Raw genomic sequence first — 56994 nt, forward strand, 5'->3', positions numbered from 1 at the left:
GCCGCAGAGCAGTCACCTGAAAATTCCAACCGCGCGAGATGAGCGTGATCCTTTACCTCACGCCTCGCCGGCTACGCTCGACCATCGTTGGCGCCGGCGTTGGCCGACCAAAGTCTTTCATCCCGGTTTTCGGGCCATGATCGGCCCGTGAGCACCCCAGGAAGGTGGTCGCGCGATCACGATGCTGCGAAATGAGTGTTGTGGTGACGCGGTTGGCAGCAGTTGAGGAGCCCATGGGGGCTGCATAACGGAAAGGCCCGCCACCGGAATGTGGCGGGCCTTTTGCGACAGGGCTCTCATTGATCTGCAACCGGGATACCGACCGCAGCAAGCGCAGCCTCGAGCACCGCACATTCCCAACCGATCATCCGGATCACTCCAGCGTTGGTCGTCGAACAATCAAGTTGGCGGTCCCGGCGAGGGCCAATAAGCTCGGCCATGCAGGTACCATCCAACTCCACGCGTACTCGGGCCTCCACCTCTTCGGCGAACCAGCCGACGAAGTAGAGAGAACTCCGGAGCTCCGCCTCCGTTTTTGGGAGGGGGATTCCGGTAAGATCGTCGAACTTGAGCATTTACTCTCCAATGTGCGGTCGACGGCCCGCCACTGGTTAGTAGTTTCCAGATTGCCAAGGTTGCCGTCGGCAACCGCCGCAATGTCGAGAATGACAAGGCGTGCAAGCTGAAACACCATCTCCAGCGAGAGTAAGCGCTATCAATGACAGTCCCCTGTCACGGATGAAACCGCTGTCGCACGTTTCGCAACCGTGTCCTAGCGCTGTCTCAATTTGCAACTAACAGCGAATAAACATTTGGATCGACTGGCTCATTTTGCGACATCTCGAACCCCGCTCTTTCGCCCTGTCGACCCGGCTCGCAGCGGCTGCAAGACGATCTCCGGTCCACGGCCAAGCGTATCATGCCCATAGTGAAGTTTAGTTTTCACTGATCTCGCGAATGGGAATTCGGTAAGTGGGGCAAAATCGGTGGGAGTGCCTAGGCGGAACCCTCGGTTCCTCCTACATTTACGATTATCCGCTCTGCGACTCATCTCCGCGTCAGTATTCGCTTTCGACGCCCATTTCCGCCAGAAGCAACCGCTCCTGTTCTGCCTCCAAGGCAGATCGAGCCACCTCTGTCGCCTTCATGTCCAGCGAATAGAGTGGCATCTGCCAACGCCCAAACAGGTCGCGAGCATTCTCCGGTGTCGCGCTCTCCGATGCCATTTTTCTTCCGACCAATTGCGTCAGCGTTGCTTCGATCAATCGGTCGTTTTCCTGCGCCGGCGTCTCATCTCGAAAATCGACCTCACTCCAAATGGACGAAATCAGTTCCAGGCCGCCGACTGTAAATGCACCAAACGAGCAAAGCGCTTCCGCGACAACAAGGGCATCGGGCTTGGGATTGTAAAAGCCGACGTAGGCAGACGGCGCAACCCATTGCAGGCTGCCATCACCCAAGGCTTCAATGTCGGCATAAAGCCTCGCTTCTCGACGATAAATGAGATCGTTTGGTACGATAAATTCTCTCATATTGCCTTCGACATAATGGGTCACACGACGCCGATCGATGATCCCGCGAAGTTCCTTTAAATCGACCGGGCGCCACTGGCAGGCCTCGGCATAAAGAAGACGTGCCAGATGATCGTAATACCACCCCATCAACACGCCGATGCGCCTCGAAACCTCTTTTTTTAGGCACCGTATGATGTCCATGAGGATGAGTATCTTGGCAGCTTCCTCTTCGGCGTGCCCTTTAAGCAGCATGGATTCTCGCGGCATTTGCGAAACCACTTCGGATGCCGCGTATAGTCCCTGCGCGCTCTGCAGGAGGATCGGCAATCCCTCCGCGATGAACGCCAGGCGCTCGGCAAAAGGCAGGTTAACGATCTTTCGAGCCTGCCGTAATCCGATATCAATTCTTGCCATCGATCACCCCTCACCTGCTCATCCGACAGTAACGGTGGAATAGTCTGCGCGCCGTTCTTTCGCGATAGGCCTCACGCTATTGAATAGATTATACAAGGTCGAGAATCGCGCGAAAGAGGAGCGTAGCTATTCCACCCATTCCGACGATTTCCGCGGGAGCTTTCTCGACTGCTTTCGCCTTGAGACCGAACCTGGTCGCATGGTTCTTGGGCGCTGGCGCATCGGCGGCTTCCGGAATTCCGACCGGTTACGCGATGATCCGCGATTTCAAAGCGCAGATTTTCTGCCGCGAGAACAAGCTTTCGAAGCGGGAAATCGACACCGGCGATCCGGTCTGGATCGACCGAATCGACGCTTTTTTCCGCCGTACGTCCCTACTCCCGCCGGACGGAGATCCGACGGAATATGCTGCAGCCTTCGAAGCGGTCTATCCGCAGGCGCGCCATCGCAGGCAGTATATTGACGACGCGATCTCGAAGGGTTCTCCAAGTTTCGGCCAGAAGGTCTTGGCGAGCCTCATTGCCGGCGGCAAGACAGATTGCGTGTTCACCACGAACTTCGATCCGCTGATCGAGGACGCGACCCTATCGGCAAACGCGCTGCGTCCAGTTGCGATGCAGCGTAGGCCAACGGTGACCGGGATCGATTCCGCCGAACGGGCGCTGCGCTGTCTCAATGAGTCGGACTGGCCGCTTGTTGCAAAACTCCACGGTGACTATCAGGAGATATCCATCAAGAACACCGGCTCGGAACTGGAGAAACAAGACGAGCGCATGCGGCACGTACTGGTGGAGGCCAGTAAAAGATTCGGCATGATATTCGTCGGATATAGCGGGCGCGATGCTTCCGTCATGGACGCGTTGTCGTCGGTGCTGACCGAGCGCTCGCCGTTTCCCAATGGGCTTTACTGGATGACATCATCCGCGTCCCGTCTGCTGCCGGCTGTGACGGAATTCTTGACGAAGGCGCACACAGCAGGTGTCGACGTCGCCATTGTCGAGTGCGCAACCTTCGACGAGCTTGCGGCGGACGTCATTAGGACGGTAGACCTCCCGAGCGAACTGCACGACCATATCATGAAGGCACGGCCCAACTCACAGCTGATTCCGGTCACCATACCCACATCCGAGGCCCGGGCTTTTCCTGTCTTGCGATACTCCGGCCCATCGAGGCGATGATGCCGAAAAGTGTAGACGGCTTTCGGACGGCATCGCCCCTAAACATTTTAACAGGATTCATATCCAAGGCCGGGATGGCCTAAAATCATCCTGTTCTAGAGTTCGCCGGTCAGGAACTGCGCGCGGCCGTAGCCGAACGACCAGTCCTCATCACTGTTCTCGGTGAAACTGATCATCAGGTCGGAGGCCGGCACGTCACATTTTTCCTCCAATACCGAACATAAGTTTTCGTAGAAGGCGAGCTTCGCCTCCCTGCCACGTGGCCGGGAGATGACCTCCACGAGAACGAATTTCTCGCTTCGCTCTATGTGCAGCCCAGTATCGAGAGCTTGCATGCAGGGATGGTGATATTCCGAGACGAGCTGGTAACGATCGTCTTGCGGCACGCCAAATGACCGGACCATGGCTTCATGCGCCACGTCGAGCAGCAATTTTACCTCTTCCGGCGACCGGGTCTTGTAGAGATGAAACTTCAGAAGTGGCATGACATTCTCCGTGTAGCGACTGCCGGCCATAGGCGAAACAGCCCGTGACCGGTCATTTCGCGTCGCGCTCGATGATCCATTCGACCTCCGGTGCGGGTATGAAGCGCCACCTGCGCAGCGGCCCCGCCATTACATTGAGGTAGTACATTTCGAAGCCATAAGGGGCGCCGCAGGGATGATGGCCGCGCGGCACGAGCACGACGTCGTGGTCTTTCACCGCCATGGTTTCGTCGAGGAGCCCATCATCCGTATAGACGCGTTGAATTCCGAATCCGGAGGCCGGGTTAAGGCGATGATAATAGGTCTCCTCGAGATAGGTGATCCTGGGAAAATCATCCTCGTCATGCCTGTGGCTCGGATAGGAAGACCAGTGGCCTGCCGGCGTGAATACCTCAGTTACCAGAAGGCTGTCGCAATAATCGTCAGCCTCCATGGCGATGTTGTTTATATGCCGGGTATTCGTCCCCTGCCCGCGCGCCGTCAGGCAAATTCCGTCCGGACCGATCCGCCGCATCGCGTGGCCATCCGTGCCCGGCGCGGAGCAAACGGCGATTATGCACTCGGTTTCGGCGACGGCGCCCCAGTCCGTGCCATTCGGCACATAGAGGCAATGCGGCGGCGTCTTTTCGAAGACGTTCATGCGTTCGCCGAGGACACCCCAGTCCTGGCCGCCGGCCTGGAATGTGGCCTTGCCCTCGACCACGACGAGGATGACTTCGCGGTCACCTGTCGCCTCGCCCGCGGCTTCGCCCGGCCGCAGCCGGTAAAGCGAAAAGCCGACATAGCGCCAGCCCGCCGATTGCGGGGTGATTTCGTGAACCTTCCCATGCGTGCCGAAAGGCTTACGTTGCAAATCGGGCATTCCCCGTCCTCCCATTGGCCGATGCCGATCAGTCGAACACACGCTGATCGGCTGCGTTTCGGTTATACCGTTCGCGCGCCTGTTCGAGACGCTCCGGCCCGCCGGTCTGCGGCACGGCGACATCCCACCAGTGGCCGCCGGCATCGACGCCCGGAACGGCGTCGGTATCGATGACGAGGACTGTGGGAATATTCCGGCCGCGCGCTTCGACGATCTTCTTCTCGAGATCGGCTATGCCGGCGACCTTTTCCGCGTGTGCTCCCATAGAGCGGGCGTGCCCGACAAAATCGATCTCAGGCTGAACCTCGACGTTGGAATCCTTGTACATGTTGTTGAACTCGGCGCCGCCGCACTCGATCTGCAGACGGTTGATGCAGCCATAGCCGCGATTGTCGGTGAGAACGACGGTGAACGGCACCCGCCGCATGACGGCCGTCGCCAATTCCGAGTTCGCCATCATGTAGGAGCCATCGCCGACGAAGCAGATGACCTCCTTTGCCGGTGCCGCGAGCTTGATGCCCATGGCGCCGGCGACTTCGTAGCCCATGCATGAAAAACCATATTCCATGTGATATCCGCCCTTGGCGGATTGCCATAGGATCTGGAGGGCGCCGGGCATGGTGCCGGCGGCGCACATGACGACCGTCTTCTCCGTCGCGACCCGCTGGACTGCACCGATTACCTCGGAATCCGTGGGAAGATGATTGCCGAGTTCCGGCAGCGGCGCCGCTGTGACCGATTTCACCCGCTGATGCCAATCGCTGCGGGATCTGGCATCGAATGCCGGCGCCTTGTGATCTCCGAGCAGCGAAGAAAGCTTTTCAAGCGTCGCCTTCGCGTCGCCGACAACCGGGGCGGCGCCGTGTTTGGCGGCATCGTAACCATGGAGATTGATGGAAACGAGTTTTCGCTTCTCATTCTTGAACAGCGCCCAGGATCCGGTCGTGAAATCCTGAAACCGCGTGCCGACGCCGATGATGAGGTCGGCTTGTGCGCAGAGCCGGTTAGCGCATTCGGAGCCGGTCACCCCGGGCGACCCGAAATTGAACGCATTCTCCCATGCATTCGCGCCCTTACCGGCTTGGGTCTCGACGAAGGGAATATTGTGCCGTTCCGCGAAGGCGGCCAGCGTATCCTCAGCATCGGAATAGATCACACCGCCACCCGATATGATAACCGGCTGTATCGCTGCGCGGATCATGACGACTACGTCTTCGATCTCGCGGGGATCGGGTTCCGGGCGGCGGATGCGCCATACCTTGGGCTCGAAGAAGCTCTCCGGATAGTCATGGGTGTCGGCTTGCACATCCTGGCAGAAGGCGAGGCAGACCGGTCCGCAATTGGCCGGATCGGTCATGACCGAGAGCGCCCGCGGCAGTGCGCTCAGGAGATGTTCCGGTCGGGAGATCCGATCGAAATAGCGCACCACGGGACGGAAGGCGTCGTTGGCGCTGACCGTGCCATCATCAAAGTCTTCGATTTGCTGCAAAACTGGTTCGGGGCGGCGGTTGGCGAAGACGTCTCCTGGAATGAAGAGAACCGGCAAGCGGTTCACATGTGCAAGCGCTGCCGCCGTCACCATGTTCGTCGCGCCCGGGCCGATGGAAGACGTCACCGCATGGGCTCGCTTGCGCCGCTTCGTCTTGGCATAGGCGATCGCCGCATGCGCCATGGTCTGCTCATTCTGGCCGCGCCAGGTCGGCAATGCCTCGCCGATCCCGTGCAACGCTTCGCCCATGCCGGCGACGTTGCCGTGGCCGAAGATCGCCCAGACGCCTTCGATGAAGCGCTCTCCGTCTTCCGTCATTTGAACGGAAAGCCATTTTACCAGTGCCTGTGCGGCGGTAAGCTTGATTGTCTTTGTCATGCTGCCTTCTCCCGCGCGGTTGACCGCGACTTGTCCCAGATCGACGCCAGGCGCTCATAGCGCTTCGCCATTTCTTCAACCGCCGCTGCGTCGTCCAATTCGCCCTTCATCCAGGCGCGCGCGGCGTCGCCAAAGATGGTTCTGCCGACGGCAAAGCCACGGACCAGATCAAAGCTTGCGGCAACCTCAAAACTCGCGGCGAGTTCCGCCTCTGGCGCATCGAGGCCGAGAACGACGATTCCGCGAGTGTGGCGGTCATTCCTTTCGATTGCGGCGATCGTCTTCGACCACGCCGTCGCCGTCGTCATCGGTTCAAGCTTCCACCAGTCGGGGAATACGCCAATATCGTAAAACTGCTGGATCAGGATTGCCGAGGTGTCATCATTGACCGCGCCGACCTTTGACGGGATGATTTCCAGCAGAAATTCCAAATTGCTGCGACGCGACGCTTCGAAGAGGCGCTTGACGGTCGTCTCCTGATCCGCTCGGATTTCGGCATTATCGTCCGGATGGCAGAAGCACAGGACCTTGACGACGTTTTCGCGTGCCCATTCGCCAAGGCCGCCGTAGTCGCTGCCGAGCTCCGGTTCTAGCGTCAGCGGCCGGGAGCCCGGCCACTCACAAGGCCGTCCGATCCATAGGCCGGTCCCCGAGGCGGCATGCAGTGCTTTCCTACCGATCCTGTTGTCGCAGAGTATCCCGTAGCCTGGCCGACCGGCCTGGACTTGCACGGCCGCCTCGAGGCAAAGCTCCTTGAAAGCACCGCCCTTTTCGAGAGTGTAGCCCGGCATCTGTTCGAGTTGGATGCGGTGATCGAAGGCGAAGATGCGGTAATCCCCCTGATCGTCACCGTGAATACGATGACGATTGGTCGACCAATGCATCTGTTCGAGGGCGAGGTCGTTTCTGAGGTCAGCGCGTTCGATACCGCGCTTGAGGAAGAATTCCAGTTCTTCAAGCGAAGGATAAGCGGGTGTGCAGCCGTGACGCGACACGGCGAAAGCGCCGCAGGCATTGGCGTATTTCAATGAGGTCGGCCAGTCCTTGCCATCGAGCCAACCCTTGAGAAGGCCTGCGAAGAAACCGTCTCCGGCACCGAGGACATTAAAGACTTCGATCGGGAAACCCTCTCCGGAAACGCCGTCATCAAGATTGTCAGGTATGTCGCGCTCAAAGGCCACCGCACCTTTGGCTCCGCGCTTGCAGATCAAAGTCGCTGCCGAGGCGGCACGAACAGCCCTTAGAGCCGCTACCGTGTCCGTCGTGCCGCCGGCGATTTGGAATTCCTCCTCAGTCCCAACGATGAGGTCGAAGGAATGCAGCGTCGACTGGAGCTTTCCGGTCACCTCGCGGCTTGCGACAAAACGGCTTTCGCCATCACCATGGCCCGCTACGCCCCAAAGGTTGGGGCGATAGTCGATATCAAGCGCTACTTTGACCCCGCTAGCACGGGCAAATCCGAGCGCCTTCTTGACGGCTGCCTCCGTACGGGGGTTCGACAAATGCGTGCCGGTTACGACAACTGCACGCGCCGAGGCGATGTATTCCTGGCGGATATCGTCTTCGCAGAGCGCCATGTCGGCGCAGTTCTCGCGATAGAAGATCAGCGGGAACGTGTCCTCGTCGCGAATTCCGAGCAGCACGAGCGCCGTCAGCCGCTTGGGATCGGTGACGACACCGCCGACATCGACGCCCTCGCGGACCAGCTGTTCGCGAATGAAGCGGCCCATGTGCTCATCGCCGACCCGCGTGATCAGGCCGGATTTCAGGCCGAGGCGAGCTGCGCCACAGGCGATATTGGTCGGTGAGCCGCCGATATACTTATTGAACGAGCCCATGTCTTCGAGCCGGCCGCCGACCTGAAGGCCGTAGAGATCGACCGATGAGCGGCCGATAGTGATGACGTCAAGAGCTTTCATAGCCAACCTCCAGGTAGGGCGTTGAGAGCCGAAGCAGAGAGATGAGTTCTGCCGGCGATCGAGGGGGATGCCGATGGTCGCAAGACCGTGTTCCGGCCAAAAAACGGTGTGATCGACGTGGGTTCGATCGAGAGCGATGGGTGAGTTGTCATATCGCCACCGTGCGACTTTCCGCGGCGCTGATGCGTGCTGCATCCAGCACGGCGAGCGTGGCAATCGCCTCTTGGGTAGTCACAGGTGGCAGCGCGCCGTCGCGAACGGCCGCGGCAAAGGCTTCGTAATAAGCGTGATATCGGCCTTGTTCGGAGGCAATGCGTTCGATCTTATCGGTCGTTCGCAACGTTCCCCAGAGGTCCTCCCTCTCGTAACCCCAGGCGGCGAGATCGTCGGCGGGGCGACGTCCGGCAAAAATGGCTTGCGCCTGAACATCGGTGCCCGAAGAAACATAGCTGCCGCGTTCGCCGTAGGCTCGATATTCCTTGACGGCAATCCGATTGAGCTTGCTTGCTGAAAGGTGCGAATGCACGCCGCCTTCATGGATGATCGTGACCACGAAACCGACGTCGGTTTCGCCTTCCGGAAGATTGACCATGTCGAGTTGCGCGCTGACGGCGACGGCAGGACCGAGCAGCCACAGCGCCTGATCCACCATGTGGCTGCCGAGGTCCCGCAACAGGCCGCCGGCTGGTCCGGCCTCGAGAGTGCCGGGATCCTCCTGCTCCATGCGCGAATGCAACCGCCAGAGCCGGCCAATCGCCCCACTGCTCAGAACCTTTTTCAAGGTAAGGACGTCGGCGTCCCAGCGGCGGTTGTGAAAAACACCAAGAACTACGCCGCGTTTCCTCGCGGCTTCGTCGAGTTCGCGGCCGGCTTCCGCGCTCGGCGCAAACGGCTTGTCCGCTATGACGTGAACGCCGGCGTCGATTGCCTCGAGAACGAGGTGACGGCGGGTATGCGGGGGTGTGGTGATCGTAACGGCATCGACGCCGGCTGCGAGCATGGCCGTGAGGCTCGGATAAACGGGGATATCCGACAGATCCGCCTTGACGGCAGCGATGGTAGCAGGTGCACGGGCCACGACTCCGGCAAGCTCCACGCCTTTGGCCGCCTGGATAAAGGGCACGTGGAAATGTTGTCCGCCCGTGCCGTAACCGACAACTCCGATGCGCATTGCTCTCCTCCTAGTTTCCAGCGGTCCGGTCGGAAATGTTCGGTTCATCGACGCCTCCAAAACCCATTCGGTGGAGGAAGGCTCGGCTCGCCGCCAGATCGTCGAGAATGCTGCCGGCGTTGCGCGGATCACGCTCCTGCTCGACAGTGATGTAACCGCCATAGCCAAGCTCGGTCAGAAGGCGGCGAACTGCGGCATAGTCGATGGATCCGCGTCCGATCGGACACATGACGCCCTTGCCGCAGGCATCGAAGAAGCGGATGCGTTCGCCCATCACTTCTTGGAAAACCTTGGCGTCAATATCCTTGAAGTGGATGTAATCGACGCGATCCCAATAGCGGCGCAGCGTCTCGACCGGATCCATGCCCGAATAGGCCATGTGCCCTGTGTCGAGGCATAGTCCCGCGAGCTGAGGCGCAATGTCGGTGACAATCTTCTCCAGTTCGTCGGCAAACTCGATATAGCCACCGGCATGAGGATGAATCGTCACGCGCACCCCGAAGCGGTCGCGCGCAAGTGTCGCGATTGCGCGGATGTTGCCGATCATTCCATACCATGCAACTGGATCAAGACGTGGTGCGCGATCAGAGTGGCCGGCTGCATAGTCGCGCTCGTCGTGACCCCAATCCATCACCGTGAGATAAGGAGCTTTGAAACGCTGGCCCGGATAGGTTTCGGGTTGCGGCAGCATTGTGATCAATGCACAGATTTCCTCCGTCTGTCGCAAGAGGTTTTCTCTGTTGCCCGGAGAAACCAGGTCATCGAAGATCGTGCCTGCGACAACTTTGAGACTGCGTTTGTTCAAAGCATCCGAAACGATCGCCAGATCGAGCGGCAGATAGCCGTAAGGACCGAGTTCAAGTCCTCCAAACCCAGCGGCTGTCGCCTCGTCCAGCACCTTTTCCCACGCCGGCAGATGCGGGTTCCTGACGTCATCGACGCCCCAGCAGCATGGTGCGGTGGTTATGGCGATCGGTTTGGTCATTCAGGCCTCGGCGTTGATCGTTTCGAATGTCAGGGACCGGTGAAACTGCTCGTGAAAGGCGATGAAGCGCTTCGTGTGGTCCTGCTCCATATGGAAGGCGTGAGCGGCCTCGTCCTTCCAGGATTCGACGAAGACCAGCCGGTCGGGATCGTTGGTGCAGGTGAAGAAGTCATAGGCGAGACAGCCGGGCTCCGCCCTCGTCGCGGCCTGCACCTCAGGGGCGCGGGCGAGAATCTCATCCCGCGTCTCAAGGCGAAGTTCAATCGTGATGATGAACTTGTAGGGCCGGCTCATCGGCTGATCGTCGCTTGGAGCGCGTCGATGGAGGACTGGATGCCGGCGTCGGTCGACATGGTGAAGTCTTCCATTTCGAGGCTGACCCAACCGTTGTAGCCGACCATGCGGACGACCGAGAAGAACTCCTTCCACCATTGCAAATCATGCCCTGCGCCGACGGCGACATAGTTCCAGGTGCGATTGGCGACGTCGGTGACGTCCTTGAGTTCGAGCAGGCCGTTGACGTCTGCGAGGCCGCGCTCGATGCGGGTGTCCTTGCCGTGGCAATGGTGGATCGCCTTGCCGAGCGCGCGGGCGGAGGCGATCGGGTCGGCGCCCTTCCAGAACAGATGGCTCGGATCGAGGTTCATGCCGACCGACGGACCGACCTCGTTGCGCAGGCGGAACAGCGTCTCGGGGTTCCAGACGAGCATCGCCGAGAAGTTTTCGAGCGCATATCTCTCGACGCCGACTTCTCTGGCGAGCCTGACCAGATCGTGCCACAGCGGAAAGGCGCGATCTTCCCATTGGTAGCGGTCGCGTTCCGGCATCTCGTCAGGCCAGCTCTTGGTGTAGACGAGCCAATTGGGAACCGTATCGCCGGGGGCAGCTTCCGGAAGGCCGGACATGGTGACGATCGTCTTGACGCCGATCTCGCCGGCAAGACGGATCGTCTGTTCCATTTCCTTGCGGTGCCGCTTGCCCATATCACCCGGATCGAGTGGATTTGCCGAGCAATTCAGCGCCGCGATTTCGAGGCCGCGGGCCTCGATTTCCTTGAGCCTGGCTCTCAGCAGTCCCTTGTCTTCCAGCAGCTCGTCGGCTCGGAAATGCGGCGCGCGCGACCAGCCGCCGCCGGTCATCTCGATGCCCTCGACGCCGAGCTTGACGCACTTGTCGAGCATGTCGGTAAAGGAAAGGTCACCCATCACATCGGTGCAAATAGAGAGTTTCATCGTTTCAATCTTTCTGGACGAGAGAGTGGGGCGCGCGCTCGGGAGGTGGATGGAGGAGATCCAGCGCGCCCCGGTTGAACTAGTTGAAGTCAATCCAGGCTGAGCCGGCGTCGGCCGAACGGACGCAGTTTTCCAGCCACCGGACACCTTCCGTGCCGGCCTTTATGCCGGGATAGTGATGGGTCTTCAGGAAAGCCTCATCGTTGCGCTTCCTGGCATCGATGGCTTGGGCGATCCAGAGATAGATGTTTGCCCAGCTGTCTCCGAGGCCTTCGGTATGGAGCGCTCCCATGCGGTCCACAGCTAGGCTCTCTTCCTCGAGGTAAGGCATGCCGTGATGCAGGATGCGGTTCGGCTCGCCTTGGATGTCATAATAGAGCTGATCTGGATGGCTGTCGGACCATTCGACGGAGGCTTTGGATCCTACGAAGCGGTAGCGCTGCGATCCCATGTTGCCGGCGTTAACGGAGGAGACCCAGAGACGGCCGCGCGCGCCGTTGTCGTAGTGCATGAGGACCGTCGCATGGTCTTCGAGCGGTGCCCGGCTCGGAATGAACGCTTTGCGGTCGCAAAGCAGCTTCTCAATCTTCAGGTGCGGCAGGACGACCTCGGACAGGTAGTAGAGATGTGTGCCGATGTCGCCGAGAACGAAGGTCGGGCCTGCGGTCTTTGGATTGGTGCGCCACTTAACGGCTTCCGATGCGCCGACGTCATCACCAGAATTGAAGCCGTGCGTATACTGAAGATCGACGATGCGAATGTCGCCAAGCATCCCCTTAGCTACCATTGCAGCCATCTGATGTACCAGCGGATGGCCGGTGAAACCATATGTCACGCCGACGATCAGTCCCTTGCTGTCGGCGAGCTTTTCGATTTCCTCGCATTCCGCGACGCTGAAAAACAGCGGCTTTTCGCAAATCACATGCAGCCCGGCGTCCAGGCAAGCCTTGGTGATTTCGTAGTGGGTGAAGTTCGGCGTCGCGATCGAGACGACCTCGACGCCGTCCGCTCTTGTCGTTTCCTGGGCGATCAACTCCTTGTAGTCGGCGTAGCATCGGTCCGCCTCTACGCCGAGGTTGACACCAAAGTCACGACCTCGCACAGCGTCGAGGTCGAACGCACCGCACACCAACTCATACGTGCCGTCACGCTGTGCACCTGTGCGGTGCTTATAGCCGACCTGACCAGTCCGGCCGCCGCCCACCATTCCCCACCGTAGTGGACGTTCAATAAGTTTTTCGCCGTTCAGCATATTGGAGCCTTTCAGGAAGCTGATTTCATTGATGTCTGAGTAAGCTGATCGCGTTCTGGAGCGTAAATTGCCGGGCGATCCCTCATGTTCACGCGCTCCAGAGAGCGATTTTTCACGGCCCACAAGGCGGCGTCGGCAACCAATGTCGCGGCATATCCGTCCCAGGTGGAGGGACCGGTCGCAGTGCCCTGCCCCGCTGCAAAGATCCATTCCCGGAATTCTTGATCGTAGGCATCGCTGAAACGCTCCCGCCAGTCGGCAGGAACAGCTTGGCGAACGCCGTGGATATCGCGGATAATGGTCGCCGGACGAAGCGGCAGGCTCGCCGTACCACTTTCGCAGCTCACTTCTCCGCGAATGTCGTAGCCGTAGGCTATGTTCACCGAGATCTCGACGTTCACGAGGGCGCCGGAAACCATGTGAAGAAGCACGACCACTGGGTCGCGCAAATCACCGCCGCGGCGCGATTGTTTCGGCAGCCGCACCTCGACGCCACCAATCTCATCGCCAAGCAGCCAGCGGGAAATATCCGCATCATGGACCAGCGTGTCGTTCAACGGCATCTCCGACGTGTAAAGCCCTTCGGGAACCGAAGCATTGCGGTGCACGGAATGAAACAGGAGTGGAGCGCCAAGTTCTCCGCAGTCGATGATCGCCTTGAGCCGACGATAATCGGAGTCGAAACGGCGCATGAAGCCCACTTGGACAAGCCGGCTGCCGAAGCTGACTTCGGCCTCCATCACACGGAGCGCGGCCGCCTCAGACGTCACCAGCGGCTTCTCGCAGAAGACCGGCTTCCCGGCGGCGATGCAGGCAAGCAATTGCTCCTCATGGGCTGGTCCCCAGGAGCAGATGATGACCGCCTGCACCTTTTCCGAAGAGATGAGCGCGGTGGGTGTGGCGAATACCTCCGCCCCCGCGGGGGCGGCAGCCGCAGCCCGGGCCTGATCGATATCCGTTACACCGACGATCTCGACGCCGGAAAGGACATGTGTGAGTCGGCGGATATGATCCCGACCGATCGTACCAGTGCCGATGAGGCCAACCCGAAGGGTCATTTTTCCCCCCGGTATTTATCTGTGTAGCGTTGCATCTCACTGCACATGAACCGTCCCGATTCGTCTGCCTTGTCTTCCCAAGCAAACACGCAGGAGGTCATGATCCCGTCGAAGCCGATTTCGGCGAGCGTGGAGAAGAAGTCGTCCCACGGAACCTCACCCTGGCCGATATTCAGGTGCTGGTGGACACGGGCCTGAGTACCGGGAGGATTGAGAATATAGCGAAGACCGGAAGAGGCCTTGTGATTGAACGTGTCGCCGACGTGAACGTGGGCGAGAACATCCTTCGCCTCGCGAAGCATCGCCTTGGTGTCGTCGCCGAAATAGAAGGTGTGCGGGGCGCAATAGAGGAACTTGACGCTCTTCGAATTGACCGTGCGGATGATGTCGAGCGCCGGCTGCAGCGTTTCGCACCAGTCTTCGGGATGCGGCTCCACATTGAGTTGGATGCCCTCGCGCTCGAAGATCGGCACCAGTTCTTCCATCGAACGCCACCAGGCGTCCTCGCAGGCCTCGATCATCGAGCCCGTGTGGCAGCAATAGCATGATCCTTTGTCAGGATGGGGGCCGCGGCCGAACTCGGAATTCATCGTGTCGACTTCCATTTCAACAGCGATCTCGATGGCGCGTTTCCAGTGCTTGACGGCGGCCTGACGCTCGGTCTCGTCGTTGGAGGCCCAGCGATACATCGGGAGGATCGAAGCGATACCGACGTCGGCTTCCTTCAGCGCTTTCTTGAACGTCTTGATACGTTCAGGAAACACACGTGGCGCCTTGAACCACTCCAGAAAGTCTGCCCGAGGGCTCAATTCGATCCAGTCGAAGCCGAGTTCCTTCACCTTCGTGGGAAGTTCTTCGAGCGAGAGGTGGCGGTGCATAAAGGGGTCGAGTGCGATTTTCATGACTGGTCACCTAGAAAAATGGTTACGTTGAGACACCCCACCCGCAAGGCGGGTGAGCCGGTTCGTGTTGTCTTGGGGTCGCGTGTCGGCGCTGCTAGGCTACCGAGGCAGTCCCACTCGCGTGAGCTTCGATCTCGGCTTCGAGTTCCGCCATCGCCTCGCCACCAGCCATGAGATCGGTGATTTCTTCGCGGCTCTTCTCGCCCTTGCGAAAATCTGCGGCTTTCTCACCTTTGATCAGCACGGCGAAGTGATCTCCCACCGTCATCGCATGGATGACATTGTGCGTGATGAAGATGACGGCCAGCCCTCGCTTGCGGGCCTCCAGCACGATGCGCAGCACATGCGCCGCCTCCTTGACGCCGAGCGCGGCAGTCGGTTCGTCCAGGATCAGCACCCGCGCACCGAAGTGGACAGCACGGGCGATCGCGAGCGACTGCCGTTCGCCGCCGGAAAGACCACCGATGAGACGATCCCCATCGTCGATTCGGGTAATGCCGAATTCCCGAACGGCCTTGACGGCGATCTCGTTGGCAGTCTTGCGGTCATAGATCCTGAGCGGGCCGAACCCTTTCGTCGGTTCGCGTCCGACGAAGAACGAACGCCCGATGCTCATAAGCGGGAACGTACCGCCAAACTGGTGAACCGTCGCGATGCCCATATCGGCTGCTTCACGCGGACTGTTAAACGTCAAGGGCTTGCCCTCGAATTTCACGGTGCCGCTCGTCGGTTTGTAGACGCCAGCGAAGGTCTTGATGAGGGTGGATTTGCCCGCACCGTTGTCTCCAAGCAGACAAAGGACTTCGCCTGCGTGAACGTGCAGATTGATATTCAGGAGGACATCGATAGGACCGAACGACTTATTGACGTTCTCGAGTTCCATGATCGGCGTTTTCATGTACCTGGCCTCACTTCTTTTTCGGCGCGTAGGTGAGCGCCATGTTACGGAAAGTGTTGTTCATCAACACAGCCAAGAGGAGCATGACGCCGATGATGAGGCTCGACCAGTTGCGGTCGATACTGGTGAAGTAGATGCCCTGGATAACGATGGCGAAGGTAACGGTTCCGAAGAAGATCCCGAGCGCCGACCCGAAACCACCGGTGAGGAGTACCCCCCCGATGACAACGGAGACAACCGCGTTGAAGATGTAGTTCATTCCACCGGATACCTGCGCGGAATTGAAGAGGATCGCCCCGCACATTCCCACAAATGACGCGCTGGTGGAGGAGAGCACGAAGAGCCAGACCGTCAGGCGGCGCGTCGGGATGCCGGCATTACGAGCACTTTCCTTGTCGCCGCCCATGGCATAGATCCAGTTGCCAAAGCGGGTATGGTGAAGGACCACGACATACACCGCCGTGACCGCCAACCACCAGAAGATGATGATCTGGTACTTGCCTGCGATCAGTTGACCGAAGATTGTCTTGCTCCATTCGGGCGCCGTCAGAGGCACGCTGGCATTGCCGGTGAGCAGCACCGAGGCGGTCAAGACGATACCCTGCATGGCCACGAGCGTGCCCAGGGTGATGATCAGCGAAGGCACGGATGTGCGAACGGCAAGGATACCATTGAGCAGGCCGACGAGGATTCCGATTCCGAGAGCGACGGCGATGCCGGCTAGGATCGGTAGTTCGTAGTACCCCGAGACGACCGCGATGCTCATGGAGCCGGCCGGGATCATCGCTCCGATCGAAATATCGAGCTCTCCCGCGATCATCAAGAGGCCGACGGGTAAGGCCACGATGCCGAGGTTTGCGGCGAAGTTCAGCCAACTGGCGGCACCTACGAGGTTTCCAAGATGGACTCCGCCAAAGACGACGAAGAAAGCGATGACGACGACGAGGCTAAGCACGGAACCCGCTTCAGGCCGCCGAATGAGACTTCCTATATCAGGACGGTTCATAGCTTCCCCCCTCAATTCATTTTCTTTGCGGAGTAGGACAACGCCATCTTGCGGAAGGTGTCGTTCATCAGAACCGCAACCAGCAGCAGAGCACCGATGATGACGCTTCCCAGATTCGGGTCGAAGCTGGTGAAGAAGATGCCCTGATTGACCATCGCGAAGGTGATGGTGCCCAAGATCACACCGACGATCGATCCGAATCCGCCGGTCAAAAGAACACCACCGATCACGACGCACATGATGGAGTTGAAAATGAAGGACTGTCCGCCCGCGACCTGCGCGCTCTGGTAAACCATCGCCTGGCTGACACCGACGAAGGCCGAGCAGAAGCCGCTGATCATAAAGAGCGCAATAGTCATGCGTTCTGTCGGAATACCCGCATTGCGGGCGCTCACCCGGTCGCCTCCCATGGCGAAGATCCAGTTTCCGTAAGGCGAAACATGCAACAGATATCCAAGAGCGATCGCGATAAGGATCCACCAGAAGATCGTCACCTGATACATCCCGGCAATGAATTGTCCGAACAGCGTCCTGGCCATTTCGTCAGGAACGATGGCGGTGCTGGTGGAGCCGGTCAGCATCACCGCGAACCCCAAGGTCAGGCCCATGACGGCGAACATGACCCCGATTGTCACGATGAGCGAGGGAACACCGGTCTTGAGAACAAGGTAGCCATTGACGAAACCGACAGCCAAGCCGATCACCAATGCCGCTGCAATGCCCACACCATCCGGAAGACCATAGTACCCGGAAATGACGGCCACGGTGATAGAGGACGCCGGAATGACTGCACCGACCGACAGGTCGAGCTCGCCCGCGATCATCAGCAACCCGACGGGAAGAGCGATGATGCCGATTTCTGCAGCAACGTTCAGCCAGCTTGCGAAACCTGCAGAGGACACGAAGACCCCTCCCGCGAAGATCGCAAAGAAGACGAAAACCGCGACCATGCCGAGGAATGATCCTACTTCGGGCCGACGGGTCAGTCGACCGACCGACGCCCGCAATCCGCTGCCGGCCGGCAGCGCGGTGACTTTGTTTTGGGTGGCAACAGCCATTAAACTTCCCCCGAAATGTTAAGGGTGCATTCGACAGTCGGCCCGCTGCCCGAGCATTCTCGATCGGGCAGCGCCATTGTCGATGTGGCGCGGCGATCAGCGCGCGCCGGCCTTCACACCTGCAAGAGTCGCCTCGACGTTAGAGGAGTCGACGATACCAGGTCCGGTAAGGATTTCCTTGGTCGGAATAGTCAGGCCGTAGTTCACATGGCCATTGAGGATCGAAACCGCCATGTAGCCCTGCATATAGCCCTGCTGGTCAATGGTGAACATCTGCGTGCCGGTCTTGATGTTGTTCAGGATCGTCTCGTCCATGTTGACGCCGCCGACCTTGACGGTGTCCTTTTTGCCGGACTGCATGATGCCGTTGATTGCCGAGTTCGCATCGACATTGCCGATCGTATAGACGCCAGCGACGTCGGGATGCTGCAGGAGATAGGCCTTCACGGCCTGCGCGACAGCCGTGGAATTGCCGAACGACGTTGCCGGCAGCGGCAGGGTATCAGCAGTACCGCCCTTCGCCGTAATACCGTCGGTCATCCCCTTGCAGTTCGCCTCGATATTGGCGGCACCCGGAAGCGTGTTGATGCAGACTAGGCTCTTAATACCGTTCTTTTCGAAATACTCCGCAGCAGCCACACCGGCTTTGTAGTCATCGCTTCCGACATAGTTCATCGCGCCCAGGCGATTGGCCGCATCGAGGCCGCCTGCGTTGTAGATGATCAGCGGGATCTTAGCGTCGACAACAGCCTTGAAGGCGGGATCCATCGCCTCGGGAACCCAGTCGGGGCCGACGATGGCGTCCGCACCCTGAGAGATCGCCTGGCGGATGAGCTCAGCCGCGTCGACGCCGAGGTTGTCGTAGTTCTGCGGGCCGAGCCAAGTGACGGAGCCGCCCTGTTCCTTGACCACGATGCCGGCGTCTTCGGCGCCCTTCTTCACGATCGACCAGAAGGGATCGTCGGGCTTGCCGCCGATAACGAAAATATTCGCGGCGGTAGCCGCCGTCGCGCCAATGGTCAAAGCGACGGTCGTCAGCATAGCTGCGCTGAAGATCTTCATGCGTTTCATCTGTTCCTCCCAGAAACACACCCAATAAGGGCTGCACTTGCAAGGACGATGTTTAATCCTTGAGATGCCAAAGCGAAACTGCAATACTGACAGTTAGAACATTTTGTTCCAAAACATGTCATTCATGAATGACACTTGCGGAGGTGTTTATGGACAGACCGACGATCGCCGATTTGGCACGAGCTTCGAATGTCAGCCTATCGACGGTGAACAGGCTTCTTCACGGCACCGGCACAGTCAGGCAGGATACTGTTGAGAAGATCCTCAATGCCGCGGACGACATCGGCTTCTATGGTTTGGGAGCGCTTCGAGAAAGAAAGAGGGACAATCTCCCCCACCGCACGCTTGCATTTCTCATGCAGCAATCGCATCGCCCTCTTTATCAGCTCTGGGCAGAAGCGTTGACGTCGGCATCTCTGAGGCGCCCTGATGTCGTGATCGAACCTAATGTCGTGTTCGAAGACGATCTTTCCCCGGAAGCGGTTTCGGCAAACCTCTTGAAGATGGGCGAAAGCGCCGATGCAATCGCGGTGATCACAGCCGATCACCCATTGGTCAGTCAGGCGATCGACGAATTGCGAAACAAGGGAGTGCCGGCTGTCGCTTTCGTCACCGACCTGTCCGCAGCCAGCCGGGCGGGCTTCGTGGGAACGGACAACTGGAAAGCCGGTCGCACGGCTGCTTGGTTCATCAACCAGGCCGCACATCAGCCTGGAAAGGTGTTCCCGTTGATAGGAAGCAACCGCTATCAATGTCAGGATATCTCCGACGCGAGCTTCAGGTCTTATGTGCGCGAGCATGCCCCGCACCTGAGTGTGAGCGAGACCCTGCTAACTCATGAGGAGCCCGAAAACGCGTATCGTATCGTCCGAACCCTGATAGAAGAGGAAAACGATCTTCGAGGTCTATTCGTGAACGGAGGGGGCATCTCTGGCGTCATGCGAGCCATGCGCGAGCAGTCGCCTGAGAGGCAACGGAAAATCCATATCGTGTGCCGAGACATTGGGCCTGAAACGAGGAAAGGCCTGAGCGAAGGCTTGATCACCGCCTCCTTATGCCACCCCTTGGAGAGGATGTCACAGGAACTCGTCGAGGTCATGCTGCGGCGTCTCGAATCCCGCGAAAACGCCTCCATTGAACAGCGCATCGTGCCATTCGAAATCCTGACGCCGGAAAGCATCTGGACGTAACGGCCGTAACATCAGTCCATTTTGTTAGGTAAACCCATGCAACGTCCGACTATTCGAGAACTTGCGGCCGCGGCCGGCGTGTCGGTGGCGACGGTCAATCGTGTCCTTGCCGACTCTAGTCAAGTCCGTCCTCGCATGCGCGAACAGGTCCGCGCCGCCGCCAGCAAAATCGGGTTTCAAGCAAGCGCCTTGCAAACTCCGCCTCCAACAGCGACCGCAAAATGCAAACTTGGCTTCGTCCTCCCACAGGCAGAGCGGGCCTTTTATCGGTGTTTTGCAGACGCGTTGAAGGCAGTTTCCGCCAGTCACGGGAATGTCGAGCCGTTGGTCAGGCATATCGAGGACATGTCTCCGCCTAGCATTATCAATACCGCGAGGTCCCTAGCCAGCGAATGCAATGCGATCGCTGTCATCACCACCACACATCCCCTAGTCGGCGAAGCGCTTGAACAGATCCGTCTTGAAGGGGTCCCGGTTTTCGCTCTTCTATCGCCGCTATCCGAGAGCAACCATATCAATTATGTGGGACCGGATACTGGAAAGTCGGACGGACTGCGGGCTGGTTTTTTGAACACGCCTGCAAGACGCCGGGCAAAATCGGCATCGTTCATGACGACTCTCGCTTTCGTGACCATGAGATGGTCGAGATCGGGCTTCGATCCTACTTTCGCGAGTACAGGCCTGATCTAACACTTCTGGATCCCAGTATTACGACCGGCTCGCCGGTGGCCGGAAAGGAGATGACCGAGGGCCTATCGCGGCAACATAGCGATCTGATTGGATTGTTTGTTTCGGGTAACGGCTTTGATGCAGCGATTTCGGCAGTAAAACAAGATGAACGCAGTGATCAGCTCGCCGTTGTGGGTTTTGGATCATTGGAAGCGGTCCGGACGGGACTCATTGATGGGACAGTACAACTTGCGATCACTCTTCCGCTGCATCGGTTGGCCAGCGAAGCGATTGGCGAAATGGTGTGCTGCTTAAACCTCGCGTCCACTTCGAATTGCTTCGCCCGAATGGTGCCATTCGAAATTCGTACGCGCGAGAATATGTAGCCCCGATAGCGCTTGTTCTTCCTCTGCCACTGGTCTCCAAGGCGGCGTGAGCCAAGTATTATGACGACAACTGTCTCTCCATGCCCGCCTTGATGGGATCCGAACCAACGACCCTGTTGTTAACAGACGCCGTTCATCTCACATGCTCCATTGGCTGACGTCACCCCCGCCGAGGAGGAATGATCGATCTGGGGCCGATTGACGACGGGCAGGTTTCAGCGAGAAGCTTAGGATAACTATCGTTGTGATCGCAGCGCGTTATGTGGTGTTGACATTTTCGATGGCCTGCACCGAGCTTCTCTTCTAGTCTTCTGAAGCTGGGAGGAATCATGGCCGTTTCACTGTCGGAGGCAACAAACAGACTGCTCTCAGGTGAGCCCCTCAGCTGGAAGAGCTTCGGGGAGATCAAGGCCGGCCAGATTCAGCTGTCCACGCCTGCAGCAAGGCGCCTTTTTCATTTTCTCCTGTCTTCCGACAAAACCAAGGTTGCGACGGGCAGCGAAGATTTGTTTGAGGGCCTTATTGCTGCTTGGAATACCTCATCGTTCGACCCTGCTTCTCAGCAGTCTTCCGCCACACCGGCTGAGGGCAGAGCATGCTGGCGACTTACAAGGGTGGAGGCCGTAGGCTTCGGGGGCCTGAACCTTCTGGATGGCCCTCCGTTCATGCTGTCGGCAAACAGGGAAAACTGGTGCCTCGAAGGCCAGAACGGTTCCGGCAAAACGTCGATCGCCAGTGCGATAATCTGGGCGCTGACGGGCTATCGCTGTCGCGACCAGGACGGTCTTGTGAAGGATGACGGGCGGCGTATGCCCGTTTTCAACGACTCGGGCGTGCAGATCGGCGACTGGCCGCCGACGGTCGCCTTTCCTCCCAACGCGCTGAAACTGGCCGGTACAGCTGAGGCGTGGGTCCGACTTTCATTTCAGGATGATGACGGCAACACAGTTGAAGCGTTCCGGCGGCTAACTGCGGCACCGGTGGGCGAACCACAGTTTGAAAGCAGGATCGACCCCGCCCTCAGAACAGCGCCACATCTCATCGAAACCGGATTGCTGATGCCGGCGCGTCTTGCGAGGATAGGTTTCGGCGAGAAGAGTCATTCGATTTATGAGGCCGTCAAGCTACTCACGGGCCTAGACCAGCTCGCCGATATCGGTGAAGGCGCGGCCGCTTTTTCTCACAAAGCCAAGCGGTTTCTAAAATACGGTTCCGACAAAGGTATCCAGGGTATCGAAATGAAACTGGAAACGGCGCTCGACCGAGCGACCGAGGAAGCGCGCAAGGCCGGTTTCGCACTGACGATTGCCGATGACCGTGAGAACAGGACTTATACGCAGGGCCTTCGCGATCTCGCGGATGGTGCTGCCGCCCTCGCGGCAACACACTCGCGCGCGCTCCAGGCGGAGGTCGCTTCGGACATAGACACGGCGAACCCTGATCATCGCGCCCGGATTAGGAGCGCGGTCAGCGGCGCGCGCGGCGTCCTGCAACAGAATGTAAAAGGCATCCCGCTCTTCGAAGCTTGGGCCGCCCTGAAGGCCGCGCATGCCGATTCCCTCTTCGACGCGCTCTCGCCGATATTGACGACGGCCCGCTCGCAAATCGGGCAGGCTATCGCATGGGACAAACGACAAGGTGAAGATTCGCGTCTTCGCCTGAAAGCATTGGCGGCCCAGTACTTCACACCCGCAGGCCACGAGCATGAAGACGCCGATTGCCCATTGTGCAAAGGCAAGCTCTCGCTTCCCGATCAAAAGGCCTTGGCGGCCGAACTTGATGACCTGAAAGTTGCAGCCGACGCGGCGCAGCGCAAACTCGTTGACGCATGCGCGGCAATAGAAAAAGATGTCCGGGACGCGATCCCGGCGGCGCTTGTACCGCACTTCGCATCGCTCGCGGACATGCAGCCCCGCACTGCCTTTGTCAGCGCCGTGAGGGAAAGGTTTGTGGAGGAAGCGCCCTTCTCCACGGTCCTGACGGGGATGGCGGAGTTCGCTGCAAACACTGCCGCCGGGCTCTCGGAAAAATTGCCCGCTTTCAACTACGTCAGCCGCGCCGTTTCCGGCGACGTCCCTAACGCAGCACAGAGTCTCCTCGCATATCTGTCCCGGGCTGAGCGCGTGTCGGCTCTGGTCGAATGGTGGGCTGTGGAACGGCCGTCGTTCGTGGATGCGTGGAGCGCGCTCAAAGGCATTGCCGACGAAAACAGCCTGTTTCCGGCGTCCAGTCTGGAAGGTCGGCTCGCTTCACTCGAAGAAGCCCTTGAGAAGGTTGCCCCACTTGACGATCTGGCAAAGGCGCTCCGCGACGCGGCGAAGCACGCCGAGGACTGGCTAATAATCCAGACCGGTCAGCGCACCCGGGAAGCGATCGCTGAGGCCCTTGAACCTCTTAAAGACCTGCGCGGCCTCGTCACGGCGGAAACCGCCAGTTCCATCTCGGCGTTGTCAGGCCGCATGAAGTCGGTGCTTGACCGTATTCAATTCAGAGAGCGCCTTTCGTTCGAGGATGCTGCGCTTGGCAAGAAATCGGTTCAGGTTTTAGGGAGCTTTGACCATGGCATCCGAATCGATGCCTCCACCGTTGCCAATAGTTCCTGGCTTCGTGCCATTCTCTGGGCTTTCACATTGGCGATGCGCGAGCAGACCATTGAAGCACTCGGCAAAAATCCATTTCCCCTGATGCTTCTCGACGATCCCCAGGTGACGTTCGATCCGCGTAACAAAAGGAAATGGGCTCAGGAGCTGGCGCGAATTGCGAATGCGGATGCAGCTACGATCGAAGCGGCGCAGCTGGTTCTCATCACCCATGAGCGGCAGTTCTTCCAGCTTCTTGTCAACATCGAGAATCTTTCCGGACAGCAAGGTTTGCTTGCCCGCCTGAATGCTAGCAGCAAGGTCGCAACGGTCGTCAATGGTCATGCCCTAGCGGCCGCATATGCGGAAGCACAAAAGTCCTCGGACGACAGGCTCGCTTACGAATATATCGCTGATGTCCGTAGGTACTGCGAAGACCTGCTGAAGATCATGTTACGCGCGGAAGAACCTACGGTATGCGACATGACGATCGGTGATCTCGCGAAGCTGCTGAAAGAACGGCGCGATGCCAGCGTAGCGCCGTTCAGCCATGTCGCGTTCGACAAGCTCTACAAGACGCTATCGGGCGGCGGCGGCAAGCAGATGAAGATCATCAATGAATCGCACCATGTTTTCGATGGCACGATCGGTCTGGCCGAAGCGGGCGACGTAAAGATATTCTGGGAGACGACTCTTCAGAACCAGATTCATACGGGCTTCAAGGTGTACGCCGAGTATGAAGCTTACGCGGGGGAACCGCGCCTATTTCCCTGGATGGACAATGTCGTTTCCTTCCCCAACGGAAATGCAGCAGATCTCAGGAAACTGAAACTTGTGCATACGGGCATAGCCGCCGCCGCGCGCACAGACGGCCGCGCGGGCGATGGACTGATCGCGATGGAAGACCTCGCTCAAACCGTCGACATCACGCTCCACAATCATGATGCTTATCAGCTGGCGGCGGGCACGCTCGATCCGGTCGCGGGGGTTGGCGACGTGATCATCACGAGCAACTACGCGAAGATCAATGAGCGCAATCTGGTTACGGCTGCATTCGGTGACAAGCTTCTTGCCCGGCGTTACAATGAAACAGATGCTCACCCTAATATCGCGGTCCTTACCGGCCAGAGCGTCGACCCTTACGTGCTGGCGCAGCCCATCATCGCGCCGCGCGAGAGGCTTTCCTGCCGCAAGATTGTAGGGACGCTGTTTGCAGGACGAGAGCTCCCTGTGCCGCCTGTTAACGCGAATGCCGAATTTATCGCCCTTTCCGACTTTGGCGTCATCGCGAAGCTGCTGGAGAAAGCCAGGCTTTTCGCAGTGAGCGGCCGCAGCGCAGAGCCGATTGCTCTTGACGGACAGTACTTGATAGCCCGCGACGCGCTGACGACGCCTGAAGCTTTTAGCCGTCTCGACGGACGTCTCGTGGTCGCCGTTGATGAATCGGGGGCGCGCTATTTCAAGCGCATGCGGCAGCTAGGCATGATTATTGTGCTGGAAAGCCTTAACCCAGATGGCATATCGCCAAGCGTGCTGTTGAGCCTATCCGGCGGCGGCGGATTGCCACGTCTGACGCAAATCCTAGAAGTTGTCGGCGTACTTTTCGATGAGCCTGCTTAGATTTTTGCAGCGATCGAGGTCCAGCATCTCTCCCTAGCTTTGATGTGCCTTCGATTATCTCGGCTGCGAGAGGAGGTCCGCCCGGCGGCTTTGGCCGCCGGGCGGACATTATGAGATCAACCTTTGGAACGCAACGCTAAACCCTTCGATTATAGGGCCGATCGTCGGGTCGCGGAGCTAGTTCGGAAGGAACCGAAGCCCACTCATATGCCACCGCTTTGACACGTCGCACCTCAGAATGGTCCCCAACGAATCCAAACTTCTCCGGGTAGAAGACGCAGATATTGCTACCCGTCGACACTGAGCTGCGGTAACGAACTCCATCGAAGCCGTGTCGGAGAAGGACCTCTGCCAGAAGCTGGGTCAGCAGATAAGGCGTTCGTTCATCGGGCGTGACCGGCATGCTCATCAGACGATCGAATGCCTGAACCTTGGCGTATAACGATAGACGTTCATCGCTAGTCGCGAAAATCCCGATGTCGGGGCTGAAGTCAGCTAAGCGAATTGGCTGTAGGCTATTGAAGCCGCCGATGGAAATATGATGGCCCGGATGGGGTCTTATCTCCGCCACCGCCGTGTATGGATCGGAGGCGAGATACATCACCGAGACGCCAGCACGATTCAAGCGGCCGAAACCTGCCTTCGGCGGGAGCGGAGCCCCGATGGCTTCGTTCTGCCAAGGAATCCGGATTATCTTTGATTCCCATCCTGCTAGAGGAAACCGCCGATATATTGCGGCTTCTCCTAACCGGGCCCTAAACCAGACCTCGCCTTGCGGAAGTTGGATTTCAATGTCGTTCAGAAATGGGGCGATGAACGCTTCTAGGTCGGGTTCGACTTGAAAAAAGTTTTCCGTCAGCAAGCGGCTCTGTAAATCGACGAACTCGCCCGGATTGGTGCGCGATATTGCGAAATTCATACCTCGCCCACCTTCGTCGTGCCCCGCAAAAACCGCGATGCCCTTATCCCAGTCCGGATACGGCGGCCAATTCAACCACTCATCGAAATCGTCGACGTACAGGTTGGATTTCGGTGGTTCGAGGATCGGATTGTCCGCTTTATAGAATAGCGACATGACGCTGTCGCCACCCCAGTGCGGGTTGTACTCGTGCTCGTCGTAGTGAAAACGGATCAGGGCTCTGATAACCATCACCAGCGGTTCGAGGTTATCGGGGTTTCGCACGTCCACATCGTCGCGGGCGCAGACCGCACACCGGCCCTTCGTGCAGTCTTGAACGATAATCTTTTTTACACTGGTGTGGCGAGCGCAATCGAGGCAGAGGCTCGTCCTGATTTCTTCGTCCGAGTCGATTTCGACCATGATCTCCCCACGCTTACCCTGACTCACTCAAGGTGATTTCTGTGTTGCCGTAGAACAGTAGCTTCAGTTATTCAAGCACAACCGGTAGTAATAGAGGTGGCTCGAAAACGTCGGGGAGAACGGCCCGCTGAGGTGATTATGACGACCGAAAAGCTAATCCGCGAGACAACCAGGAAGCTTCAAGAAAGGCTGATTTCTCGGATTGCTGAGGAAAAGGCCTATGATGTGCCCGCCTTCTGTGTCGCTATCGGGTTGATGAACGGTACGAAGCCGAAAAGGCAATCGATGCGGCCATGAAATTGCGTGCGGCGGCAAACCAGCTTGTCCTGGAGCCTGCGCAGGTCGCGGGTTTGAATACGGCGATGGCGACGATTGTCGCGAACTATGTATCGCACTGGAACACAGGCCAGGCTCAGCCCTTTATGGCCAGATCACTTCTGGGGGTGATTGCAGCAATAGACAGCTTTGCTGATTGTTTCGGGTCGCCCCCACCCCGGTGCCTCTCTGCAATAATACGCCGCCTCAAACTGAAAGACGTGAAGCTGTCCCGTGCGTCCGGTTACCGGATTGCGAGTTGCGCGATTACCCCGCCGGGCAGCTTGAATACCGGCGACGACCACGCTTTGCGCCATTTTGATCCCAGCGACAGCTGATGGGCGTGAAAGGGACCCTGCAGATTGAGCGTCCGCCAACGCTTGGATTTACGGGAATAGCCGCCTGCAGACTGCTCTTCGCCACCTTCGCTGTACCAGGACGTGGATTCGACATGGATCAGGTGGTCGGTGAATGAACCTCGCCAAAGAGTCTTGTCGTCCGGATCGAGATACCACAGTTCCTTGAAGGCAAGAGCCTGCGCCCATTTCTCCCAGGGCCGGATGGTGTATTGGCGGATCGTCAGACCGTCTGGGACGGATTGTGCGTCGTCCTTCATTTTCTTGCTCAATATGCCCATCCACAAAACGGGTATGCCGGCAGCGCAATATGCAGTGGTGCGCTTCTCGATCGCATCGAACAATATCGGGGTATGTTGAACTTCTATCGCCCAACGTGCCAAGCCATCTGGCGAGGTGACCAGAACGTCAGCACGGCGGTCGCCACCGGTTGATAAAACCTCTACCTCGTAGTCTGCACAGTAACCAAGTGCGCGGAAGCTGTCGCGCAACACCGTTTTAGCTTCCATGTGAGCCTGTGTTTCACCCGACGCCCAAGTGCAATCCGTCGGCGGTTTATGGGCGAAATGGGCAATTTTGATCTGCCCTTTTTTCAGCGTCACCTGACGGCCGCATTTCGGGCATTCGAACAGAAGCCCTTTCGAAGATGAGGCTGCGTCAACCTTGTATCCATTGCAATTCGCCGTTAGCATGACCGCTTGCCACCTCTCATATGTCCGCGTTGGTCAAATGGGTAGAAACGGCTCATTCATCCACATCCCGAAAAAGGCTGTGAAGAGCTGCACTCTGCGGCGTGGATGAGGCGACCGGCGCAGACGTCGACGATTGCGGTTCGTAATCCTCTTCCATCCGATCCACAGCCCGGCGCACCTCATGTCGCAAAAGTGCCATCGGGTCAGGGCGTAGGACGTCTGGCTGTGCCCGAGCGACAGCTTCGTTGATAGAGCGGATTGCTGATTCCAGCGTGCCGAAATGATCGTCAGGAGGATAGTCTTTCGACCAGCCTGACCGCACCTCGCTGACATAATGCGGGATGTTGGTGAGCACCTTATCCCGCGCGAGAACCACCGCTCGTTCCTTCTCGTCTTCCGTGAGTATCGTATCGACGTAAGTCAGTTCGAAGACGCTCGGATCGGCTTCGGCGACCAACGCCTCCAGCAGTTTGGTTGCGAGATGGTCACGCCAATTGCCAGGCAAAACCTTTTGCCGATGCAGGCTGACGAGAAGACTTGCGTCGGCATCCTCGTGGATCGGCGATCCGAAACTTCGGGCACTGTCGAGAATATCTGGCCTGCGCGTCAGAACCATCTGAGAGAACGACGCGTTCGAGCGATAGGACACGAAGGTCGCCAGGAGGTTTCCTCCAAGTTTGCCGATCCGCTCGAGCAGAAGTTCGTTCAAACTGGTGGGAATAACCATGGGTGCGCCCTGGATCGTCACTCCAGCACAGACGACAGCGTAGAGGATCGTTTCCGGCTTGGCTCCGCGAAGGTAGAGTTCGACAAGCTCTGGCGTCTGGGCAAGGTAGCGTGCAAATGCGTCGCTCACGGTGGGATGCTTGTAGGTCCAGTAAGGGCCTTGTTCGTCTTGCGCCAATAACAGAAGGCTGCCGTTGAGGGTTTGCAGTTCGTGCCGCGTCGCGGCTTCGGTACTACCGAATGCGCTCACAGCGGTCGCCATGATCGAGGACGTCACGGGTGAGCGAACGACTCCGCCATTGAGAAAGATCGTCGCTATCGCCGCTTTGCAGTCATTCGAGAGATTGGAAATGGTATCGAGCAGGAATTGCTCCGGTCTTGCGAAAAATCTGACAATGTCGGCCTCCTTAACCTTTAGATCGCCTGCAAAGAAGGATGAACCGATCCGGCGCGCAGTCTCGGGGAGGAAGTCCCGCCCCTCAACGATAGCCGGCAGAAACTCCTTGATCGCCGACCGGAACGGCACAGGCTGATCGCCGAATTTAAGGTGGTTGTATAGTATTTGAGCCTTTTCGGCGCTACTGAGCTGCTGGACATCGATAACAACCTGGCTCGTCTTCATCACGGGAATGGCCTGGAGTTTGAGGTCTGCTTGCGCTGCCCTCCAGATGTAGTCTCGCGACGTGATTAGAAAGCGGGTGCCCCGCTTCATTGCACCCTGCATCAGTGGAAACACTTGGTTCCACGCCTCCGCCGTTTGCCGTTGATACTGGGTGTTACCCCAGGCATCGTCGATCCAGAAAAACTGAGGAACGTCCGGACTCAAATGCCGCTGTACATCTTCTGGAGAAGTGGCTCGAATGGTCGAACTACGCCATATATCGGCCGCGCCGATGGCGATGCTCGCACCGATGGTTGATTTCCCTGCCGCCGGCGGGCCGAGCAAGAGCACGACGTTGTGCTGACTGATCGCCCTTACACTTCGGCGATGAGCCTCGGTAACGACAAGCCGTTGTAAATCTTCACCCATGGCGCTGAGGATTAACTGGGCCTGCCCATATGCCCGCGCATCAAGAACGTCGTTCAGATCGCCAAGCCCATACAGGCGTGGGGCCATCATTCGGAGGCGTGAAGAGGTGCGAATCTGCCGGTTGATAAAATCACTACCGAAAATGCGGCATCGACCAACCCCAACGCCTTGGAATGCGGCACGAATAGCGAGCTCGCTTTCCCCGGTGATCGTATGGTTCGTCAGAATGATATAGTCGTGGGCCAGCCCTTTTTTGGCGAGCCGTTCAGCCTTTGCGATTTCATCCGTCAGCATCGAAAGGCTAAGATTGTTGGCTTTCTTAGATGTAAACTTACACTGGATGGTCGATTCACCCGCAGCGGGATCGTCACCGTCCCAGCGGCCAACAAACGCACCGTCTCGCCCGGCATCGTTGCCGGGCAAGAAATTCTGGACCGGCCTGCGAAGACATTCCTCAGCTACTCCGACGCACAGGTCTTGGAATGCCTTCCACCCCAACTTGTGAAGGGGGTAATCGCCCGCTACAGCCAGCAGCGTTGGTGCACCATTCATTTCGGGCAGCGCGGTCGCAGGTTCGCCTGCCATCAGCGAAATGCCTCCATCTGCTGGAGCGACGATTGGATGCTGCGGGCGTAACTGGCGCTCATTCCCAGACCGATGTAGAGCTCGAAAACCCCTCCAGCTGCCGCTTTGGGTTCAAGCCGGTTTGTGCGTACAAGCTGCCCGATGGTGCCGCTCAGCGGCGCCAGCCCGCTTGAGCTGAAGGGGTCGCATTCTTTTGCTGCCTTGCTAAAAGCCGTCTCGATAGGCGGGAGCAGACATCCTCCGTAGGTAGAAGAATGGTCCAGGTCGTGTGCAAGATCGACGTTCTCACCGAGCCCCTGATACTCACCACGAAATACGGGTGGTTTGAAAGCCAGTGCGTTAGCAATGGCGTTTTTGTCCGAGGTCAGCGCTCTGGTTAAGGTGCTCATTTCCATACAGGGAAGCTACTTCATCGCTACGACAAAATGAAGCAAAACAAGAATGAAATAGTTCGCTAAGACACGGCAATACGATGCGTGCCGGCATGCGTAGCCGCCGAGCAAGACGACAACGATGGTTTGCCATCATTTGAAATCGGCCGCAGCACCGCTGAACGCGCCCACAGACCCGCTTCGGCGGCTCTACTTTCCGACGTTCTCCGGTATGCTCATGTGTGCCGCATGCTGCCTCCGCGCCGCATTCGCAATCTAGGCTAGCGCATGACGTCTTCGATCGGCGGGCCGATGATCGAGGCAACATCCATGGCCGGATCGGTTCATGGCCAAGCGATCGCAGCGCCGCCCGGCAGCTCGACAGAATGCCGGGCTCAAATGCGATCAACGTTCCATCGAGATCGAGCAGAAATGCGGAAAGATCCGATTCCATCTGGACGGTTCTCCATTGACGTGCCGAGATCGCAATAGGCGACGCGCGACCGAATTGTATCCCGTGACCTCGGTCGTGGCCGAACCGCTTGCCGGGGTTACCGGTCGCTCACCCCGGCTTTCGACCGTCGCTAGGCTGACGCTCCTGCCCTGCCGTCAATCCGGTCTCGCGGAAGAGATAAAATGCGGTTGAAATTAATGGAACGTAGCTGCCAAACGATGTACTTTCGATTGCATGTATCCTTGCGAATGTTATGACTAAGATCTTATTCGACCTACCATTTTGCTTCGAGCACAAGGCTGAAATGCAGGCTACTCTGATGTCGTTACAGGATGCGGTGAAAGACCTGCCGTCAGCAAGAATCCTTCTGGCAAGCGATTTCGAGAACGGGCCAAAGATTGACCCTCTCAAGATCATCCAGATTTATGAAGCCAGCGAATGGGAAACGTTCATTGACGAATGGGTCCATTCGCTCAAAACCACCTATGTCAGCGTTATGCGGCCGACCGGTGCCGGAGACAAAGGGATCGATATTGCTGGCTTCTGCGACGCCGACCAGCTGCTCGGCATCTGGGACAATCACCAGTGCAAGCACTACACCTCACCCTTGAGTTTCGGCGTGGTCGCACCTGAGATCGGGAAGATGCTCTGGTACTCTTTCTCCGGAGAGTACAAAGCCCCGAGAGCATGCCGGTTCATCGCGCCGAAAGGCGCTTCGACATCGTTGTCGTTGTTGCTCTCCAATGCGAACAAGCTGAAAGCGAAGGTGCTTGCGGAATGGGACAAAGCCATCTCCGCAAAAATCACCTCGAGGGGGCCGGTCACTCTGGAAGGAAAATTCCTCGACTACGTTAGGGATTTCGACTTTCGGATCTTTTCGGCCGAGCAGCCTCGAACGATCATCGAAGCCCATTCCAGAACGCCCTATCACATCGGCCGCTTCGGTGGCGGATTGCCCTCTCGTCCGCGGCCCGACTCTGTCCCTGTCGAGATCGGAGAGACAGAGGCGACCTATACAAGCAAGCTGCTCGATGCCTATGCGGAGCACAAGGGCGAGACAATCGTCGCGGTCTCGCATCTCGATAAGTGGGCGAGCTTGAAATCCCATTTTCATCGCTCCCGCGAGGCCTTCTATCATGCTGAGTCCCTGCGGGTGTTCGTGCGCGAGAAAGTGGAGCCTGGTACTTTCGAGGGGTTGCAGACCGAGATACTGGACGGGGTCCTGGACACTCACGACGGCGAACACTCGGACGGATATGCGCGCGTCGTCGCCGTAACCGAGAAAGCGCAGTCCTTGGTTCTTGACGCTCATCCTCTGAACAAAAGCGCTTTTCCCACCGACCGTCGGGGCATTTGTCATCAGCTTGCGAATGATGGGAAGCTGACATGGCGCCGCTAATGCCTACGGCCTCGGCTTTCAACGGCTCGCTCGAAACGGGCGTGAGGGCCGTCTTCGTTCTGCACGCGCATTTTCCCCAGGCGGTGGATCTAAACCGACTGACCGCGATGGATTATCTTGTCGTGCGGACCAGTGTCCTCGATGGACCAGCGGACCTGCATCCCCCGACACCGATCATGTCACCTGTCACGCAGGTCCGAAGAAAGTCCGTTCAATCTGCCGTAGCCCTGATGATGTCCCGAGGGCTAGTCGAGCAGGTTGTCGATGAAAGCGGGATCCTGTTCCAGGCCGGAGACAATGCGGAGTTTTTTGTCACCGCGCTTCGGACGCCATATCTCCGACAATTGTACGAGCGCGCCGAATGGCTCGCAGGTTATTTCCAGAACTACAATGATGAGGCTTTTGACGATCTAATGCGCAATCTTCTCACCAACTGGGTCTCTGAATTTCAAGACGAAGCGTCTGGACCGGCATAATGGCATATTCAGGCTTCCAGGTCCGTCACCTCTCCTTTCACGGTTCAGAGAAAGAACCGGCGATTGTTTCGTTTCAGTCCGGCCTTAACGTCATCTACGGTGCTTCCGACACCGGGAAGTCCTATATTGTCGAAGCGATCGATTTTATGCTTGGCGGCAAGGGCCCTCTGCCCGATATCCCGCAGGCTAAGGGCTATGATCGCGTATTGCTTGCGATTGCTTTCGACGACGGATCGGAAACGACATTGCTCAGAAGCATGGCCGGTGGACAGTTTCAGGCATTCGAGGGCCTGCATACGTCGATCCCGGATGCGGAGGGCAGTCCCCTTAGTGAAATTCACAACGAGCGCGATGAGACGAACCTCTCGTCGTTTCTTCTCTCCAAGATCGGCCTTTCAGGCAAGCGGATCAAAAAGAACGCAAAGGATGAAACGCAGGCGTTGAGCTTCCGCAACATTGCGCGACTGGCGATCGTCAACGAGGAGGAGATCATCCAGAAGCGTTCGCCCTTGTCCGATGGGAACTACACGGCAAATACAGCGAACACATCCGTCTTCACGATGCTGTTGACCGGTGTCGATGACACAGCGCTCCTGTCACGCAAAAGCACGTCCGCCGAAGAGCAGAAACGCCTGGCGCAAATCGATCTTCTCGATCAGCTGATCACAGACGCTCAGAAACGCATCACGTCAATATCCGGCTCACGTGACGAACTGTCTGATCAAGAAGAGCGACTCACGAGAGCGATGGACAATCGCGCCGAGCAGCTCGCCTTCACCGAGGAAAAGTTCAAGGCAATCTCGACCAGAAGGCGGGCCATCATCCAGAAGCTTGAGACAACCGCCGATCGATACACGGAAATTGCCACTCTGCTTGACCGCTTCAATCTTCTACGAGACCACTATGTTTCGGACTATGAGCGTCTCTTGGGCATCCGGGAGGCAGGAAGCTTCTTCTCGGTCCTCGAACAGGAGGTTTGCCCCACCTGCGGTGCCTTGCCTGACCATCATGATTCCAGCGCAGTCTGCCACGGCGACGTCGCTGTGACAGTCCTCGCCGCTGAAGCAGAGATGCAAAAGATAGAATCTCGTCAATCGGAACTGATGACGACGATAGCCGCGTTGCGTGCGGAGGCGCAATCCATTCAGAAGTCGCTTCCCAACTTGAGGAATTCGCTGAGCGAACTCTCGGTTGAAATCGAGACCGTCGTATCACCTGACTTGCGCAAACAACGCGCAACTTACAAAGAGCTGGCTGACAAGGGCGCGAATGTACGCCAGGCGCTCGGGCTGTTTTCCAGTCTGAGTGATCTGACCAGTCGTAAGGCAGCCTTGGAACGACAGAACGAGGGGGGCTCGGGCGATACCGCTTCGAACAATCGCCTTACCAACACGATCGTGGCACCGTTCGCAAAACGTGTTGAGAGCGTGCTCAAACAATGGGGTTTTCCAGATCTTGATCATGTGCATTTTGATACGAGCGCGAAAGATCTGATTGTGTCCGGGAAAGCCAGGACGTCCTACGGAAAGGGATTGAGGGCAATCACGCAGTCGGCTTTCACAATCTCACTACTGCAATATTGCGCCGACAACGATCTGGCACATCCGGGGATCGTTGTGCTCGATTCCCCGTTGCTGTCCTACCGTGAACCGGACGGGGCCGACGACGATCTAAGCCATACGAACCTTAACGGAAACTTTTACAGATATCTTCTCGGCCTCCAAGCTGACCGACAAGCGATCATCGTTGAGAATATGGATCCCCCGTCAGATGTGGAACTCGGTGATCGAGTAATTCATTTTTCTGGAATGGTTGATGAAGGTCGCTTCGGCCTTTTCCCTCGCTAGTAAATGACCCGCATTCATCCATGGAGATTTGTCTGCCATAGACAACAACATGATCTAGATGATTCCCCACGCCCGAAACCTCCCCCTCCCCGTCATCTCCCTGAGCCCCAGTTCACCAACAATCCTCAGCGCCGCCCGCGGCGTCACCTTCAGCGTCTCGGCAACCATGCCGGCCGAGACCAGCGGCCGCGCCATCACCAGCTCGATCAAGCCCGGCAGATTTGACGACGACCGCCGGCCGACCAGGCGCCGCTCCATCATCTGTTTTGCCAGCGCCAGCCGGTCATGCTCCTTCAGCCCGAACTCGGCCGCCGCAATGATCCCGTTGACGATCGCCAGCAGCCTTGTGTCGCGAGCCCGATGCCGGCGGCGCTCGACGGCAATGGATTTGAGGCCGAGATTGACGGCGACCAGATGCGCCGTCGTCAGGTCCGCTTGTCGCAGCGTCTCGGCGGCCAGCAGCCGGCCGAGCCATGGCGCATGCTGCAAAACCTGCAGGTCGTTCCAGGCATCGAGCAACAGCGCCGCCCGCATCACCGGCGGAAGTCCTTCGGTCTCGCTCAACACGGCCCGCCATTCACCGAGCCGCTCGTCTTCGTCCCAATCGAGATCGTAGACCAGCGGATCTTTCTCGCGCGCGCCGGCGCGGCCGGGTTTCTTGGCTTCTGCGATCGCGACGCCGGAACGGGCAAGCACGGCGTCGATCGCCGCCAGTTCCGCGGCCAGCGGATCGGACGCGTCGGACTCTTCCCCCTCCCCTTCCCTGACACCCTCTGCAAAGGTTGTAGCCGGCGGCGTGGCGTGGACTGCGTCCTCATGAGCCGTGTCGTCAGCGCTGGTGCTTTCGGCGCCGGCGCCGCGGAGCGTGCGCAGGCCTTCATTGCTCAGCGCCCAGCCGGGCGGCTGCGCCGCAATCCGCCGGCGCGTCTTCAAAACGTCACGGGCGATGGCTAACTCATGGGTCGGGGCGCGGACATCGAGCCGGGCGTCGTGCAGCACCAGGTCCTCGAGGTGAACGAGTTCGCCGTCGATCCACAGCGAGGCGCAGGCATCGGAAAAATGCATGCGCTCGATCCAGCCCGCACCGACCGGGGAACGGGCAATGCGTTCGTCGAGACGGGTCAACGCAGAAGTCGCGCCCGAAATCGGCCGCAGCAGGGTCTGGGGAGTCTGGAGAGGCAAGTTCGATAAATCATAACGCATTGAAAACATGGTAAATGATTTGCTAAACGGACGCTATCTCCGATTTAATGTCCGTCACTGCCTGGATTGCTCCAGGCCATGTATCACATCCGATAAGTAACCCTTATCGGAAGTGAGATGTACATCGCGGTTGTACGCACTCGGAAGCCGTGGTATAAGTTGGTCGAAAGCCAATATCGGAGGGTTGGATGCCTCAGACCCGCTACAAGATCAGCGAAGCCCGCAAAAATTTCGCAGAAGTCCTCGAGCGCGCCAACCAGGGTGAGGAAATCGTCATCATGCGCGGCAACGAAGTTTATGCACGGATCGGCCCCGCAGCCGGTGGAGGCAAGCGGCCGTTCGGCCTGCTGCGCCACCGTCGACTGCCCGATGACCTGTTCGATACAGTCGATGAAGAGCAGGCAGCGATCGACGCTGGCGACTGGAACGACGATACCGGCGTCTGGCAGGGCAAATCCGAGAGCGGCGACAGCACCCAATGAAAGTTTTGCTCGACAGCCATGCTGTCTACTGGTGGACGATCGGCAGCGATCGCCTGTCGGCAAAGGCACGATCCCTGATCGAGGACAAGGCAAACGCCATCCTCGTTAGTGCGGTCACGTTCTACGAGTTGGACAACAAGATGCGCCTGAACAAACTTGATCTTAAGCCGCAAGAGCTGCGGGCAGCCGTCACGGAAAGTGGCCTGCAAACGTTGGCCGTCAGCGATCTGCATGCCGAGCTCGCGGCGGCTTTTGACTGGGATCACCGAGATCCTTGGGACCGCATTCTCGCCGCCCAGGCACGGCTGGAGCATTGCGCATTCGTCTCCACCGACATGGCGTTCGATGCGATCTTGCATGAGCGGGTCTGGTAAAGGGCAGCGGCGATGACGGAACCCGTAGATATTGTCGTGGCAGCACGTCCAGGGCCTGGCGATATAAGCAGTTCGCCGTCACGTTCCATCGACAAACGCATCGCGACGCTGGACACGATCGCCGCCGTCCTGCCGATCGACCGCCGCGACGAACTGGGCGAGCTGTTGACCGATCAGGATGTCGAGACGCTCCGCCATCTGGTCAACGAGGGCATGGGCGCCAATACGCTGCGGGCGCTGACCTCTGATCTTGCCTATCTGCAGGCCTGGTCGCTGGCCGCCACCGGCAAATCTCTGCCCTGGCCGGCACCCGAGGCCCTTCTCCTGAAATTCGTTGCCCATCATCTGTGGCAGCCCGAGCAGCGCGCCATCGACCCTCACCACGGCATGCCATCCGATGTCGAGCAAAGCTTGCGCGACCAGCGCTTCCTTCGGTCGTCCGGCCCGCATGCGCCCGATACGGTGCGCCGGCGGCTTGCCAGCTGGTCGACGCTGACCAGATGGCGCGGTGTTGACGGCGCCTTCGGCTCCCCTGCCCTCAAATCGGCGATCCGGTTGGCAGTGCGCGCAACGCCACGCCCCCGAAAACGCAAGAGCGCCCAGGCGGTAACCGGCGACGTTCTGGCCAAGCTGCTCGCAACCTGCAGCACCGACAGCCTTCGTGATATCCGCGACCGGGCAATTTTGATGGTGGCGTTCGCGTCCGGCGGGCGCCGTCGCAGCGAGATTGCCGGTCTGCGCAGAGATCAGCTGATCGTCGAGCCGCCGATCGTCGTTGAAGCTAGCCCTCCCCTCCCCTCTCTCGCCATTCATCTGGGCCGCACCAAGACGTCCGGCACCGAGCACGATGAGATCGTCTATCTGACAGGACGGCCGGTGGATGCGCTGAATGCCTGGCTTGTGGCGGGTAAGATCGAAACGGGGAGCATTTTTCGGAAGATCGATCGTTGGGGTAATGTTTCGAAGCGGGCGCTGGAGCCGAGTGCGATCAACCAGATCGTGAAGCAGCGGGCGGCGCTGGCAGGGCTGGAGTCTGGGGAGTTTTCGGCACACGGGCTGCGGTCGGGGTACCTGACCGAGGCAGCTAACCGCGGTATTCCCCTGCCCGAAGCGATGGAACAGTCGCGCCATCGTTCGGTCCAACAGGCCTCAAGCTATTACAACAACGCGACACGCCGAAGCGGGCGCGCTGCGCGTATGCTGTGAAGACCGGGATCGGTCAATTACTGCCCGGTCGATCACTGGCAAAGGGATGAAACTGATGCAGCTTGATTATTTCCGCAGTGGCGGATGATGTTTTCCGATCTCATTCGGAGCGTATCCGAGGTGACGCGAGAAGGCGCGTGACAAGGATGTGGCGCTGCCAAAGCCAGCCCGTCCGGAAACCACCTTGACGCTGCATCCCTTGGACAACAAGACGTGCGCCAACGTGAGACGCCATCCCTGTCAATGCCGCGTGAGTTTTCCCCCGAAGCCGAAGTAAAATTGCCCACTTACGCCGACGTGGACGCCAGGGAGAACTGAGTATTTTTCGGCGGCGGCCGGCGCGGCTTTTGCGGCGGTGCGAACGCCGGTGATGCGATGAGGGCTTTGGACGCCTCAAAGCTGAAGTGTTTTTCGTAGAAACGAACGGTCTCCTGGACGTCCTGCGCGTGGAGCACTATTCTGTTTATTGGCAATGTCGCTTCTTTCTATGGAAGGCATCCGTGATTCTTCAAGGTAGCGACATGGTAGGTTTTGCTATGTCCCATTCATCAGCAACAGACCGCTCTCAGATGCTGCTTCTTCCAGAGGCGGTGGATGATTGTGTCGGTGCCGAGAATCCTGCACGCTCATCGAAGCCTTCGTTGATGGGCTGGATTTACAGGCGGCGGGTTCAGTCGCGTGACACCGAAAGCGACCGCCCGCCCCGGCTACGATCCGGCCGATCTGCTGAAGCTCTACATCTACGGCTATCTCAACCGTGTGCGTTCGAGCCGCCGACTGGAAGCGGAAACACATCGCAACATCGAGGTGATCTGGCTGCTTCGGCATCTGAAGCCTGACTTCAAGACGATCGCTGATTTCCGTCGCGACAACCGCACCGCCTTCCGTCAGGTGTTTCGCGAGCTAGCGCAGGCAAAAAAGCTACGCCTTCCAAGCCCACCAAGGGCCGGGCAAAACCCGCACAAAAGAAGCGAGCTGATCGATGGCACCGCGTCGCCCCTATTGGAGAGGTTACCTTAAACTCTCGCTCGTCATTTGCCCTGTCGCGATGACGCGGCATGTAGGCGTCACTCCGGGCGTTTTCGCCCGAACAGACTGATGCCCACTCACACTTTTTCGACGCCTAATTTGTGCTGCTTCTGATCGAAAAGACGTTGAATTCCGCTTTGCAATGTGCGCATCTGGCTCACACGCGGCGTGACGACGCCGTGAGCGACGACCGCTTCAGGAAGCGCGTCAGACGCCCTTTACGACCGCCTTGAAGGCGCAAAGCCGATCGAATCCTGGAAGAGGCTCTCCGAGCAAAACGGCGCGGCCCGGCGACCTGCAGGGCCGTCCCCCCTTGAGATCTCGGTTCGCTCGGCCAGTTCCAGTGCATCCTCAATGTCGACGCCGAGATACCTTACTGTGTTCTCGATTTTAGTATGGCCAAGCAATATCTGGATAGCCCGAAGGTTGCAGGTTGCCTTGTAAATCATCGCAGCCTTCGTTCGCCGCAGGGAATGCGTACCGTAATCCTCCCGACGAAGCCCGATCGCCGTCACCCACTCATCGACCAGCCGGGCGTACTGCCGGGTGCTGCGATGATCAGCGTGGTCGGCGCGACTGGGAAAGGCATAGTCATCGACTGTTCCTCCCCTTCGTTGAAGCCAGGCAAGCAGACTAGCTCTGACCTCGGTCGTAATTTCGAACTGCACCGGTCGTCCGGTCTTTTGCTGAACGACCATCGCGCGATTTCGAATCTCGTGGCCCGTGACGAGAGTCCCGATTTTCAGTTTTACCAGATCGCAGCCACGGAGCTTGCTGTCGATGGCGAGATCGAAAAGCGCCCGATCTCTCATCCTTCCTTCTCGGTCGAGGAAAAAGCGTACTGCCCAGATTTGGCGTTGTTTCAGGGGCTTCTTGACGCCAACTTGCTTGCCTGCGTTCCAGGCCGGTCGGCCCAGCGCGGTAGGATCATATTGTGCTATACCCATTGTGGTTCTCCTAGGCCACCATTGGCCATTGGAACAACGAGCAGGTTCTAGGCTTCCAGGGTGGGGGGCCGGTGGCGGTCTGTCCGCTCTTGGTTACCGCTTAAGCAAGCCGGTGCTGGTTTATCAGAAGGCCCCGAAGGCGGCAGCGGCGGAATAGTCAGAGCCAGCGGCGAACCACGGCCTTGTAGCGGCGGTAGTCGTCGCCGAACTTCTCTTCGAGATAGCGCTCCTCGCGGGCGATCACCTGTGTCTGGATCGCGCTCAGCACCAACGGGAGCAAGGCGAAGGCGATCGGCCCGTCGAAACCGATCGCAAGGCCGGCATAGACAAGCGCCATTCCGAGATACATGGGATTGCGGGTCCACCGATAAGGACCGTTCGTCGCGATGAGGGTCGTTGGCTGCGAGGGCGGAATGTTGGTGCCCAGCCGCCGGAACAGCCCCGCCGCCGCAAGCATGATCGCCGCGCCGGCAACGAACAACAGCGCGCCCGTCGCGACCAGTAACCGCCAGTCGATGCCGAACGAGCGCAGGGGGACGAACCGCTCTACCGCCAGCCCCAACAGCAGCGCTCCCAGATAGACGAAGGGCGGAGGGAAGCGGACACCCGCGCTGTCCGGTTCGACGGCCATGTTCATCTCCAATCTGCGCTCTCAAACCAGCATCGATTGTTGGGCGAAGATACCCGCCATCGCGCCTTGCCATGATGCCGTGGTGACCGAGGGCAAGACGGGGTTGGTGAGGTCGCCGGCAGCGTAGATGCCCGGCATGCTGGTTTCGCGGCGCTCGTCGACCTTGAGCACGACGCCGAGGGGGGTGTCGGCCGTGGCGAGACCCAGTGATTCATGCAGGCTCGCGGACGGCTTGTTGCGCGGATGCGCGAACAGGATGTCTACCGCAACGTTTGGCCCGGTATCGAGCTTGACCGTGGCGTTGTGGCTCCCGTGACGGGCGACGCCGGTGATCCGGCCATCGACGACAGGTACGTTGCGGCCCGCCAGATCGGCCCGGATATCGGATGAAATCTCGTGACCATCGGCGAAGACCGTCAGCCTGTGAGTCCAATCGCGGAACAGCCTGACCTGGTTCATTGACTGCGGACCGGACCAGACGAGGCCCCAATGCTGGTCGGCGACTTCGAAGCCGTCGCAATAGGGGCATGGAATGATGGATGTGCCCCAGCTTTCGGCATAGCCCGGAACATCAGGCATCTGGTCAACGACGCCATAGCTCAGGATCAGGCGGCGCGCCCCAAGGCTTTCGCCATCGCCAGTGAGGACGGAGAAGTTGTCGATGGTGCCGGAAATGCTGTCGGCACGGGCATTGACCAGCCGGATCGCGGGATAACGCGCCAGCTGTTGCCGCGCCTCGGCCAGGATGTCCAGCGGTCGCTTGTGATCGTGGCCGAGCATACCGTGCGAGCGGCCCGCGAAGCGATTACGCGGCAGGCCGGTATCGAGAACGGTGACCTTACGGCGGGCACGGCCGAGTTGCAGGGCGGCGGCGAGACCGGCAAAGCTGCCGCCGATGATGATGACGTTATCCATGGTAGTGGGCTCCGTATTGTGGGTAGAGGATGTTGCGTTCGAACCCGCGATGGCTTGGGCGTGCGGAAGGCCGACGGTGGACAGCGCGGCCAGCTTCAGCAGTGTTCGTCGTTGCATGGCACCCTCATGTTTTTCGATTCATTCTTTGGCTTGCATATTTCTGAAACTAAGTGGTATCGTAATTCGAGAATAAAGATACTGTCAAGGACTGGAATTGACATGACCGAAAATAGTCGAGGCCGGCGCGGCCGGCCCGCTAACGAGGCGCTTGGTCAAACCATACTCGACGCCGCGAGCGAACTTTTTGCGGAATTGGGTTTTCAAGCGACGACATTGGACAAGGTCGCTCAGCGGGCGAAGATATCCAAACTCAGCATCTATCGTCACTTCGAGAGCAAAGAGGCCCTGTTTGGCGCGGCGTTTGCGGCCCGGTGCCATCAGTTAATCCCGCAGGTCCTTTTTGAAGGCGTCGACGGTTCGGCCGAAGATCAGCTCATGGCGGTGGGATCGTCCCTGCTTCGCACGCTGTTGCGCCCGGACGTCCGCAATGTCGAAGCCATGGTCATGGCCGACACGACGAATCAAAAGTCGTTGGGTAAGCTGCATTACGACGCCGGCCCCGCCCATATCATCGCCCAAATCGAGGTTCTGTTGCGTCAATTGCACGACAAGGCGGTTCTAAACGTGCCCGATCCTCTCCGGTCCGCCCGCTTGTTCGCTGCGCTTTTCAAAGGGTCCGATCTCCTAATTATTGCACGCTTCGATCAGGCGCGAGCAGAGGACGACAAGGAGATCGAATCCTACTGCCGATCGGCCGTCGCCATGTTCATGGCGGCGCACGGCGGCAACGACCACGCCGGCGGATAGCCTAGGAGTACTTGCATGATATTTGGATGCTCGCATTGACATCAACCCGGCGATTATCGTTGGGAAACGGGCTGACCGCGGAGTAACCGCTACCACCCCATTGGAAGCCTTGGTGCCGACTTGGCAGACCGTCAGCTTTCGGGAAGCTGCAACGGTGGTCTGAACGGCGGAAATAAAGGCGCTATTCAGACTGTCAGCTTGGCGCATTGTCAGTAGGAAAAGCGGACATGTTGCTTATCGCAGTTAACGTTGGGCTTGAGCCCTTGAGGTCATCGGCTGCCGAAGAAACGCGTTTAAAATCCAGCTTGTGAGACAAAGTCGGGGTTGACACTGCGAGAATGCTTGCCAGGGGGTGGGTGAATTTCCAGGTGAGGTTTTAGGTGGTAACTGTCCGTACCCCTCAAAAAGCGTGCTTGCTTGCGATTTTCGCTCTATCATCGTCTACACCGAGGGGTGCCCTGCCAAAGGGCTGAGATACTGCTGGCCAACGCAGCGCAGTGACCCTTTGAACCTGATCCGGATCATGCCGGCGAAGGGACGGGTCCGACACCTATCCTCAGCCGGCCTCTTAGACGAGGCCGTAATGACACTGACGAAACCAAAGCTCGGAACGAATACCCCTAGAGGCAGCACGATCAAGATCTTGCCCTCACCCTCGATTTCTCCGCGGCGGAGCGGCTTGGAGAGGGCTGAGACATGATGCGCTCCCCTCCAAGGTTCTCGACAATCATCCTATTGTGCGCTCTTTCGGTCATACCGCTGAACGTGTTCCTGCCTTCGCTGGCGAATATCGCCGGGGATTTTCATATAAGCTATGCTTTCGCTAGCTTGTCGTTGGCAGGCTATGCGGTGGTCGCCGTTGCGGTGGAAATGGTCATGGGTCCGCTGTCGGATCGGTTCGGACGGCGACCGATCATTCTGGCGAACCTTGCTGCTTTCACGCTTGGATCAATCGGCTGTGCCCTATCGCCTGATATTTGGATATTCCTCGCCTTCCGTATGCTTCAGGCTACAATTACCTCCTGCTACCCGGTCGCTATGGCGGTCATCAGGGATACCGTCGGAAAGGAGCGGACGGCGAGCAGGATCGGCTATACGGCAATGATCTGGGCGATCGCGCCGATGTTCGCCCCGGCATTCGGCGGGGCTTTAGATCAGGCCCTTGGCTGGCGGGCGATTTTCTGGTGTCTCGCCCTCGCCGGGGCAGTGATGTTCCTCTTGTGCTGGTTCGGTCTGAGCGAAACCAACAAAGCGCGCTCGGACACGATTGCTCAGCAGTTCCGAACCTATCCGGCCTTGTTCCGCGCGCCGCGCTTCTGGGCCTACGGATTGTGCATGTCGTTCTCGGTTGGAGCGTTCTATGCCTTCCTTGCCGGCGCTCCATTGGCGGCAACATCGGCATATGACCTACAGGCCGGAACGCTCGGTATCTTCATGGGCGTCACAACCCTGGGCTATATCTTCGGCAGCTTCCTGTCGGGGCGATATGCCGGACGCGTGCCGTTGACCACCATGATGATTATGGGGCGCGTCGTAGCGTGCGCGTGCCCTATAATCGGCTTGGCCCTGTTTCTGGCAGGCTTCAGGAATGCCATTGCGCTATTCGGCCCCTGCATCCTGATCGGCATCGGCAACGGCCTGACCATGCCGAGTGCCAATGCCGGGATGCTCTCGGTGCGTCCGGATCTCGCCGGAAGCGCCGCCGGATTGGCCGGTGCCATGACGGTTGGCGGCGGTGCGGCCCTTTCATCGATCACGGGGGCGATGCTGACAGAAAACGACGCGACCTATGGGCTCTTCTGCATCATTCTTCTTTCGACGACGATTGGGCTGCTGGCTGCGACATTCGCCGCACTTACCGATAAACACGATTCCACGATAACAGCGGTGAAGTCATCCCATGCTGCCAGCCAATCCGAACGAGGATGAAGATGTCTAGTTCACAACGCATTCTTGCAGCCAGTGCGGTCGTTCGCGACGAAAGACGGCGCAATATTTCTCGTCCAGCGCCGATCCACTAGACAAGGCGTGCTGGATGCTACCGGGCGGCCGCACCGATCTCGGCACACGCGACGTGACGACGCCGTGAGCGATGTCCGCTTCCAGGAAGCGCGCGAGACGGCATCTACCGCCGAGGTGAAGGCGCGTTGCCGCCCGGCGGCATTGGCGATCGGTCGGTGGTACCGCAGGCGACCAGAGCGGCAGCCATCCGTGACCAGTTCCTCGTGTTGAAGGAGGAAGAACTCGACGTATCAGGTCAGGGATCATCTCGCAGTCACTGGTCTTAATGCCACCCATGGGCTTCTACTCCTGTCGCGATTCCGCCTGGGGTACAGCGCTTGCGACAATACTGGCGTCGAGCGATTCATAGCTCGCGAGGTCAATCAGGTCGTATAGTTCGGCCCGTGTCTGCATCCTGGCCACCAAATCTGTCGTGGCGCCATGCTGGGCAAGCTCCCCGTAGAGGTCCTGCTGCGCCCTGTTGGCGACCCGAAGTGACGATACCGGCCAGATCACCATCTTGTAGCCGAGGTCCTGGAGCGCGCCGGCCGTCATGGGAGGAGAGCGACCGAACTCCGTCATGTTCGCCAGGAGAGGGACGCCTCCCATGGCGGCTGCGAACTCGGCGAACATGGCTTCGGTGATCAGAGCCTCCGGGAAGATGGCATCCGCGCCAGCCTTGACGTACAGACGGGCGCGGTCGATTGCCCGTTCTATCCCTTCGTCTGCGACAGCGTCCGTACGTGCCACGATGACAAGAGAACGACGAGCCCTCGCTGCGGCGGCAACCTTGGCTGCCATGTCTTCGGGGGTCGCGAGCTTCTTGTCGTTCAGGTGACCGCACTTCTTCGGCAGCACCTGATCCTCGATCTGGATCGCGGCAGCACCGACTTCTTCAAGACGCCGTACCGTGTTCATGACATTCAAGACTTCGCCAAAGCCCGTGTCTCCATCGACCAGCAATGGAAGACCCGAGGCCCCAACGATCTGCCGGGTGAAGAACAAGACGTCTTCGAGCGTCAGGATTCCGAGATCGGGCAGCCCCATCGAAGCGCTCATCGCTGCCCCGGACAGGTACAGCGCCTCGAAGCCCGCGGCCTTGGCCTGGAGCGCTGCAAGGCCATTATGCGCCCCCGGCATCCTGACGATCTCCGGCTTGCGCAAGAGAAGGCGAAGCCTGTCACCCGCCGGATTTTCGTCATTTGGGTTAGGAAGAAGATAATTCATTGCGGTCAATCCACCTGCAGTGCTGTCTTGTGCCGCCACTTCGCGAAGCGCGGAAGAAGGAGGGGGATAATGAGGACGGCGGCAGCCATGATCCACAGCGTAATCGAGATCGGGCTCGACCATAGGATGGCCACATCTCCGGCAGAGAGCGATAGCGCTCGCCTCAGGCTCTGCTCCAGTATCTTACCGAGCACGAGGCCGAGGATGAGCGGTGCCATGGGCACGCCGAGACGGCGCAGGAGGTAACCGCCGACACCAAGGCCGACCATGAGGACGAGATCGAATGTCGTCGATTTGCCCGAGTAGACCCCGATCGCGCTCACGACGACAATGAACGGCACCAGGACCCAAGCCGGGACGGACAGCATCCTGGCGAACACGCCGACAAGCGGGATGTTGATCGCCAAAAGGATGAAGTTGCCAATGAACAGCGAGGCGATGAGACCCCAGACCAGATCAGGCTGCGAGCGGAAGAGCGCGGGACCGGGTGTCAGGTTGTAGAGCGTCAGGACGCCCAGCATGATCGCCGTCGTCCCGGAGCTTGGAATGCCCAGCGTCAGCATCGGGATGAAGTTGGAGTTGGAAGCGCTGTTGTTTGCCGCCTCGACCGAAGCGAGCCCGCGCACATCTCCCTCTCCGAAACGGCTCCCTTCCGGATCGCTCTTTTCGACAACACGTTTCTCGGTGGTGTAGGCGAGCGCAGAAGCCACGGTCCCACCCGCGCCCGGAAGAATGCCGACGAAGAACCCGATTATCGAGCCACGCAGCGTCGCCATGTTCGTGAAGCGCATCTCCTGACGGTTGAATAGCGAGCGCCCGAACTGCTCGATGCGGACGGCTGCTCCACCATGCTTGGCGTCCAGCATGATCAGCAACTCGCTGATCGCGAAGAGGCCGATCACGACAGTGGCGAACTGAACGCCGTCCACCAGATTCGGCGAGCCAAACGTGTAGCGGTAGACACCCGAGTTCGCATCGATGCCGATCGTGGAGATCGCGAGCCCGAGCCCGATCGCGAGCATCGCCTTCACGGGCTGGTCCGTGAGAAGGCCCGTAAGACACGCGAAGGCGAAGACCATGAGCGCGACATACTCCACGGGTCCGAATGCCAAGGCCCATTTCGCCAAAACCGGGGCCGCAAGGACAATCCCCAAGGTCGCAATGGCCGACCCGACGAACGAGGTCCAGGCGGACAGGGAGAGGGCAATCCCTGCTTTCCCTTGGCGTGCGAGCGGATAGCCTTCCAGAGCGGTCATCACTGCAGACGCTTCGCCCGGCACGTTCAGCAGGATGGCGCTGATGCGACCGCCGTATTCGGAGCCGATATAGATGGCCGCCATCAGGATCAGCGAGCCTTCCGGCGGCAGTCCCAGCGCGAACACGACTGGAACCAGCATGGCAACGGCGTTGATGGGCCCAAGACCCGGTAAGACACCGACCATCGTCCCGACGACGGCTCCAAGCGCAGCCAGGAGCAGGTTTGTCGGAGCAAGAGCGACTCCGAATCCGTGTAACAGGTAGTTGAACGAATCCATCAGACGATCCCTCCGAATGGACCCACCGGAAGAACGACCTCCAGAACTCGGTCGAAGAGCAGGTAGGAAGAGACCGCGAGCACGACACCCGTTACCGCACCCTGCCACCACTTAGCGCCGAAGATCATCGCGATCGGGACCATGAAGATTGTCGTCGCGATTACGAAGCCGAGCGGCTGGAAGAGCAGCGCATAGCCAACGAGACAGCCACATAAAGCTGCGAGCGCTCCGATAGGCCCCGCTGATTCGGAGGACGGTTCTCCGGGCCTCAGCACCAAGATGACGCCGCACAGCGCGATCATGCCTGCAGCTATGAGCGGAAACGCTCGGGGCCCAACAGGTTCGTAGGCGAAGGGTGCTTGAAGCGCGTATCCGAACACGAGCATCATTGCTGCGACCGCGATTGCGGTCGCTCCCAGGAGGCGGTCGGTTTTCATGATGTGAGGCCTTATTTGGTCGTGGCGAGACCGAAGTCAGCGGCGAGCTTCTTGTATGACGCCACCTGTTTTTCCACGAACGCCTTCGTCTCCTCGCCCGTCATGGGAAGCGGGAAGAGGTTGCGCTTCTGAAGTTCCGCGGCGTAGTCGGGAGACTGCATCGTCTTGGCGAAAGCATCAGCCCACCACTTGTAGTCCGCGTCGCTGACTTCAGGTCCGACATAGAACCCGCGGACGATGGGCCACTTGATGTCAAATCCCTGTTCGGTGGCCGTCGGCACCTGGGACAGCTTGCCTGGGAGCCTCTGCTCCGAGAAGATCGCAAGAAGCCTCAGCGGCGCGCCACCATCAATTGCTGCCTGGCTGTCACCCACGTCGTTCATGCAGACATGGACGTGTCCGCCCTGAAGTGCGGTTGCGCAATCCCCGCCGCCCTCGAACGCCACAAAGCGCATGGCTTTGTAGTCGATGCCTGCCGCACGCGCTGCCATCGCGGCCTTCATCCAGTCCTGGCTGCCTATCGTGCCACCGGCTCCGATGATGACAGACTTCGGGTCTTTTTTGATGGCGGCCATCAGGTCCGTCAGCGACTTGTATTCGCTGCTGTCCTGGACGACGACAGCGCCGTAGTCGGTGCCGACGCTGGCGACCCAGCGAACGTCTTTTTCAGAATATGCCCCGAACTTGCCCTGGGCGAGGTTCAGGAGCGATCCGGCGGAGAATGCCACGACGACATTTGGTTCGGCACGGCGCTGTCCGACGATCGCGTTGTAGGCAACCGCGCCAATGCCGCCCGGCATGTACGAGACGCGCATCGGGGACTTGATCGCGCCCGACTGCTGAAGCGTCGCCTGGGCGAGCTTGCAGGTGATGTCGAAACCTCCGCCCGGCTGCGCTGGTGCGATGCATTCTGGATTCTTCGGCTCTGCTTGCGCGAAAGTCGGGGCAACGGAAACGGCTGTGATAGAAATAGCGGCGGCGAGCGCGGCGCGAGATGCAATTGTCATAGATGATCCTCCAGATGACGAACGCAGACCTCCTATCTGCGAAGCTCGCCATATATCCGCCTCAAGCTTTCAACTGGCTTTCAGTTGCCAAAGGCAGGCGGAGCGAGACGACAAGGCCTCTGCGGTCCGACCTGTTCCTCACCTGCATCGACCCGCCGCTGGCGCGGGCGACGGTTAGCGCGATCGCCAGCCCGAGACCGCTCCCGCTCGTAGCCTTTTGACCGCTGCGGAAGCGCATACCGGCGTAGGCGAGTTCCTCCTCTTCCATTCCCGGACCTTCGTCCATTACCTCGACGACAGCCGCGGCGTCTTCTCGCCAAAGCGTCACCGTCACGAGGCTGGTTTCAGGGGCGTATTTGATCGAGTTGTCCAGGATGTTCATCATCGCTTCCTGAAGGAAGCCCTCGTTGGCGCGGACGATCAGCCTCTGACCGGAAGACTCGACGATGCAGTCCATCTGGCGGCTACGTATACGCGGCCACAGCATGCGGACGACTTCTGCGACCGACTCGGCGACGTCGATAGAAGCTTGGGGGTATGTCTCCGTGCCTTGTGACGTCCGCGCCTTGGCAAGCGCAAGAAGCTGGTTTGTCGTGCGGATTGAGCGATCCAGCACGAGTTTGGACGACTGCAGCGCAGTACGGACCTCATCGGGGTTCGACTGGTGCAGCGCGTAGTCGATCTGGGTGCGTAGGATCGTCATCGGCGTCCTGAGTTGATGTGAAGCGTCATCAAGAAATCGCCGCTGTTGTTGGGCTTGCTCTACGTTTCTGGCCATCAAACGGTTCATCGCCTCGACTGCCGGCCGAACCTCCTTGGGCAGATCAGCGACCTCGAGAGGTTTCAACTCGTCAGGCTCCCGAGCGTCGATGGCTTCCCGCAGCCTGTTCAGTGGCTTCAGCGCCATGTAGACGCCGACGCCTATCAACGTACCAAGGACCGCAACAACGAGGACGTCGCGCAGGATGGCGCGCATCATCAACTCGTTCTGGAAGGTGGTGCGCGACAGCTTCGTTTCGGCGACCTGGATCGTGATCTGAGTCCCCTCAGGTCTAGCAGGATCGAGCGGACGAGAGAGCGCTCCAACCCGGATGACTTCGCCAAAGTAGTCGCCGTCATGGAAACGGAGCTGACCCGGTTCAAGGTTCGGCGTCTCCGGTAAAAGCACGTCCCCGATCTGCACCAGCCCATCGCTCGTGGAGACGTTGAAGTAGACCTTGCCCTGTGCCGTGAGCTGGAAGAACTCGAAGAGGTTATAGGGAAGCTCGACCCCGACCCCACCGCTTTCCGTGGAGATGTTGGCGTCGATCGCCCTAACGGCTCCGGCGAGAGACCGGTCGTAGGCGCTGTCGGCCATCTCCTGGACGGTCGTCGCGCTGAACCAGAGCGTCGACGCCATCGCAAGGACGATTGCCGGAACAATCCAAACCCCAAGGGTGACCGCTAGAGGACGTCCGGGGTTAGAGGTGCTCGTGGCGCTCATGTCGCGCCCGCTTCAAGCACGTAGCCAAGGCCACGAAGCGTCCTGATTTGGACGGAGTGAGAGAGCTTTTTCCTAAGACGGTGAGCGATGACCTCGATTGCCTCGAGGTGGATGTCGGCGTCGTAGGAGAACATCCTGTCGACGATCTTCTGCTTCGACATCGGCTCTCCCGCGTGCTGTAGGAGGATGCGCAGGAGCGAGTGCTCGCGAGGCGAAAGGTCCAGCGGGTCGCCGTTCAACGTAAAGCGCTGCTCGGCGGAATAGTAGGTCAGCTCACCACAGGAGAACGTTCCTGCATTTCGCCCATGGACCCGACGCACCAGCGCCACTAGCCTTGCCTCCAACTCCTCAATCGCGAACGGCTTGGCCAGGAAGTCGTCCGCACCTTCATGCAGCGTCCCAATCCTTTCAGGTAAAGTGTCGCGAGCAGTCAGGACGAGTGCAGGTGTCGTGTCTCCGCGGCTGCGCATGGCCGAAAGGACTGCGCGTCCGTCCATCTTCGGCAGCCCGAGGTCCAGGATGACCGCGTCGAATTCCTCTTGCCGTAATCGTTGATCCGCCAGTGCGCCGTCATCAGCCCATTCGATCATGTAGGCATATCGTTGCTTCAGGGCCTTGATCAGCCACTGCGCGAGCTCTGCGTCGTCTTCGACCAAAAGAAGTTTCAAGCGTATGGTCCCGGTTTATCACTAATCATCTGTAGCCTGAAAACACGCTTGCTGAAAAATGGAAACCGGAACACCACGAGGAGAGTAAGGTGGCATGACCGCAATTGGCGCACCGGGGGATGCCAAGTCGCAGCGAGCGATGTCTGCTTTCAGGTGCGCGCCGGGACGACTTTTATGATTGAGATGAGGGCGCATTGCCGCCCGGCAGCATGGAATTCGGTCGGTGGTGCTTCTGGATCGCGTTACTGATAATCTCGGGAGCAATTCGCCCGCGATGGCATGAACTGACGAAGTGCGGAAGTCGCAACCGACTGATGGGCCTTTCGCCTATCGGGCCGGTTGTCTTGAAGGAGGAGGGCCACGATGAGCACAGACAGGGATACCGTGCGGTCCTATGATGCGGTCGCAGCCGAGTATGCTGCCGAGGCGGCGGCGATGCCCGAATGGGTGGCGACTGAGATTGATGTGTTCGTGACCGCGCTGGGTGGCTCGGGAAGAGTGCTGGAGATCGGAAGCGGGGGCGGGCGAGATGCACTGGCGCTTGAGAAGCGGGGGATTAGCGTCCGGCGCACCGACATTTCGAAGGGTTTCGTCGAATTGCTTCGCGCGAGCGGCTACGAGGCCGATCTGTTGGACCCGCTGATCGACGATCTGGCCGACCCGCAGCGTCCCGGCGCGCCGTATGACGGGATCTGGGCCTGCGCTTGCCTGATTCACGTCGCGCGCGAGGATTTCGGCACGGTGCTTGGACGGCTTGCCGAGGCAACCAGGAGCGGCGGCCGGCTGCACGCATCGGTGAGAGAGGGCGACGGCGAGGATGTATCCACACACGGCCGCGATGCAGCGATGCGGCACTATGTCGAGACCTACTGGCGAGAGCCTTCCCTGCGATCCGCGATCAGGGACGCCGGCTGGATCGTCAGCGATATACGGCGGTGCATGGGAAGGCCGGACGATTGGTGGCTGAGCGTTCAGGCGAGCCGAGCGTAGTACACAGATCGGCGGGAATGGCCGGTTGTGGCGCGACTGCAAATTTTAGGGTGGTCGCCTAAATGTCTGCTTCGGGGCGACGGCCAAGATCGCCTCTATGGCAGTTAAGGCGATTTGGAGACGGCCTCAGGCCCCTGCGGGTGATGAAGCCCACCTTGAGCAGGCATCGCCGGCAGGAACAGTCGTTAGAAGAGGTCGCTGAGGGAGGTCGGTGTATAGAGGCAGGTTTCCCGACCCGCGCTACCTTTCAGAGCTGAAAAGCAATCTTTCAAGCTGGTCCAATTGTTCCGGCAATGCGGCCGCACTGCCCTGCAGTGCATCCTCGAGCGCTTCCGTTGACGGGTAGATTTCACGGAAGGTCAGCAGCGTCGTCCCGCCCTGATCTTCGAAAGTCACGGTCGTGACTGCGCCCTCAGCCCCTTCATCATTGGTCCAGACAATGCGCTCATTTGTCACGACCTCGAGATACCTGCCGTAGAAGGCCATCGTTCCCGAGCCGCCGGCCCCGAATTCCAGCCGATATTTGCCGCCGGTACGGACGTCCATGTCGCACGACACGAGCGAGACACCGGGTGCCGACTTGGGCACCCACCAGCGTTGGAAGCGCACGGGCTGGCTCCACGCCCTGAACACCGTGCTCGGCGGCGCATTGATTATCCGTGTCACAACGAGTTCGCGGTCTCCTCTACGCTCGACCGACGTGCGGTTTTGGGCACCATCTATATTATTCATATGCTCCATCTGGTTTCTCCTCGATCGGCGGACGAGCCTTTTTCTGGCCGCTCGTGATGATGACGTTCGGCGGAGACGGAATCCGACACGCCGATGCGAAAAAATCGGCATTGCAAGGCGACGTTCTTCAGGGTTCTATGACTGCCCCAATCAGGATTTCCGAGTCGACGTCATGTCTGCTTCCGGGCGTCTGGATGCCGTCGAAACCTATCTTGATTGACGTCTGTTTTCGGGAAAATGCCGCGGCAGGCCCTACGACAGATATGGGCGCGCTGAGCGACAGAAGCGGAATTCTTCACGGCGCTTTATAACCACATTGCGGATGGTGGCGCCGCTTAGCGAACTGACTACAAGCAGATCGCAAAATAAGGACAGTCACGATGACCACAGCGCCGGACGACGGGCCCTTCTTTCATGCACAATCGCGGATTTGAGCATGGGCGACTTCCTCACCGCGGGATACCCCTCGAACTATCGTCCCGAAGTGGTGATGAACCATATCTACTTCACTGCCATGGTGGACGGCGCCGGGCTCGCCGCTGAAATCGCGGCTGAACTCAACGGAGGCGGCGCAGTCCCGCGTGTGTACATCGTAGAGCCGGCTGGAACATTCGAGGACGACCCGAACGTGACTGACAAGAAATTTCCCGGCAACCCCACGCGGTCGTATCGTAGCAGCGCACCACTCAAGGTTATCGGCGAAATCACCCAGTGGACGCGATTGACGCCTGAGGCACTACAAATGTGGAGAGAGCGACTAACCTCGCTGCGCCCGGACCAACGGGGCGGGATCATCAACTGACGCGAGGCAACACGCATTGCCTGCTGATTCCGAGCTTTGCTGCTTAAAGAAAGATTAGGTCTTTTCGCCCGCGCTGTACAGACAGGTCCGGTAAGCAGAAATGCAGTTCAGAGGAAAACGCGCAACCGGTCAACGGCCGACATGCGGGCGCAAGACAGCCTCGGATCCTCGAAAGCAAAGCCCGGGTTGTAGCAAGATCGCGAATAGTGGCAAAAGGAAGAGGCGCATGTGCTTCTGGAATCAACGGTGATTTGCAACTAATCGGATTGCACATCCACGTTAGTGGTTGCTACCAGACTTAACCGCGATGCGCGCGCTTGGACGGCCTCAACAAGGCTGAAGGAGAATCCTCATTGACTCCTTGGCCAACAAGAACATAATGAGAACATATGGGCCGCGATGAAGGCGGTCATCCATAGATTGTCAACAGATATATAACGCGCTTCGGGGCGATGGAGAAATCATGTCCAAACTTGATAGGGCTCTAAAATGATCCGGTTTGCACCCGCCTCTGAGCCTGTGGAAGCAGAACCGGTCAGTGCTCCGCTCGCGGCGATCAAACCGGTCGAGAGGCCTCCCGTACTGGAGCTAAGCGAACCGGTCGCTGCGCCTCGGCGGCAAGTTGCGAAACCGCGCGCGAGCAAGAAAAAGCCGGCGCCGCCCGCTGAAGGCGCGCCGCAATTGGCTCTGGATCCTTAGCCGGTCGAAGACGAGAGGAGCAATCATGCCCATGGAAATCGATGATGGAACCCGGCACCTCGGCGCACCGATCTGCGCTGCCTGTGGCGGTGGATTGAAGTACGACGGCGGAAATCCGTCACGGGAAGACATCGTGACTTGCGACAACCCGAAATGTGGGAGAAGCGCGACCTATGCCGAAGTCTCGGAGGACTGCGAGGCTTGGTATGCGGAACACATGGACGTCCACATGCAGCAGATGGCGCTGGGAGGAATGACCGCCGCGGTGCCGGCGAGCTGGAAGCCTCGGCGAAAGTACCAGTTTGTCATGAAAATCGTAGGTGTCGGAAAGGAGGAGGATTTCGCGTCATGCAATCCAGTCCGGCTGAACTACTGAGCGAACAACCTGAAACGGACGTCGAGGTGGTACTGGCTTGGCACGACGGTGACGCAAGGGCTGCGATCGAGACCTTGCTTGAGGACTGCCGGCACCTGCGCCAGCAACTGGCTTTGACGGAAGCATCGAGCAGCGCGGGGTTTACCCGTGGCTGGCGACCGACATACGAGCGTTAATCGGTGCCAAGCGTCGAATAGAAGGGGCATTCGCACCCCTATCGGGAAAACCAGATGCCTCGGTTGATGCCATGGCACCTGAGGGCAGTGGTTTTCCGCGCGCACATTGGCGGCTGCAGCGCAATCCTCGTCAACCCCTTGGTTGCAAGAAGAGCCTCTTGGGATCTGCGAAGCATTGTCGACTTATGTCTCTGAAGTCGTCTCTGATTAGCCGGGCCGCTGCAGTCCTGACGGAGGTATGCCCTCGGCATCGGGGTCTCGGCCTTGGCTGCGGTCGAGCTGCCGCATGGTCGGGGTTACGGTCAGTCCGTGGAAGAGGACTGATAGGAGCACCACCAAGCCAACGATGGCCCAAAGGCGCTCCCCGCCTTCGATGGGCATATTGTTAAGGCCATAGGCGAGGTAGCAGAACGAGCCAACGCCGCGAATGCCGAAGAAGGAGAGCGTCAGCTTCTCTCTCCATGCCGTCTCCAACCCAAGTAAGCCGATCCATCCCGCTACCGGCCGAATAACTAGAAGGACGATGACTGAGACCATAACATCCATGAACCGAAGTGGCGCAAGCAAGCCATTGACCAGTGCTCCACCAAAGAGCACGAGCAAAATCATCATCGCGAGGCGCTCGATCTGCTCGGTTACGTCGTGCATCTCACGATGAAAATCGTGCTCCCTATGAGAATGACGGATCGTAAGCGCGGTGATGAAGACTGCCAAGAAGCCGTAACACTCAATCATTTCTGTGAGGCCGTAGGACACGAATGTGGCAGCGATGGCAATTAAGCCGTCGCCCGTCTGAGCTAGCTTCGTATCAGCCGGAATCAGAAAGGTGAGCCAGCCGAAGATGCAGCCGATCAGCCAGCCGCCCAACACGCCGGCACCGACTTCCCACAAAACATTATGTGCGATCCAGGTTCCCAACCAAGGCTCGCCATCGGCAGCTGAGAGGCTGATTGCAATGGCGAGATTCACGAAGGGAAAAGCTAACCCATCGTTCAATCCCGCCTCAGATGTAAGGCCAAATCGAACCTCATCTTCCTGCCCGCTCTTGGGGGGCCCGACCTGAACGTCGGCGGCAAGAACCGGATCGGTCGGTGCTAAGCTGGCACCAACGAACGCCGGCTGAGGGCCAATCAACGCAGATGACCTTTCTGTTGCCGCATCGCCAGTATCCGGCGCAGCCTTGCGTCACGTTCCCGAACCGAGGCCTCCACCGGGACGTTCTCGTATCCAAGTTCCACGGCCGTCGTCACTCGCTTTTGCAGAGCCTCATCTAGCATTGGCGTCCCGAGTTCGCGCCAGAGCTTGTCCTGCATCGGTGTGAACATGTCCCAGAACCCCTGCATACCTCGGTCGCCGCCCGCGAGACGGTAGGTGAGCAACGGCCCCATCAAGGCCCACCGCAGACCGGGTCCCTCGATGACGGCCCGGTCGATGTCCTCGGCCGAGGCGACCCCACTGTCGAGCAGGTGGATTGCCTCGCGGAAGATGGCTGCCTGCAGCCGGTTAGCGACGTGCCCGTAGATTTCCTTCTTCAGCCGAATCGTCGTCTTGCCCAGGCGTTTGTAAAATCGCTCGGCCTTCTCGAGTGCAGTTTCCTCCGTCATTGCCCCGCCGACGACTTCGACCAGCGGAACCAGATGCGGCGGGTTGAAGGGGTGACCAAGCACCACCCGTTCTGGATGGGCGCAGGCACTCTGCATGTCGCTGACAGAAATTGCGGATGAACTGGACGCGATTACCACCCCCGGAGAGGTTGCAGCATCGATCCGGCTCATCAGCTCGATCTTCTCTTCCACTCCTTCGATCGCGCTTTCCTGCACAAAGTCTGTTCCTCGGCATGCCTCGGAGAGATCTGCGGCAAACGTCAGGGAGCCACGCATCTTCTTTTCAAGCAAGGTGTCGGGAAGAGAAGACCAGCATCGCTCTATTGCGAGCTCCAGCTCGTTTTGAGCTCCTTCGCGAATGTCGGTCGCGACGACATCCAGCCCGTGAGCCAAAAAAAGGCACGTCCAGCTGGCGCCGATGAGTCCAGTCCCCACCACGGTCACCGTTGTGATGTCTTCGGTGTTCAAGGCAATGCTCCTGCTCTGGCCGTCAATTCAAGCCGGTCGTTCGGTCAGGCCGATTTCCCCAAGACAGAAGGAAATCTCGCTGCTCTCTCCGTTGCAGCGACGGGCAAAATCGACCGTGCAGATGAAGCCAGCCGCCTTGTCGAAAACCCTTCGAATGCCGAGCGACCGAGATATCACCGCTTGTCGCCGCGCGACCGTCCAAGTCATTCCACATAGGTCGTCTCCCTTCTGCTGCGGCTAGAACTGC

Annotated in this window: 53 protein-coding genes, 2 pseudogenes and 1 riboswitch (2 of these 56 cut by a window edge); of the genes and pseudogenes, 19 read left to right on the top strand and 36 right to left on the bottom strand. The window is 58.9% G+C overall.

Annotated elements, in window-relative coordinates:
* Positions 1-42, top strand: partial view of an integrase gene (locus tag EDE09_RS15445; RefSeq protein WP_132411480.1) — the final stretch only. The gene continues 720 nt to the left of window position 1, outside the view; the window shows 42 of its 762 coding nt (coding positions 721-762); its start codon lies off the left edge, out of view; it ends in the stop codon at positions 40-42.
* 254 nt (positions 43-296) lie between these two features.
* Here EDE09_RS15445 and EDE09_RS15450 read toward each other — a convergent pair whose 3' ends face one another.
* Both EDE09_RS15450 and EDE09_RS15455 read right to left on the bottom strand, forming a co-directional pair.
* Entirely contained in the window at positions 297-575 is a 279-nt protein-coding gene (locus tag EDE09_RS15450; protein WP_132411482.1) for a hypothetical protein, read from the bottom strand.
* A 483-nt stretch (positions 576-1058) separates the two neighbouring features.
* Positions 1059-1928, bottom strand: a complete 870-nt coding sequence (locus EDE09_RS15455) for a hypothetical protein (RefSeq protein ID WP_132411484.1) — start codon at positions 1926-1928, stop codon at positions 1059-1061.
* A gap of 254 nt (positions 1929-2182) precedes the next feature.
* Here EDE09_RS15455 and EDE09_RS15460 point away from each other — a divergent pair, with 254 nt between their 5' ends.
* A complete protein-coding gene (locus tag EDE09_RS15460; RefSeq protein WP_132411486.1) occupies positions 2183-3106 on the top strand; it encodes an SIR2 family protein in 924 nt (307 codons plus the stop codon).
* A gap of 95 nt (positions 3107-3201) precedes the next feature.
* Here the strand turns inward: EDE09_RS15460 and EDE09_RS15465 are convergent, their stop codons facing one another.
* The 15 genes from EDE09_RS15465 to EDE09_RS15535 all read right to left on the bottom strand — a co-directional run bounded on the left by EDE09_RS15465 (position 3202) and on the right by EDE09_RS15535 (position 18872).
* Complete coding sequence (locus tag EDE09_RS15465; protein ID WP_132411488.1) at positions 3202-3591, bottom strand: tautomerase family protein; 390 nt, start codon at positions 3589-3591, stop codon at positions 3202-3204.
* 52 nt (positions 3592-3643) lie between these two features.
* Complete coding sequence (gene iolB / locus EDE09_RS15470; protein WP_132411490.1) at positions 3644-4453, bottom strand: 5-deoxy-glucuronate isomerase; 810 nt, start codon at positions 4451-4453, stop codon at positions 3644-3646.
* A gap of 28 nt (positions 4454-4481) precedes the next feature.
* Entirely contained in the window at positions 4482-6320 is a 1839-nt protein-coding gene (gene iolD, locus EDE09_RS15475; protein WP_132411492.1) for a 3D-(3,5/4)-trihydroxycyclohexane-1,2-dione acylhydrolase (decyclizing), read from the bottom strand.
* Positions 6317-8239 (bottom strand): 5-dehydro-2-deoxygluconokinase, encoded by a 1923-nt coding sequence (iolC, locus tag EDE09_RS15480; RefSeq protein WP_132411494.1) that lies wholly within the window; start codon positions 8237-8239, stop codon positions 6317-6319. Before iolC ends, iolD begins: the two co-directional genes overlap by 4 nt.
* A gap of 148 nt (positions 8240-8387) precedes the next feature.
* Complete coding sequence (locus EDE09_RS15485; RefSeq protein WP_132411496.1) at positions 8388-9410, bottom strand: Gfo/Idh/MocA family oxidoreductase; 1023 nt, start codon at positions 9408-9410, stop codon at positions 8388-8390.
* Between the two features lie 10 nt (positions 9411-9420).
* Positions 9421-10395, bottom strand: coding sequence for a TIM barrel protein (locus EDE09_RS15490; RefSeq protein ID WP_132411498.1), 975 nt, complete (start codon positions 10393-10395; stop codon positions 9421-9423).
* Positions 10396-10689 (bottom strand): putative quinol monooxygenase, encoded by a 294-nt coding sequence (locus tag EDE09_RS15495; RefSeq protein WP_132411500.1) that lies wholly within the window; start codon positions 10687-10689, stop codon positions 10396-10398.
* The gene (locus EDE09_RS15500) at positions 10686-11627 is read right to left on the bottom strand and encodes a sugar phosphate isomerase/epimerase (RefSeq protein WP_132411502.1); all 942 of its coding nucleotides are present in this window, start codon (positions 11625-11627) and stop codon (positions 10686-10688) included. Before EDE09_RS15500 ends, EDE09_RS15495 begins: the two co-directional genes overlap by 4 nt.
* 79 nt (positions 11628-11706) lie before the next feature.
* Positions 11707-12879, bottom strand: a complete 1173-nt coding sequence (locus EDE09_RS15505; RefSeq protein ID WP_132411504.1) for a Gfo/Idh/MocA family oxidoreductase — start codon at positions 12877-12879, stop codon at positions 11707-11709.
* 11 nt (positions 12880-12890) lie between these two features.
* The gene (locus EDE09_RS15510) at positions 12891-13937 is read right to left on the bottom strand and encodes a Gfo/Idh/MocA family oxidoreductase (protein WP_132411506.1); all 1047 of its coding nucleotides are present in this window, start codon (positions 13935-13937) and stop codon (positions 12891-12893) included.
* Positions 13934-14839, bottom strand: coding sequence for a sugar phosphate isomerase/epimerase (locus EDE09_RS15515; RefSeq protein ID WP_132411508.1), 906 nt, complete (start codon positions 14837-14839; stop codon positions 13934-13936). The genes EDE09_RS15510 and EDE09_RS15515 overlap by 4 nt, the downstream gene beginning before the upstream one ends.
* 94 nt (positions 14840-14933) lie before the next feature.
* On the bottom strand, positions 14934-15737 hold the full coding sequence (locus tag EDE09_RS15520; RefSeq protein ID WP_132411510.1) for an ATP-binding cassette domain-containing protein: 804 nt from the start codon (positions 15735-15737) through the stop codon (positions 14934-14936).
* A gap of 10 nt (positions 15738-15747) precedes the next feature.
* Positions 15748-16743: an ABC transporter permease gene (locus tag EDE09_RS15525; protein ID WP_132411512.1), complete on the bottom strand. Its 996-nt coding sequence runs from the start codon at positions 16741-16743 to the stop codon at positions 15748-15750.
* An 11-nt stretch (positions 16744-16754) separates the two neighbouring features.
* Positions 16755-17801: an ABC transporter permease gene (locus tag EDE09_RS15530; protein ID WP_132411514.1), complete on the bottom strand. Its 1047-nt coding sequence runs from the start codon at positions 17799-17801 to the stop codon at positions 16755-16757.
* Positions 17802-17897: 96 nt separating this feature from the next.
* On the bottom strand, positions 17898-18872 hold the full coding sequence (locus tag EDE09_RS15535) for a sugar ABC transporter substrate-binding protein (RefSeq protein ID WP_132411516.1): 975 nt from the start codon (positions 18870-18872) through the stop codon (positions 17898-17900).
* 149 nt (positions 18873-19021) lie between these two features.
* Here EDE09_RS15535 and EDE09_RS15540 point away from each other — a divergent pair, with 149 nt between their 5' ends.
* The 4 genes from EDE09_RS15540 (at position 19022) to EDE09_RS15555 (ending at position 25316) form a co-directional block, all read left to right on the top strand.
* Positions 19022-20062, top strand: coding sequence for a LacI family DNA-binding transcriptional regulator (locus EDE09_RS15540; RefSeq protein ID WP_132411518.1), 1041 nt, complete (start codon positions 19022-19024; stop codon positions 20060-20062).
* Between the two features lie 36 nt (positions 20063-20098).
* A complete protein-coding gene (locus EDE09_RS15545; RefSeq protein WP_132411520.1) occupies positions 20099-20752 on the top strand; it encodes a LacI family DNA-binding transcriptional regulator in 654 nt (217 codons plus the stop codon).
* The gene (locus EDE09_RS28210) at positions 20659-21117 is read left to right on the top strand and encodes a hypothetical protein (RefSeq protein WP_245505159.1); all 459 of its coding nucleotides are present in this window, start codon (positions 20659-20661) and stop codon (positions 21115-21117) included. The genes EDE09_RS15545 and EDE09_RS28210 overlap by 94 nt, the downstream gene beginning before the upstream one ends.
* Positions 21118-21446: 329 nt before the next feature.
* Positions 21447-25316, top strand: coding sequence for an ATP-binding protein (locus EDE09_RS15555; protein WP_132411524.1), 3870 nt, complete (start codon positions 21447-21449; stop codon positions 25314-25316).
* 136 nt (positions 25317-25452) lie between these two features.
* Here EDE09_RS15555 and EDE09_RS15560 read toward each other — a convergent pair whose 3' ends face one another.
* The 4 genes from EDE09_RS15560 to EDE09_RS15575 form a co-directional block, all read right to left on the bottom strand.
* Positions 25453-26637 (bottom strand): RES family NAD+ phosphorylase, encoded by a 1185-nt coding sequence (locus tag EDE09_RS15560; protein WP_132411526.1) that lies wholly within the window; start codon positions 26635-26637, stop codon positions 25453-25455.
* 559 nt (positions 26638-27196) lie between these two features.
* Positions 27197-28000 carry a competence protein CoiA family protein gene (locus EDE09_RS15565; protein WP_132411528.1) on the bottom strand — a complete coding sequence of 268 codons (804 nt, stop codon included), beginning with the start codon at positions 27998-28000 and terminating at the stop codon, positions 27197-27199.
* A gap of 52 nt (positions 28001-28052) precedes the next feature.
* On the bottom strand, positions 28053-30341 hold the full coding sequence (locus EDE09_RS15570; RefSeq protein ID WP_132411530.1) for a hypothetical protein: 2289 nt from the start codon (positions 30339-30341) through the stop codon (positions 28053-28055).
* Entirely contained in the window at positions 30341-30736 is a 396-nt protein-coding gene (locus EDE09_RS15575; RefSeq protein ID WP_132411532.1) for a hypothetical protein, read from the bottom strand. The genes EDE09_RS15570 and EDE09_RS15575 overlap by 1 nt, the downstream gene beginning before the upstream one ends.
* A gap of 749 nt (positions 30737-31485) precedes the next feature.
* Between EDE09_RS15575 and EDE09_RS15585 the strand changes: the two genes are divergently transcribed.
* The 3 genes from EDE09_RS15585 to EDE09_RS15595 all read left to right on the top strand — a co-directional run bounded on the left by EDE09_RS15585 (position 31486) and on the right by EDE09_RS15595 (position 34888).
* A complete protein-coding gene (locus tag EDE09_RS15585; protein ID WP_245505153.1) occupies positions 31486-32565 on the top strand; it encodes an ABC-three component system protein in 1080 nt (359 codons plus the stop codon).
* Positions 32553-33041, top strand: a complete 489-nt coding sequence (locus tag EDE09_RS15590; RefSeq protein WP_132411534.1) for an ABC-three component system middle component 2 — start codon at positions 32553-32555, stop codon at positions 33039-33041. Before EDE09_RS15585 ends, EDE09_RS15590 begins: the two co-directional genes overlap by 13 nt.
* 257 nt (positions 33042-33298) lie before the next feature.
* Positions 33299-34888, top strand: a complete 1590-nt coding sequence (locus EDE09_RS15595; RefSeq protein ID WP_348631320.1) for a hypothetical protein — start codon at positions 33299-33301, stop codon at positions 34886-34888.
* A 54-nt stretch (positions 34889-34942) separates the two neighbouring features.
* Here the strand turns inward: EDE09_RS15595 and EDE09_RS15600 are convergent, their stop codons facing one another.
* Positions 34943-36100, bottom strand: a complete 1158-nt coding sequence (locus EDE09_RS15600) for an RHE_PE00001 family protein (RefSeq protein ID WP_165924192.1) — start codon at positions 36098-36100, stop codon at positions 34943-34945.
* Positions 36101-36279: 179 nt separating this feature from the next.
* On the opposite strand from EDE09_RS15600, the gene EDE09_RS15605 reads away from it, so the two are divergent.
* From EDE09_RS15605 to EDE09_RS15625, 4 genes and pseudogenes are all read left to right on the top strand, one after another.
* Positions 36280-36573, top strand: a complete 294-nt coding sequence (locus EDE09_RS15605) for a type II toxin-antitoxin system prevent-host-death family antitoxin (protein WP_105370808.1) — start codon at positions 36280-36282, stop codon at positions 36571-36573.
* Positions 36570-36947, top strand: coding sequence for a type II toxin-antitoxin system VapC family toxin (locus EDE09_RS15610; RefSeq protein WP_112800754.1), 378 nt, complete (start codon positions 36570-36572; stop codon positions 36945-36947). The genes EDE09_RS15605 and EDE09_RS15610 overlap by 4 nt, the downstream gene beginning before the upstream one ends.
* A gap of 12 nt (positions 36948-36959) precedes the next feature.
* On the top strand, positions 36960-38153 hold the full coding sequence (locus EDE09_RS15615; RefSeq protein WP_132411540.1) for a tyrosine-type recombinase/integrase: 1194 nt from the start codon (positions 36960-36962) through the stop codon (positions 38151-38153).
* A 536-nt stretch (positions 38154-38689) separates the two neighbouring features.
* Positions 38690-39026: pseudogene (locus EDE09_RS15625) on the top strand (transposase); the annotation flags it as partial.
* Positions 39027-39499: 473 nt separating this feature from the next.
* Here EDE09_RS15625 and EDE09_RS15630 read toward each other — a convergent pair.
* The 3 genes and pseudogenes from EDE09_RS15630 to EDE09_RS15640 form a co-directional block, all read right to left on the bottom strand.
* Positions 39500-40129: pseudogene (locus EDE09_RS15630) on the bottom strand (tyrosine-type recombinase/integrase); the annotation flags it as partial.
* Positions 40130-40286: 157 nt separating this feature from the next.
* Positions 40287-40760: an isoprenylcysteine carboxylmethyltransferase family protein gene (locus EDE09_RS15635; protein WP_132411542.1), complete on the bottom strand. Its 474-nt coding sequence runs from the start codon at positions 40758-40760 to the stop codon at positions 40287-40289.
* Between the two features lie 21 nt (positions 40761-40781).
* A complete protein-coding gene (locus tag EDE09_RS15640) occupies positions 40782-41675 on the bottom strand; it encodes an NAD(P)/FAD-dependent oxidoreductase (RefSeq protein ID WP_165924196.1) in 894 nt (297 codons plus the stop codon).
* A 219-nt stretch (positions 41676-41894) separates the two neighbouring features.
* Between EDE09_RS15640 and EDE09_RS15645 the strand changes: the two genes are divergently transcribed.
* Together EDE09_RS15645 and EDE09_RS15650 are read left to right on the top strand one after the other, a co-directional pair.
* Complete coding sequence (locus EDE09_RS15645; RefSeq protein WP_132411546.1) at positions 41895-42542, top strand: TetR/AcrR family transcriptional regulator; 648 nt, start codon at positions 41895-41897, stop codon at positions 42540-42542.
* A gap of 439 nt (positions 42543-42981) precedes the next feature.
* Positions 42982-43097: riboswitch (TPP riboswitch) on the top strand.
* 141 nt (positions 43098-43238) lie between these two features.
* Complete coding sequence (locus EDE09_RS15650; RefSeq protein ID WP_105370816.1) at positions 43239-44471, top strand: multidrug effflux MFS transporter; 1233 nt, start codon at positions 43239-43241, stop codon at positions 44469-44471.
* A gap of 375 nt (positions 44472-44846) precedes the next feature.
* On the opposite strand, the gene prpB is transcribed toward EDE09_RS15650, so the two are convergent.
* The 6 genes from prpB to EDE09_RS15680 form a co-directional block, all read right to left on the bottom strand.
* Positions 44847-45770, bottom strand: a complete 924-nt coding sequence (prpB, locus tag EDE09_RS15655) for a methylisocitrate lyase (RefSeq protein WP_105370817.1) — start codon at positions 45768-45770, stop codon at positions 44847-44849.
* Positions 45771-45775: 5 nt separating this feature from the next.
* Positions 45776-47305 carry a tripartite tricarboxylate transporter permease gene (locus EDE09_RS15660; RefSeq protein WP_105370818.1) on the bottom strand — a complete coding sequence of 510 codons (1530 nt, stop codon included), beginning with the start codon at positions 47303-47305 and terminating at the stop codon, positions 45776-45778.
* Positions 47305-47742, bottom strand: a complete 438-nt coding sequence (locus tag EDE09_RS15665; RefSeq protein WP_105370819.1) for a tripartite tricarboxylate transporter TctB family protein — start codon at positions 47740-47742, stop codon at positions 47305-47307. The genes EDE09_RS15660 and EDE09_RS15665 overlap by 1 nt, the downstream gene beginning before the upstream one ends.
* Positions 47743-47753: 11 nt before the next feature.
* On the bottom strand, positions 47754-48749 hold the full coding sequence (locus EDE09_RS15670) for a tripartite tricarboxylate transporter substrate-binding protein (protein WP_112800771.1): 996 nt from the start codon (positions 48747-48749) through the stop codon (positions 47754-47756).
* 61 nt (positions 48750-48810) lie between these two features.
* The gene (locus EDE09_RS15675) at positions 48811-50232 is read right to left on the bottom strand and encodes a sensor histidine kinase (RefSeq protein ID WP_132411548.1); all 1422 of its coding nucleotides are present in this window, start codon (positions 50230-50232) and stop codon (positions 48811-48813) included.
* The gene (locus EDE09_RS15680; protein ID WP_132411550.1) at positions 50229-50900 is read right to left on the bottom strand and encodes a response regulator; all 672 of its coding nucleotides are present in this window, start codon (positions 50898-50900) and stop codon (positions 50229-50231) included. Before EDE09_RS15680 ends, EDE09_RS15675 begins: the two co-directional genes overlap by 4 nt.
* Positions 50901-51263: 363 nt before the next feature.
* Between EDE09_RS15680 and EDE09_RS15685 the strand changes: the two genes are divergently transcribed.
* The gene (locus tag EDE09_RS15685; protein ID WP_105370823.1) at positions 51264-51890 is read left to right on the top strand and encodes a class I SAM-dependent methyltransferase; all 627 of its coding nucleotides are present in this window, start codon (positions 51264-51266) and stop codon (positions 51888-51890) included.
* A 240-nt stretch (positions 51891-52130) separates the two neighbouring features.
* On the opposite strand, the gene EDE09_RS15690 is transcribed toward EDE09_RS15685, so the two are convergent.
* Complete coding sequence (locus EDE09_RS15690; RefSeq protein ID WP_132411552.1) at positions 52131-52631, bottom strand: SRPBCC domain-containing protein; 501 nt, start codon at positions 52629-52631, stop codon at positions 52131-52133.
* A gap of 412 nt (positions 52632-53043) precedes the next feature.
* On the opposite strand from EDE09_RS15690, the gene arr reads away from it, so the two are divergent.
* The 3 genes from arr (at position 53044) to EDE09_RS15705 (ending at position 54675) form a co-directional block, all read left to right on the top strand.
* Positions 53044-53424, top strand: coding sequence for an NAD(+)--rifampin ADP-ribosyltransferase (gene arr / locus EDE09_RS15695; protein WP_281033658.1), 381 nt, complete (start codon positions 53044-53046; stop codon positions 53422-53424).
* 724 nt (positions 53425-54148) lie between these two features.
* Entirely contained in the window at positions 54149-54499 is a 351-nt protein-coding gene (locus EDE09_RS15700) for a hypothetical protein (protein ID WP_132411554.1), read from the top strand.
* Complete coding sequence (locus tag EDE09_RS15705) at positions 54472-54675, top strand: dehydrogenase (protein WP_105370829.1); 204 nt, start codon at positions 54472-54474, stop codon at positions 54673-54675. The genes EDE09_RS15700 and EDE09_RS15705 overlap by 28 nt, the downstream gene beginning before the upstream one ends.
* Positions 54676-54882: 207 nt before the next feature.
* Here the strand turns inward: EDE09_RS15705 and EDE09_RS15710 are convergent, their stop codons facing one another.
* The 4 genes in view from EDE09_RS15710 to EDE09_RS15725 are tightly spaced (at most 30 nt apart) and all read right to left on the bottom strand, a layout consistent with a single transcriptional unit that may run on beyond the window.
* A complete protein-coding gene (locus EDE09_RS15710) occupies positions 54883-55809 on the bottom strand; it encodes a cation:proton antiporter (protein WP_132411556.1) in 927 nt (308 codons plus the stop codon).
* Positions 55806-56747: a 3-hydroxyacyl-CoA dehydrogenase NAD-binding domain-containing protein gene (locus tag EDE09_RS15715; protein WP_207914856.1), complete on the bottom strand. Its 942-nt coding sequence runs from the start codon at positions 56745-56747 to the stop codon at positions 55806-55808. The genes EDE09_RS15710 and EDE09_RS15715 overlap by 4 nt, the downstream gene beginning before the upstream one ends.
* Before the next feature lie 27 nt (positions 56748-56774).
* Positions 56775-56954: a hypothetical protein gene (locus tag EDE09_RS15720; protein ID WP_132411560.1), complete on the bottom strand. Its 180-nt coding sequence runs from the start codon at positions 56952-56954 to the stop codon at positions 56775-56777.
* Between the two features lie 30 nt (positions 56955-56984).
* A protein-coding gene (locus EDE09_RS15725) for a 3-keto-5-aminohexanoate cleavage protein (protein ID WP_105370831.1) crosses the window boundary here: on the bottom strand, positions 56985-56994 show its 3' end. It continues 926 nt past the right edge of the window; the window shows 10 of its 936 coding nt (coding positions 927-936); its start codon lies beyond the right edge, outside the window — the gene reads right to left on this strand; the stop codon is at positions 56985-56987.

The sequence above is a fragment of the Neorhizobium sp. S3-V5DH genome (genome assembly GCF_004343065.1).
Lineage (GTDB): Bacteria > Pseudomonadota > Alphaproteobacteria > Rhizobiales > Rhizobiaceae > Neorhizobium > Neorhizobium huautlense.

What these genes read in the sequence shown, in the direction of transcription:
- prpB (WP_105370817.1), bottom strand. Translation starts at nt 45,770, where the DNA reads ATGAATTATCTTCTTCCTAACCCAAATGACGAAAATCCGGCGGGTGAC.
- EDE09_RS15495 (WP_132411500.1), bottom strand. Translation starts at nt 10,689, where the DNA reads ATGAGCCGGCCCTACAAGTTCATCATCACGATTGAACTTCGCCTTGAG.
- EDE09_RS15465 (WP_132411488.1), bottom strand. Translation starts at nt 3,591, where the DNA reads ATGCCACTTCTGAAGTTTCATCTCTACAAGACCCGGTCGCCGGAAGAG.
- EDE09_RS15675 (WP_132411548.1), bottom strand. Translation starts at nt 50,232, where the DNA reads ATGAGCGCCACGAGCACCTCTAACCCCGGACGTCCTCTAGCGGTCACC.
- EDE09_RS15540 (WP_132411518.1), top strand. Translation starts at nt 19,022, where the DNA reads ATGGACAGACCGACGATCGCCGATTTGGCACGAGCTTCGAATGTCAGC.
- EDE09_RS15700 (WP_132411554.1), top strand. Translation starts at nt 54,149, where the DNA reads ATGCCCATGGAAATCGATGATGGAACCCGGCACCTCGGCGCACCGATC.
- EDE09_RS15570 (WP_132411530.1), bottom strand. Translation starts at nt 30,341, where the DNA reads ATGGCAGGCGAACCTGCGACCGCGCTGCCCGAAATGAATGGTGCACCA.
- EDE09_RS15510 (WP_132411506.1), bottom strand. Translation starts at nt 13,937, where the DNA reads ATGACCCTTCGGGTTGGCCTCATCGGCACTGGTACGATCGGTCGGGAT.
- EDE09_RS15590 (WP_132411534.1), top strand. Translation starts at nt 32,553, where the DNA reads ATGGCGCCGCTAATGCCTACGGCCTCGGCTTTCAACGGCTCGCTCGAA.
- EDE09_RS15555 (WP_132411524.1), top strand. Translation starts at nt 21,447, where the DNA reads ATGGCCGTTTCACTGTCGGAGGCAACAAACAGACTGCTCTCAGGTGAG.
- EDE09_RS15490 (WP_132411498.1), bottom strand. Translation starts at nt 10,395, where the DNA reads ATGACCAAACCGATCGCCATAACCACCGCACCATGCTGCTGGGGCGTC.
- EDE09_RS15505 (WP_132411504.1), bottom strand. Translation starts at nt 12,879, where the DNA reads ATGCTGAACGGCGAAAAACTTATTGAACGTCCACTACGGTGGGGAATG.
- EDE09_RS15530 (WP_132411514.1), bottom strand. Translation starts at nt 17,801, where the DNA reads ATGGCTGTTGCCACCCAAAACAAAGTCACCGCGCTGCCGGCCGGCAGC.
- EDE09_RS15595 (WP_348631320.1), top strand. Translation starts at nt 33,299, where the DNA reads ATGGCCGGTGGACAGTTTCAGGCATTCGAGGGCCTGCATACGTCGATC.
- EDE09_RS15560 (WP_132411526.1), bottom strand. Translation starts at nt 26,637, where the DNA reads ATGGTCGAAATCGACTCGGACGAAGAAATCAGGACGAGCCTCTGCCTC.
- EDE09_RS15450 (WP_132411482.1), bottom strand. Translation starts at nt 575, where the DNA reads ATGCTCAAGTTCGACGATCTTACCGGAATCCCCCTCCCAAAAACGGAG.
- EDE09_RS15660 (WP_105370818.1), bottom strand. Translation starts at nt 47,305, where the DNA reads ATGGATTCGTTCAACTACCTGTTACACGGATTCGGAGTCGCTCTTGCT.
- EDE09_RS15640 (WP_165924196.1), bottom strand. Translation starts at nt 41,675, where the DNA reads ATGGATAACGTCATCATCATCGGCGGCAGCTTTGCCGGTCTCGCCGCC.
- iolB (WP_132411490.1), bottom strand. Translation starts at nt 4,453, where the DNA reads ATGCCCGATTTGCAACGTAAGCCTTTCGGCACGCATGGGAAGGTTCAC.
- EDE09_RS15455 (WP_132411484.1), bottom strand. Translation starts at nt 1,928, where the DNA reads ATGGCAAGAATTGATATCGGATTACGGCAGGCTCGAAAGATCGTTAAC.
- EDE09_RS15485 (WP_132411496.1), bottom strand. Translation starts at nt 9,410, where the DNA reads ATGCGCATCGGAGTTGTCGGTTACGGCACGGGCGGACAACATTTCCAC.
- EDE09_RS15685 (WP_105370823.1), top strand. Translation starts at nt 51,264, where the DNA reads ATGAGCACAGACAGGGATACCGTGCGGTCCTATGATGCGGTCGCAGCC.
- EDE09_RS15650 (WP_105370816.1), top strand. Translation starts at nt 43,239, where the DNA reads ATGATGCGCTCCCCTCCAAGGTTCTCGACAATCATCCTATTGTGCGCT.
- EDE09_RS15600 (WP_165924192.1), bottom strand. Translation starts at nt 36,100, where the DNA reads ATGTTTTCAATGCGTTATGATTTATCGAACTTGCCTCTCCAGACTCCC.
- EDE09_RS15670 (WP_112800771.1), bottom strand. Translation starts at nt 48,749, where the DNA reads ATGACAATTGCATCTCGCGCCGCGCTCGCCGCCGCTATTTCTATCACA.
- EDE09_RS15500 (WP_132411502.1), bottom strand. Translation starts at nt 11,627, where the DNA reads ATGAAACTCTCTATTTGCACCGATGTGATGGGTGACCTTTCCTTTACC.
- EDE09_RS15515 (WP_132411508.1), bottom strand. Translation starts at nt 14,839, where the DNA reads ATGAAAATCGCACTCGACCCCTTTATGCACCGCCACCTCTCGCTCGAA.
- EDE09_RS15705 (WP_105370829.1), top strand. Translation starts at nt 54,472, where the DNA reads ATGCAATCCAGTCCGGCTGAACTACTGAGCGAACAACCTGAAACGGAC.
- EDE09_RS15690 (WP_132411552.1), bottom strand. Translation starts at nt 52,631, where the DNA reads ATGGAGCATATGAATAATATAGATGGTGCCCAAAACCGCACGTCGGTC.
- EDE09_RS15665 (WP_105370819.1), bottom strand. Translation starts at nt 47,742, where the DNA reads ATGAAAACCGACCGCCTCCTGGGAGCGACCGCAATCGCGGTCGCAGCA.
- EDE09_RS15460 (WP_132411486.1), top strand. Translation starts at nt 2,183, where the DNA reads ATGATCCGCGATTTCAAAGCGCAGATTTTCTGCCGCGAGAACAAGCTT.
- EDE09_RS15535 (WP_132411516.1), bottom strand. Translation starts at nt 18,872, where the DNA reads ATGAAACGCATGAAGATCTTCAGCGCAGCTATGCTGACGACCGTCGCT.
- iolC (WP_132411494.1), bottom strand. Translation starts at nt 8,239, where the DNA reads ATGAAAGCTCTTGACGTCATCACTATCGGCCGCTCATCGGTCGATCTC.
- EDE09_RS15565 (WP_132411528.1), bottom strand. Translation starts at nt 28,000, where the DNA reads ATGCTAACGGCGAATTGCAATGGATACAAGGTTGACGCAGCCTCATCT.
- EDE09_RS15520 (WP_132411510.1), bottom strand. Translation starts at nt 15,737, where the DNA reads ATGAAAACGCCGATCATGGAACTCGAGAACGTCAATAAGTCGTTCGGT.
- iolD (WP_132411492.1), bottom strand. Translation starts at nt 6,320, where the DNA reads ATGACAAAGACAATCAAGCTTACCGCCGCACAGGCACTGGTAAAATGG.
- EDE09_RS15525 (WP_132411512.1), bottom strand. Translation starts at nt 16,743, where the DNA reads ATGAACCGTCCTGATATAGGAAGTCTCATTCGGCGGCCTGAAGCGGGT.
- EDE09_RS15545 (WP_132411520.1), top strand. Translation starts at nt 20,099, where the DNA reads ATGCAACGTCCGACTATTCGAGAACTTGCGGCCGCGGCCGGCGTGTCG.
- EDE09_RS15635 (WP_132411542.1), bottom strand. Translation starts at nt 40,760, where the DNA reads ATGGCCGTCGAACCGGACAGCGCGGGTGTCCGCTTCCCTCCGCCCTTC.
- EDE09_RS15610 (WP_112800754.1), top strand. Translation starts at nt 36,570, where the DNA reads ATGAAAGTTTTGCTCGACAGCCATGCTGTCTACTGGTGGACGATCGGC.
- EDE09_RS15605 (WP_105370808.1), top strand. Translation starts at nt 36,280, where the DNA reads ATGCCTCAGACCCGCTACAAGATCAGCGAAGCCCGCAAAAATTTCGCA.
- EDE09_RS15585 (WP_245505153.1), top strand. Translation starts at nt 31,486, where the DNA reads ATGTCGTTACAGGATGCGGTGAAAGACCTGCCGTCAGCAAGAATCCTT.
- EDE09_RS15575 (WP_132411532.1), bottom strand. Translation starts at nt 30,736, where the DNA reads ATGGAAATGAGCACCTTAACCAGAGCGCTGACCTCGGACAAAAACGCC.
- EDE09_RS15615 (WP_132411540.1), top strand. Translation starts at nt 36,960, where the DNA reads ATGACGGAACCCGTAGATATTGTCGTGGCAGCACGTCCAGGGCCTGGC.
- EDE09_RS15720 (WP_132411560.1), bottom strand. Translation starts at nt 56,954, where the DNA reads ATGACTTGGACGGTCGCGCGGCGACAAGCGGTGATATCTCGGTCGCTC.
- EDE09_RS15645 (WP_132411546.1), top strand. Translation starts at nt 41,895, where the DNA reads ATGACCGAAAATAGTCGAGGCCGGCGCGGCCGGCCCGCTAACGAGGCG.